The following is a 55,434-nucleotide window of genomic DNA, read 5'->3' as shown; positions in this document are numbered from 1 at the left end:
TCAGCGGGAATGCCCGCCTGCATCAGCCGCTCGGCGACGGAGGCAGCAACCGTGCGGCCCATATAGACGGCGATTGTCGCGCCGGAAACGGCAAGGCTTGCCCAATCGGGCAGCACGTCGCCGGTGAGATCATGGCCTGTCGTGAAGACCAGCGAGGAGGCGACGCCGCGCAGCGTCAGCGGCAGCTCGAAATCGGCAGCGGCGGCGAAAGCCGAGGTGATGCCAGGCACGACCTCATAGGTGATGCCGGCAGCGCGCAGCGCCGCCATCTCTTCCCCTGCCCGGCCATAGACCAGGGGATCGCCGGATTTCAGGCGGACGACGCGCTTGCCCTGACGGCCGAGATCGACCAGCAGGTCGTTGATCTCTTCCTGGGACTTCGAGTGACAGCCCTTGCGCTTGCCGACGGAAAGCCGCTCGGCATCGCGGCGGCCCATATCGACGATCGCCTGCGGCACCAGCGCGTCATAGACGATGACATCGGCTTCCATCATCACGCGCTGGGCGCGCAGCGTCAGCAGATCCTCGGCACCCGGACCGGCGCCGACCAGCCAGACGTGGCCGGCGACCTTGTCCATCGCGTGCAGCAGCCGGTCGGCGGCGTGGCGGGCATGCGGCAGGTTGCCGTTGGCGACCGCATCGGCAACGGCTCCGGAAAAGAACCGGCGCCAGAAGACCCGGCGGGAGACGCCTCTCGGAATCAGTTGTTCGACGGCCTTGCGGTAGCTCGTCGCCAGCCCGGCAAGACGGCCGAGGGAGGGCGAAAGAAGCTGGTCGATCTGCGCGCGGATCATCTGCGCCAGAACCGGCCCTGCCCCTTCGGTGCCGATCGCAACGGCGACGGGCGCGCGATTGACCAGCGCCGGCGTGAAGAAATCGCAGTAATCGGGCTGATCGACGGCATTGGCAGGAATTCTGGCAGCACGGGCAGCATCGACGATGCTGCGGTCGTCGGCTTCATTGCCGGTTGCGGCGAAGACGAGCGCCGACCCCTCGACCTGTTCGGCGGAGAAGGCAGCGCGCACGGTCTCGATGCGGTTGGCGATCAGGAAAGCGTAGTAATCGGCTTCCGGCCGGTCGGCATAGGCAATGATCCGCGCCTTTGTGTTCAGCAGCAGCCGCACCTTGGCGAAAGCTTCGTCGCCATTGCCGAAGACAGCCGTCTTCTGGCCTTCCACGCGAAAGAAGGCGGGAAATACCGAAAGCTGTTCAGTCTTGGGAGGCATCATCAATCCACTTCGAGGTTGCCGGAATATGCCCTTGATCGACAAGGGATTGAAGGAACAGAAATTCGAAAGCCCAAGCAAGCGGGTATTCTTTTGCTCGTGCCGTCCGTGATTTGAGAAAAGTCACCCGTGCGGCCAAAAAGCCGCATATTCCCCAGCCCGCTTGCTGCAATGCAGTATAAAGCCTGTGACAAAAGACGTCCACCGGTGCTTGACGCATTTCACTTGCGCCGCCAAGGCGATAGACTGAGGAAAACTGGAGGGACCTCATGCCTGATAAGACCATTGCCTCCCGCCTGCTTTCGGTCATGGAAGACGATATCCTGCCGCTGACGGAGCGTGGGGTTTCGCTGGGCAATAAGGTGTTCGGTGCGGCGATCTTAAGGAAATCCGATCTTTCGCTCGTCGTCGCCGAGACCAATAACGAGCTGGAGAATCCGCTCTGGCACGGCGAGGTGCATACGCTGAAGCGCTTCTATGAGCTTGGCGAGAAGCCGCCGACCAAGGATCTGATCTTCCTGTCGACCCACGAGCCCTGCACCATGTGCATGTCGGCGATCACCTGGGCCGGCTTCGACAATTTCTACTATTTTTTCAGCCATGAGGATTCCCGCGACGCCTTCGCCATTCCGCACGACCTGAAAATCCTGAAGGAAGTCTTCGGGCTTGAACCCGGCGGCTACCGCAGGCAAAACGCCTTCTGGAACAGCTTTGCCATCGCCGATCTGGTCGAGACCGAAGAGGCTCAGCTGAAAAACGCACTGAAGACACAGACCGCCCGCATCAAGGCGCGCTACGACGCGCTGTCGACCAGCTACCAGTCGTCGAAGAGCGCCAACGACATTCCCTTGAACTGAAGCCCCTGAACTGAGGCCCACCGAACTGAAGCCCGCTGAACCGAGGCAACATGCAACCTTCCAAAGACATTTCGCGGCTGATCGAGATCATGGCGGCGCTGCGCCATCCCGAAACCGGCTGCCCCTGGGACATCGTGCAGAACTTCGAGACGATCAAGCCCTATACGATCGAAGAGGCCTATGAGGTCTCCGACGCGATCGAGCGCGGCGATATGGACGATCTCTGCGACGAACTGGGCGACCTGCTGCTGCAGGTGGTCTTTCATGCCCGCATGGCCGAGGAGGCCGGCGAATTTTCCTTCGGCGACGTGGTCAACGCCATCACCGCCAAGATGATCCGCCGCCATCCGCACGTCTTTGCCCGCTCGGCGGCGGATACGCCGGACGCAGTGAAGAAACAATGGGACGAAATCAAGCAGGCGGAGAAGCGCGAGCGCACTGAACGGCGGTTGAAGCGCGGGGTCACCGAGGACTTCAACAGCGGCCTCCTCGGCTCGGTGCAGCGCAGCTTCCCGGCGTTGACGGAAGCACTGAAGCTGCAGGAACGCGCCGCCAAGGTCGGCTTCGACTGGTCAGCACCCGAGCCGATCCTCGACAAGATCGAGGAGGAGATCGGCGAATTGCGGGTGGCCCTTCGCGAAGGCGATCAGGCAAAAGTCAGCGACGAGCTCGGCGACCTGATCTTCGCGGTCGTCAATATCGGGCGACATGTGAAGGCGGATCCGGAACAGGCAGTGCGCGGAACGAATACGAAATTCCGTCGTCGCTTCAGCCATATAGAACAGGTTCTTGAAGCAGAAGGCGAGACGCTGGAAGACGCGACGCTGGAGCGGATGGAGGAAATCTGGCAGGCGGCGAAGGCGATCGAGCGGGCTGTGACGTCGGGGGCTGAGTGAGCGGAACGTTGCCACATCTCCCTTCTCCCCGGCGGGGAGAAGATGCCGGCAGGCAGATGAGGGTGAGCGACGACAGGAGCGAATGCGCTGAGCGCAAGCGAAGGGCAATGAAACGCCTTACCGCTCCCAATCTTCCTTATCAGACTTGGGGCCATTGCCGATGCGGCGTTCGAGTTCGGTCGCTTCGGTTTCGGAGAGGCGCAGATCGAGGGTGATCGTGCCGTCTTCATTATCCTCGCGGCCGTCGACGATCGCGTGGTCGTAAAGCCAGGGTAGCAGCGCCAGCTTGTCGACGGGAAGGCGGATCGTCGCCACGGTCATGACGCCGGACAGTCTGCGGCTGATCTCTTCCATCAGCGTGTCGACGCCCTCGCCGCTGACGGCTGAAACCGCCACCACGTTGCTGGCGCCGGCCGATTTTTGCACCATGGTGTCGTGCACTTCTGGCTCCAGCCGGTCGATCTTGTTCCAGACCTCGATCAGCCGCTTTTCGGCTTCGGCCTCGTCGATGCCGAGGTCGTTCAGGATGCGCATCACGTCGGAGCTCTGCGCCTGGTTGTCGGCATCGGACATGTCGCGGACATGCAGGATGAGATCGGCTTCAAGCACCTCTTCCAGCGTCGCCCGGAAGGCGGCGACCAGATGGGTCGGCAGGTCGGAGATGAAGCCGACGGTGTCGGACAGGATGACGGTGCGGCCGTGCGGCAGCTTCATGCGCCGAAGCGTCGGGTCGAGCGTGGCAAAGAGCATGTCTTCGGCCAGCACGCCGGCGCCGGTGATACGGTTGAACAGCGTCGATTTGCCGGCATTGGTATAACCGACCAGCGCCACGATCGGGTGCGGCACCTTGCGGCGCTTGGCGCGGTGGAGCTGGCGGGTGCGCACGACCTGCTCCAGCTCGCGTTCGAGCTTGATGATGCGGTCCTGCAGCATCCGCCGGTCGGCTTCGATCTGGGTTTCGCCGGGGCCGCCCATGAAGCCGCCGCCGCCGCGCTGGCGTTCAAGGTGGGTCCAGCTTCGGACCAGACGGCCCTTCTGATAATTCAGATGAGCAAGGTCGACCTGCAGCGTGCCTTCCTTGGTGGAGGCGCGGCGGCCGAAGATTTCGAGGATGAGGCCCGTCCGGTCGATGACCTTGGCGTTCCATTCCTTTTCGAGGTTGCGCTGCTGCACCGGCGTCAACGGATGATCGACAATGACGAGACCGGAATCGCGCTCGTCGAGCAGCGCCTTGATCTCCTCGATCTTGCCGGTGCCGAGCAACGTGGCCGGTCTCGGATCGTTGACCGGGACGATAGAGCCGTTGACGACATTGAGGTCGATCGCCTGGGCAAGGCCCGTCGCCTCTTCGAGCCGGCTTTCCGGCGTACGGGTCGAGGCCGATTCGCTCTGGCCGCCGCGACTGCGCGATTTCAGAACCGGCACGACGACAGTCGCGCGCATGTCGTCCCTGTGCTTGGCGGCCTCAGGGATGATCGAATCGTTCTTGGTATCGCGTGTCGAAATGACGGCTGATCCTATTAGGACGCTGCTTCTTCGCTCTCGAACATCTGCATGGGCTGGCCCGGCATGATCGTCGAGATCGCATGCTTATACACCAGCTGCGAATGGCCGTCACGGCGAAGAAGAACACAGAAATTGTCAAAAGACGTAACAACGCCCGTGAGTTTCACGCCGTTGATCAGAAAGATTGTCAGGGAAATCTTTTGCTTGCGAACAGTATTGAGAAATAAGTCCTGAAGATTCTGAGAACGTTCCGCCATCGCGCCGCTTCTTTCTTTATTGCCGACCTGATCTGGCCGGTAGAATATCAATCAACCTCACCATACAAAGACCGGTGGCATCCTCGTTCCACCTGTCCAGCAAATCTTGGTATCAAATCGCAATCTTTTCCGCAACGTCGAAAAAGGCTTCTCGGACTTTCTGCGAAACGCTGCCCGGATGGCCGTTGGCAATGGCCTGACCATCGACGGAAACGACCGGAAAACAAATGCTTGTGGCTGCAGTGAGGAAGACCTCGCGGGCTGCGAGCATCTCCGAAACGGAGAAGTTCCGCTCCGTGATCTTCAACCCCAGCTTGGCTCCGACATCCATCAGAGTGGTGCGGGTAATGCCGCGCAGGATCCCGTGTTCGGCCGGGCGCGTCACCAGCGTCCCGTCCCGATCGACGATCCAGACATTGGTCGCCGCCCCTTCCTTCACCATGCCGTCGCCGTCGATATAGATCGCCTCCTGGGCGCCGGCCTCCTTGGCCTGCTGGCGGGCCATGGCATTCGGCAGCAGGCCGACGGACTTGATGTCGACGCGGTCCCAGCGATTGTCGACAAGGGTGATCGCCTTGATGCCGTTGGCGTTCTTGGCGGCGATGATCCTGGCATCGGTGCTCTTGGCGGTGATGACAAGCGAGGGCGGCGTTCCCTCGGCCGGAAAGACATGATCGCGGCGGGCCACACCGCGCGTCACCTGCATGTAGAAAAGCCCGTTGCGGACATGGTTGCGGCGCAGTGTCTCGCGAATGACCTGCGTCAACGCCGCCCGGCCCATCGGCCAGGCGATGCGCAATTCACCGAGCGAACGGTCGAGACGGTTCAGATGGCGCGTGAGGTCGACGATATAGCCGTGGCGCACCTCGCAGACTTCATAGACGCCATCGGCGAACTGGTAGCCGCGATCCTCGATATGCACGCTGGCATCGGAATGCTTGACGTAACGGCCATTCACATAGGCAATTCTCGGCATGGGAAACCTGGTCTTCCGGGAAGCAATATGGGACGCGGCGCGGCATCGGCCGCGCCGGATGCAATCAAACGCCGAGCGACTTCAGCTTGCGGTGCAACGCCGAACGCTCCATGCCGACGAATTCCGCGGTGCGCGAGATATTGCCGCCGAAGCGGTTGATCTGGGCGATCAGATAATCCTTCTCGAACATCTCGCGGGCTTCGCGCAGCGGCAGCGTCATGATGTGATAGTCGTTCTTGGCGGACACCTTCGGCAGCATGTCGCCGAGATCGGTCGGCAGCATGTCGGCGGTGATCGGCGCATCCGGGCCGTCGGTGCGGGCAAGGATCATCAGCCGCTCGATATTGTTGCGCAGCTGGCGGATATTGCCGGGCCAGTCATGCGCCTGCAGCACCGCCATGGCGTCGTCGCCGATGCGGCGCGGGCGGATGCCGGCCTGCTCCGATATCTGGCGCATCAGTTGGTCGACGAGGAAGGGAATGTCCTCGCGCCGTTCGGCCAGTGCGGGCACACGCACCGGCACGACAGCGAGGCGGTGATAGAGATCCTCGCGGAACCAGCCCTCGGCGATGCGGCTTTCGAGATTATAGGCGGTCGAGGAGATGATGCGGACATCGACCTTGACACGCTTGGAGCCGCCGACCCGCTCGAACTGCTGATCGACCAGCACGCGCAGGATCTTGTTCTGCGTTTCACGCGGCATTTCGCCGACTTCGTCCAGATAGAGGATGCCGCGATGGGCTTCCTCGAGCGCGCCGATCTTGCGCGCCTGGCCGGGCGTGCCCTCGGTGCCGAACAGCGCCACTTCCATGCGTTCGGGCGTGATGTTGGCGGCGTTGATCGCAACGAAGGGACCGTTGGCGCGGGCCGACTTCTTGTGGATCATCCGCGCCACCAACTCCTTGCCGGAGCCGGAGGCGCCGAGGATCATGATGCGGCTGTTGGTCGGAGCAACCTTCTCGATCGTCTGGCGCAGCTGCGAAACGGCGACCGAGGTGCCGATCAGCTCCAGCGCGTCGCCGGTGCGGCGCTTCAGATCCGAGACCTCGCGCTTCAGCTTGGAATTCTCCAACGCGCGTTCGGCGATGAGGATCAGCCGGTCGGCCTTGAAGGGCTTTTCGATGAAATCGAAGGCGCCGCGCTTGATCGCCGAGACGGCGGTCTCGATGTTGCCATGGCCTGATATCATCACCACGGGCAATTCCGGATGGCGGGTCTTGATCTCGTCGAGCAGCGACAGACCATCGAGCTTGCTGCCCTGCATCCAGATATCGAGGAAGATCAGCCGCGGCACGCGATCGGAAATCGCCGCCAGTGCGCTGTCACTGTCATGCGCTGTGCGCGTCTCGTGTCCCTCGTCGGAGAGAATGCCGGAAACGATCTCGCGAATATCGTGCTCATCGTCGACGACGAGAATATCAGAGGCCATAAACGCTTTCCTTGTCATTGGCTGCGGGAGCAGCAGGCGTCGGATCCAGGCGTGGCAGATGCACGCGGATCATGGCCCCTCTTCCCCGGTCAAAATCGGCGGGCGCATCATGCAGCTCGAGCTGCCCGCCATGTTCCTCGATGATCTTCTTGACGATGGCGAGGCCGAGGCCGGTGCCCTTCTCGCGCATCGTCATATAGGGTTCCAGAATGCTGTGGCGGTTCTCCACCGGCAGGCCGCGGCCATTGTCGATCACGTCGACGGTGAAGCGGTCGCGGCCGGTATCGAGGGCGGCGCGGACGAGAATCTTGCGTTCGTCCCGTTCGTCGCTCGGAACGGCCTCGATCGATTCGACGGCATTCTTGATGAGATTTCCGAAGGCCTGGCCGAGCATGCGGCTGTCGAACAGGCCCTCCAGCGGCTGGTCGCCGAAATCCTGCTCGAAGGTGACGTGATGGTTGCCCATTTCGCGCAGGAAGATCGCGTCGCGCAGGATATTGCGCAGGTCGCTCGGCTCCTTGGTCGGTTTCGGCATGCGAGCAAAGGCGGAGAATTCGTCGACCATGCGGCCGATGTCGCCGACCTGGCGGATGATCGTATCGGTGCACTGGTCGAAGACAGTCCGGTCACCCGGGTCGATCTGCTTGCCGTAGCGGCGCTGGATGCGCTCAGCGGACAGCTGGATCGGCGTCAGCGGGTTCTTGATCTCATGAGCGATGCGCCTGGCCACGTCGCCCCAGGCGGTGGAGCGCTGGGCGATGACGAGATCGGTGATGTCGTCGAGCGTGATCACGTAAGATTCGCTCATGTCGCGCACTTCCTCGCGGGTGACCTGCACGCTCAGCGTCCTCACAGTGCCGCCGCGCACGAGGGCGATCTGCTTGCGGAAATCGCCGCGATAACGCACCGCCGCCTCGGTCAGCACGTGATCTACCTCCGGCGCGATGTCGACCAGTTGCTTTCCGAGCATCTCGTCGGCCGACAGCGACATCAGCGTCTCGGCCGAGCTGTTGACGATGGCGATGCGGCGGTCCTGCTCTACGCCGATGACGGCGGCGGTGACGCCCGACAGCACCGCCTCGATGAAGCGGCGGCGGTCGTCGACCTCGTCCTTGGCCTCGAGGATCTCGTCGCGCTGGGTGCGGATTTCCGAAATCATCTTGTTGAAAGTGCGCGAGAGGTTGGCAACGTCGCCGTCGACGGCATGCACCGGCACGACGATATCCATATTGCCCGATGCAACGCTGTCGGCCGCCGTGATCAGCAGCCGGATCGGCCGGACGATGCGGTCGGCGACGGCGATTGCGGTCCAGATCGCCGCCAAAAGCACGATCAACGCGAAGCCGATATAGAGCACGGCGAACGCGACCTGCAGCGAGAAGCGATTGGCCTCCATCGAGCGGTATTCGGTGGCGTTCTCCTCCATCATGCGCATGGCGCCCATGACCTTGGGATCGACGGCGCGCACCGTATAGAGAAAGGTGCCCTGGATGGCATCGAGCTTGATGATGGCGCCGACGAGATTGGTGACGCCGGGCGGGATCAGCGTCGGCTGGCCGGCAGCCGCCTTTTCCAATGCGTCCTGCGGAATGGCCGGCAGCGGCTTTTCCGTGGCGATATCGGCCTGGACGATCACCGAGCCGTCGCGCTCGACGAGGAAGGCGCCGAGCAGGCCGCGGCCCCTCGCCTGGCGGGTCATCAGGTCGGCAAAGCCCGTCCTGTCGAGGCTGTAGAGCGCGCGGTTGCGCTCCAGGTCGTTGGCCATGGAGACCGTCTGCCCCTGCAGGTAGCTGGCATTCTCCATCATATAGGCCTGGCCGATATTGCGCGACGAACTGACGATCGACTGGGTGCGCAGGGCAAACCAGCGGTCAAGACCGGCATTCAGCGTGATACTGGCGAAGATGGCGACGAGGATCGCCGGCGTGATCGCCACGATCGAAAAGAGCACGACGATGCGGATGTGCAGGCGGGCTGCCGCACGGCCGCGGGTGCGGGCCTTCAGCAGCCTTGCCACCTCGCGGCCGATCAAGGCGAGCAGCGTCAGGACAAAGAAGGAATTGACGATCACCGAGGTGATGACGACATGCGACGTCGGGGCGATCGGCGTCAGGCCGAGCAGCACGAAAAGCGTGGCCGTGGCGCAGAGAAGCGCGCCGCCGGCGAGCACCAGGCCGGGCACGGCAAAAAGGGCGCGGCGGTCGGTCACTGTCGTCACCGTCTCGCCCGCCGCCGCCGGCGATACCCCATCCTGCGTCATTCGGCCTCTCTTCGGACGGCACCCGCCGCCCTCGCCATCCGATCGAAAACCAAGCAACGCCGGCTAAAAAAACCAGCGCTACAACGACTCGATCGGGAGCGAATGTCCAAAACCCTTGCGTGACCTTTAAGCAACGCATTGTGGCGAAAATGCAACGCGTGTCGTCACATTGTCAAGCCGTGCCTCCCTCGACGAGCCTTAATCTGACCCGCCGAGGAAGGTTTGTTTTCTCTAGAAGCGACGTGGTGCTTCGGGCTTGTTTCCGACGATCGTGTCGATCCGGTCCAGCACGTCAGACGTCAACTTCTGTCTGTGTGAGAGGGCCGAGAGATTGTCCTGCAACTGGCTGGCGCGCGAGGCTCCAAGAATGACGGTCGAGACGTTGCGGTTGGCGAGGCACCACAAAAGGGCGAGATGCGTGATCGACATGCCGATCTCGTCGGCGAGCTTTGCAAGCTCGCCGACTTGCGTGAGCTGGGCGCGGCCGGCATCGCTGGACCATTTTTCCTTCAGCCATTCATAGCCCGGGAGGTTCATACGGCTGTCGGCCGGCACACCGTCATTGTACTTGCCGGTCAGGACGCCCGAGGCGAGCGGCGACCAGATCGTGGTTCCAAGGCCGATCAGGTCGTAGAGCGGCAGATAGTCGGATTCGACCTTCTGACGTTCGAAGATGTTGTACTGCGGCTGTTCCATGGTCGGCGGCGTGATGCGCAAATCCCGGGCGACGGCATAGGCTTCCGTCAATTGCTGCGCGGACCATTCCGACGTCCCCCAGTAGAGCACCTTGCCCTGGGCGACGAGATCGTGCATCGCCCGAACCGTTTCCTCGATCGGCGTGTCGATATCCGGGCGGTGGCAGAAATAAAGGTCGAGATAGTCGACCTGAAGCCGCTTGAGCGCTGCGTGGCAGGCGTCGGTCACATGTTTGCGCGACAGGCCGCGCTGCGTCGGCTTCTGGCCTCCCCAGAAGACCTTGCTGGAGACGACGAAGCTGTCGCGGCTCCAGCCAAGCCTGCTGAGCACCTCGCCCATCACGATCTCGGACTTGCCGCTTTCGTATCCCTCGGCATTGTCGAAGAAGTTCACCCCGTTGTCGTAGGCAAGCTTCATGAGATCGACGGCGTCGCCGCCATTGACCTGCTTGCCGAACGTGACCCAGGAACCGAAGGAGAACTCGCTCACCTTCAGGCCCGACTTTCCCAATCGTCGATATTCCATCATGCAACTCCCGCAAATTATGAATATGTGCCGGCCTGTCACCGGGGTCGGCGCCGCCCGATCGATCGACGACCGATTCGCGTAATCTATGGCATGCGCAAGGATATGCGAGGCTCAGCGCGCCAAGTTGACCAAAACACGATGTCGCAGTTCCTGTCAGCCCCGACCACAAAGAAAAAGGGCGCTCCACGACATCAGCCGGAGCGCCCGTGGCATGCGATCGACGACGTTTGCGGCGGAGGTCGACAGCAGCAACGGCAGAATGATGAGATTCGGAACGGATAGGCAACATGCGATTGGAGTCTGCGACGTTGTCGCGCGCCGATTGATCCTGTCATCCACCGGATATCCACAGCCTATCCACAGGCACCGCGACAATGATCGCAGCAACTTCAATGACATTCGCCTGTCGGTAAAACACTCCTCACAAATGCTTATGTGACTGTCGAATGACACCGCATCTTTGTTTGTCTGCTTGGATACAAACCGTGGCCTGGCTCAGATAGGCTCACCTCTCCTCCCGACCGTGGCGGCGGACGCCGGGAGGGGTGGGCGGTGGGCAAACATGAGGGCCCGCCGCCTTCTTTCAATCGCGCCGGCAAAATTGAGGGATTGGCAGTGGCGCGCGGCTCCTTGGAGGCAGATTATCCCAGTTTCGCTGATATTCGAGACAAAGCCGGAGTTCCCGTCAATGGTTGGCGACAGGCAGCTTGATCTCAACCTGAACACCTTCGTTTTTTACGGGTCGCGGAGAGACAATCTGTACATCGGCTCCAATGCGATCGGCGATGGCCGTTACGATAGCGAGCCCGAGGCCCGTTCCGCCGATCTTGCCGGCCCCGCGTTCGAACCGCCGCATCAGACGGTCCATGGCATCGGCCGGCAGGTTCGGGCCGTCATTGGCAACAGTCAACAGGCCGCCGGGCTCCAGTGAAACCTCGACGAAGCCATGCTGCGCACCATGCTTCAGGGCGTTCTCAATCAGGTTGCGGCAGAGAATACCGACCGTATCGGGGTCCAGCATGGAAAGCACCGGTACCTGCGGCAATCTCAGCGCGATGCGCCCCTCTCCTGCCCGGGCAAAATCCTGAAGGACCATCTGCAGGACGGTTCTGAGATCGGAAGGCTCGTCACTTTGTAGACGCCCACCCTCGGCGCGAGCAAGCTGCATCAGTTTTTCCGATATGCGCATCAACCGCTTCAGCGTCGTTTCGATCTCCGTCGCCCGCTGGCTCGTCAGCTTTTCCTTGGTCTCGGAGCGAATGCGTTGCGCCTGCGCGATTGCGCCGGCCACCGGCGTACGAAGCTCGTGCGCGGCATTGGCTGCAAAGGCGCGCTCGGCGTGGAACGCTGCCGTCAGGCGATCCAGAAGCTGGTTGACACCTGCCGAAATCGGGAGAAGCTCGGTCGGCAGGCCACTGTCGGTGACGGGCGACAAATCCTGCGCGCCGCGATTGGCCAGCTCCTGCCTAAGCGCGCGCACCGGCCGTAAGGAGCGGCGCACCGCGAGGTATATCGCGAGCAGGCTGAGAGGGATCACCACGATCAGCGGCAGCACGAGGCCCAACAGCATCTTGCGTGACAATTCCGTGCGATGGTCAAGCGGTTCGGCGACGGCAATCGTCAGGTTCCCGTCGAAGCTCGTATCGTAATAGAGCTGATGCGTTGCGGTTCGAAGAAACCCGCGCTTCGTGAAGGGTGGGAAGCTCGAGGCATCCGCCCCCTTCGAGCCGAGCAGAACCTGCCCGTTTTGGTCACGCACGATGAAGCTTACGTCTTCGCCGTAGCGAGCCTCTCGGCCGATGCGTCCATCACCGTCGTCGTCCTCATCATTGTCATCGTAATCGGTCGCATTGCGGCCTTGATGGCCTTCGCGCAGGTCGTGCCGGGCAATCGGCAAAATGCGCTGCGCTGTTGCCTTCAGGCCATCATCGAACACCTGTTCCATCTGCCCGCCAAGACGGTGCGCGGTTACCGCTGCCGCCGTAAGCCATAGCAGCGTCACTGAAAGTCCAAGGGCGAGCGCCAAGCGCGTCTGGAGCGAAGCGCCGATCCTCATGGCCGTCCCAGACGATAGCCGAGCCCGCGCTCGGTCTCGATCACATGAGTACCGAGCTTCTTACGCAACCGGCTGACATGGACCTCGATGGCGTTGCTGTCGATTTCCCTATCGAAGGAATAGAGCCGCTCTTCGAGCTGCGCCTTCGAAAGAAGCTGGCCGGGACGTTGCAGGAAGGCCTCAAACAGGACCCATTCTCGCGCCGTTAGAACAACGGCCTTGCCATTCAGCGTGATGCTTCTGGCGGCGAGATCGATGGCGAGCGGGCCAAGCGTGATGTTGGGATTGGGATTGCCGGCATAACGGCGCGCCACCGACCCGATCCGCGCCGAAAGCTCCGCAAGATCGAAGGGCTTCACCATGTAATCGTCAGCGCCCGCGTTCAATCCGGCAATACGGTCAGAGACCTGGTCGAGCGCTGTCAGGATCATGACCGGCGTCACGTCGCCGCGCCCACGCAACCCCTTCAGAAAGGGAATGCCAAGCCCATCGGGCAGCATCAGATCGAGCAGCACCAGATCATAAGCAGCCGCAACGATCGCATCGCCCGCCTGGTCGAGACGGTTCACCCAATCGACGGAATGGCCATCGGCTGCGATCTGGTCGCGAATGGCCGCGCCCAGCGCCGTATCGTCCTCGATTAGTAGAACCCGCATCGCAGCCTTCCCTCTCTCTCTCTCTCTCTCTCTCTCTCTCTCTCTCTCTCGTCTCCTAGTCCACCTGCCAACTTACGGGAAGCTGAAGCAATGTCGCGCGGTTTGTCAGGCGCCGGTCAGCTTGGAACGCAATTGATCAGACCGAAATGAGAGGAAACAAGAATGAAAACCGGCACCTTGCCCATCTTGGCGCTCGCCGTCATCGCCGTGACATCCGCTCAGGCAAGAGACGACTGCGACGTTCCGATCAGCAATTGGAAGACGCATGCGGCGGTTCGCGCCATGGCTGGGCAACGGGGTTGGACGCTGAAGCGCATCAAGATCGATGACGGTTGTTACGAGCTCCAGGGCACCGACAAGGACGGCCGTCGCTTCAAAGCGAAAATCGATCCGGTGACGCTTGAAGTCATCCAACTCGATGAACGCCGCGAAGATCGCTGAGCCCAACCCCACAAAGATATCCAACTGGAGGTCACTTATGACGTACCGCAAATTTCTTCTGGCCGCTTGCGCCGGCATTGGCTTTCTCGCCCCCCTCGGCAGTCTGGCCATGCCGTTCCCCGCACCGGAGAGTGCCGCCGCCGGCGCCGTACCAGCCGGCTATCAAGAGAGCGAGGACGATAATCGCAAGGAGGAGCATCGCCTCCGTCACGACGACACCGGCCGTTGCGCCGCCGATGACTGCGAAGACGAGGATGACGATGCCTGCGGTCGAGGCGGCGCCGTGCTGCAGCAGAACGCCACCCCGCCCAGCAACGGCCTTTTCACGCCTGGTTCCAGGCCGCGGGTCCAGACGAACTGAACCGTCAAGTCAGCCAAGGAGAATATCGATGAGAATGAAATCCCTTATCGCCATGCTTGCAGTCACCACGGCCCTTACCGTTCCCGGCCTTGCCATGGCGCGCGAAGTGACCTTCACCACCAACATGCGCAACTACGGCGGCGATGGTGCCTACCTTGCCTATTACGTCACCGATGCGCAGGGCAAATATGTCGGCAGCCTTTGGATGGCGGGCGGCAAGACCAGGTATTACGAGCATCTCACCGGCTGGTACCGCGCCACCGGTGGCAATGCCGCCGAGATCAACGGCATCACGGGTGCCAGCGTTGGTGCCGGCCGTTCACTCAAGGTCACGGTCGATCTTGCCGATACGCTGTTCGATGCCGGCTATCAGCTTCACATCGACTCCGCCGTGGAAGACATGCGCGACAGCCCAAACGAGATCGTGGTGCCGCTGACATCGGCCGGCTCAGGGCAGAAGGTGAAGGGCACGCGCTACATCGCCGCCTTCAGCTATGCGCGTTGAGCGGGAAGGACGCTCGCCATGACGCGCTCGCTTCACCGCTGGTTTGGGCTGATCGGCTCGGTGCTTCTCAGCGTCGTCGCGCTGAGCGGCGCCGCACTGTCGATCTTCCCCGCCGCAGAGGCGCTCACCATGCCTGCCGCGCAGCACATCAGCGTTGCCGAACTCGCCGCGCGAGTCCAGGCGGCAGAACGTACGGTGGAACAGATCAGACGCGCGCCGTCCGGGCGGTTCACCGCGTATTACTACGAAGGCGACCAACCCGCCTCCGCTGTCATCGACCCTGCCACTGGCGCGCCGGCCGGCAGCGCCGACACCTCGGATCTGGAGCGCTGGTTGACCAATCTCCATCGCTCGCTTTTCCTCGATGATCCTGGACGCTTCATAACTGCGGGCGGTGCAGCGGTTATGCTTGCCCTCGCAATTTCCGGGCTCTTCGTGATGGCACGGCGCGCCGGCGGCTGGCGTTTCGTTCTGAAATCCGTTCGCGGCACCGGCGACGGACGCTTACACGCCGTCGTCTCGCGCCTAGCTCTGCCGGGTCTCTTCCTCTCCTCGCTCACTGCGCTCTGGATGACGGCTGCTGTTTTCGGCCTGCTGCCGGAAGGCGCGGTTGCACCGGCCTTCCCGGCCGACATCAGCGGCAAGACCGGGGTGGCGCTCACGTCCGTCACTCTGCTTCAAGAGACGCCGGTCAATGACCTGCTCTCGCTGAATTTCCCTGCCCCGGGCGACGCAACGGACGTTTTCACACTCAAGATTTCAGCAGGAGAAGCTTATATCGACCAGGGCAACGGCTCGCTGCTGGCCTGGTCGGCCGCCGGCTGGGTCGACAGGGTCACGCGCCTCATCACCATGCTGCACACCGGGTACGGCTTGGCCTGGCTCGGGCTCGTCCTCGGGTTCTCTGCGCTTACGGTACCTGTTCTCGGCTGGACAGGCCTGGTTGTCTGGCTCAAAAGGCGTCGCGCCCCAAGAGCAACCTCGGCAGACGCTGGCGAGGCCGATACGATCCTGCTCGTCGGCAGTGAGAGCGGCACGACCTGGGGCTTTGCCAATACGCTGCAGGCCGCTCTTTCTGCGGAGGGTCTTCGCGTCCATGTCGGCCCGATGTCCAATTTCGAACCGGCCCGCTGGCCGAAGGCGCGGCGTGTCATTCTGCTCGCCGCCACCTATGGCGATGGCGCAGCGCCCGCCTCCGCCATGGGCTTCATCGAACGTTTCGAACGTACGCCCGCAAAGCCCGGCCTGCCGCTCGCCGTGCTCGGTTTCGGCGATCGCGGCTTCCCGGCCTTCTGCGGTTTCGCCGTCGAGATCGCGGCGATAGCCAAGGACAAGGGCTGGGCCTCCCCCATCCCCTTCGACACGGTAAACCGCCAATCGCCACAGGATTTCGCCCGCTGGGGACGACTCCTGGCTGAGGCGCTTGGGCTCGATTTCGAGCTGAAGCACCAACCGATCGCTCCAAAGACCTGGAGATTGCCGCTGATATCCCGCCGCGACTATGGCGCAAGCGTACAGGCGACCACGGCTATCCTGCGCTTTGCCCTGCCAAAGATTTCGCTCTGGCAGCGCCTGACGGGCAAGGGCTTCCCGCGGTTCGAGGCCGGAGACCTGATCGGCATCGTGCCACAGGGCTCGGATCTGCCGCGCTTCTACTCCCTTGCTTCCGGTACCAAGGATGGCTTTCTCGAAATCTGCGTCCGCCAGCAAGTGGGAGGACTTTGCTCAAGCCAACTCACCGCATTGAAGCCGCGGGATACCGTCGCGGCCTTCGTGCGCCCAAACCCCTCCTTCCGCCCGGCCCGGGGAGGCAAGCCGGTCATTCTCATCGGCGCCGGCGCCGGTATCGGTCCGCTTGCCGGCTTCGCCCGTCGAAACCGGGCACGCCGCCCCATGCATCTCTATTTCGGAACTCGCCATCCCGCCAGCGACGCGCTTTACGCCGAGGAGCTTTCCTACTGGAAAAAGGACGGCCGGCTGACCTCGGTATCGACAGCCTTTTCGCGAACTGCAAGCCCGGCCTATGTGCAGGATATTGTGTGTAAGGACGGCGAGCGCATCGGCAAGCTCATTGCCGCAGGCGGTCAGGTCCTCATCTGCGGGAGTCGGGACATGGCGGCGGCCGTTGCCGCCGTCCTTGCCGACATTCTCGCGGCACAGGGCTTCAGCCTCGCACTCCTGAAAGCGACTGGCCGCTATGCCGAGGACGTCTACTGACATGACGCGCTATGCGATGAACGGTCCGACCATGGGCACGCGCTGGTCCGCCCTCTTTCACATGCCATCGGGTTTCGATGTCGTCCCCGCCCGCAAGGCGATGGCCGACGCCGTGACTGAAATCGACAAACAAATGTCCACCTGGATGCCTCAAAGCGACCTGAATCGCTTGAACGCCGCACGACCCGGCGGATGGGTTGCCCTGCCCGACCGGCTGCTTACCGTGCTGGGAGCGAGTCTTGCCATCGGCTGCACCTCGGGCGGCGCCTTCGATATCGGCATGGGTGATGCGACCACCGCGTGGGGTTTCGGCCCGGCGGACGCAAACGAGGACATGATCAGGACCGCGCGTCTTGCGAAACGCAGCCCGGCCCATGATGTTCTGGAACTGGACAAGGTCACCGGACGCGCCCGCAAGCACTCCGAGATGTGCTTCGATCTCAATGGCATCGCGAAGGGTTATGGCGCCGATCAACTGGCTGAGGCTGCGCGCCAGCACGGTATCGACGCCGGCCTCTTCGCCATCGACGGCGAACTGCGAGCGCTCGGCACTCAGCCTGATGGTCGCGCCTGGGCCGTCGCCGTCGAAGCGCCAAATCTGGAAGTGCGTGCCGTGCATTCCATGCTCGAGTTGGATGATGCCGCCGTTGCGACGTCCGGCGACTATCGACACTGGATCGATGTCGGCGGCCATCGTCTCTCGCACACCATGGAGCCGCGCCTCGGCATGCCGCTCAGGGACCCACCCGCCTCGGCGACGGTGATCGCCTGCGATTGCATGAGCGCCGACGCCTGGGCGACGGCGATGATGGTTCTCGGCCAAGCACGCGGCCTTGCACTCGCCGAAAGGCTTGGTCTGTCTGTTCTCTTCCTCAAGCATGACCAGCCGAAAGGGATCGGATGCGGCCTGTTTGTGCGCTAACCGGACCTCGTAACAACCGTGCAAGTGGTTTGATCCAGCGCAATGTTTGAACCCCGTGTGCATCGTATCCTCAAAGGGCGCTCCAACTCGTGGAGGACAGTACTCAAAGAGGAGAGTCAGGATGTCCATGTTCAGACTGCCAACGATCACTCTGCTGGCCTTGCTCGGTGCCGTCGGTGCCATGGGCAGCGCCTCCGCCCAGACGAAAAGTCCAGACCCGGCCCAGTCGGAGGCTAAGCCCGAGGCCGACGGATCGGAAATGATGCCCGGCATGATGGGCCGCAACATGATGTCATCAGGCATGAATGAAAGAATGCGCATGATGGGGCCAATGCGCGGTCATATGATGAAGATCATGTTCGTCATCGCCGATAGTGATGGGGACGGCGCAATTTCTTTCGAAGAGGTGACCGCAATCCACAAACGCATCTTCGACGCGGTTGACGCGAACAATGACGGCAAAGTCACACCTGAGGAAATGCAGGCTTTTATGCAGGACATGTGATCGAAGGCCCGGCATTTGCCGGCCGTTGCATCGGAATTACCGCTCACAGGAGGCTTCTCATGACCTACACGCTCGATAGAACCCTGTGGGCGACCAGTTTCGAAGATGCGGTCGGCAGGACCAAATCCGCTCTCATCAAGCACGGTTTCGGTGTTCTGACGGAGATCGATGTCAAGGCAACCATGAAAAAGAAGATCGACGCCGACATCGACGACTACCTCATCCTCGGAGCCTGCAATCCGCGCATGGCGTTCGAGGCGATGAAACTTGAACCGAAGGTGGGGGCTATGCTGCCGTGCAATGTCATCCTGCGCGCAGTCGGTGGTGGCAATGTCATGGTGAGCGCCATCGATCCGGTCGCCTCCATGCAGGCGATCGACAACGACATGCTGACCAGTCTGGCAGGCAGGGTTCGCTTGCTGCTTGCGGATGTCGTGACGGACGTTTGATACCCGATTTTACGGAGAGCCGGCTACAGAGCCCGTTTCGATTGTGGATCAGAGAACTCCCGCTGATAAGCCGAACGGCGACCGGCTGCATACGGCCGTCGCGCACCGGCACCCGCAGTACAGAAATAGGCCAACCCTCGCATCTGACACGCATGGTCAGATGGCCGTGCCAACCAGCGCACCGATTCCGGCCGTCAGCGCCATCGCGAAGGCGCCCCAGAAGGTGACGCGAGTTGTGGCTCTCGAGACGTTTGCGCCGCCCGCTTTCGCACCGATCGCGCCCAGCAGCGCAAGGAAAGCCAAAGACGCGCTTGCAACGCTATAGACCAGCACCGAGGCGGGTGACAGAACGACCATCAGCAGGGGTAGAGCGGCTCCCACCGCGAAGGTGACGGCCGACGTCAAGGCTGCCTCAATGGGCCGGGCCTCCATGTGTTCGACGATACCGAGTTCGTCGCGCGAATGCGCGTCGAGAACATTATTGGCGGTCAGTTGGACCGCGACCTGCCTGGCCAGATCGTGGGTGAGGCCGCGTTTGACGTAGATTTGCGTCAGCTCACCGAGCTCAGCTTCTGGCTGCGTCTCCAACTCCGTCCGCTCCCGCGCAAGATCAGCTTCCTCGGTATCCGCCTGCGAGCTTACCGATACATATTCGCCGGCCGCCATCGACATTGCGCCCGCGACCAGACCAGCGGCGCCCGCCACCAGGATCTGCGAGGTTCCGGCGGATGCGCTGGCGACGCCCATGATCAAACTCGCCGTTGAGACGATCCCGTCGTTTGCACCGAGTACGGCGGCCCGGAGCCAACCGATGCGGGAGACGAGGTGATTTTCCGAATGCAGTCTGCTCATGGGTGTCTCCTGAATGCGAGATTAGACGAAGAGCGCAACACCGAACGCGAGCAACGCGGCACTCGCGGTCGCACCCCGAATTTTATATCGGTCCTCGACCATCAAGGATTTGACGACGATCAAAAGCTGCCTCTCCGAACCTTCTGCTTTTCCTCGCCTTCTTCGAAGCCGAGACCGAATGAGCGGTGCGCGGCGTTGCCAAAGCCAAAAAAGCGGCCACGCCAACGCAATTGCGTTACATCAATGCCGAGTTGAGACGAATGGAGATAGATGATTGTAATCGTGGCGGTCCACGAGAGATGGAGCAGGACATGACGACGGCACAATATTTTCTCCCGCTGGCAACGTATCCCGATTCAAGTTCCGGATTGATCATTTCGAACGCTGTAGCGTTTGCTGGGCACTACGGTGCACATCTTCACGCGTGCGCGCTAACAGTCGCGATTCCGCACATCCCCAACGCATGGTCGTCTTTGCTGCTCGATACTCCGAAGATGATCGAGCATGCCGAGACTTTGAGCCGCGATCGTGCGGCAACGCTGGTTTCAGCGGCAACGAACCTCGCAGCGAGCGCCGAGGTTGAATTATCTTGTCGAACAGTCAAAACCACCTTGCCGCTATTGCACGACACGGCAGCCACGGAAGCACGTTTTTTCGATCTGGCTATTCTCGAATGTATCGCGGACGTTCCGGATACCCGTATCGTCGCCGAAGCGGTCATATTCGGATCCGGCCGGCCAGCCATCATCTTTCCTAACAAGACCCTTGTGGGCCCAATCGACCATCTGGTCATCGCCTGGGACGGAAGCCGAGCCGCCGCGCGGGCGGTCAACGATGCAAAGCCATTCATTCACAAGGCCAAGCGGGTCTCGGTCCTATCTCTGACCGGCGAAAAGCCGTTGCCGGAGCCAAGCGGAGCGCACCTTGCTGAGATCCTGGTTTCGAGCGGCATCAATGCAAGCGCAACGGTCGCTCGCTTTGCCTCTTCATCGATCGGTCAGAGCATTCAGCAAACAGCATTGGAACTCGGCGCCGATATGCTGGTCATGGGAGGGTTTGGACACTCGAGGTTGCGAGATTTCGTCCTGGGCGGAGCAACCGATGGCGTCTTGGAGAACCCGATGTTGCCCGTTCTCATGTCACATTGACGGAAACTGCCCGCATGGGTCTGTGACCTGCTTCTGCCCGTTTCCGAGTCAGGACCGTCAGCGAAGCCAAGAAAAAATAGTATCCTGCAAGTTGGCTCTTCGGACAAGGAAGCCTGGACGCGCGTGGATCGAAGCTACCTTGATTCGGATCAATGCGACGCACGCCCGACACGCCTAGCTTTGGAAATTCCCAGTAAAACAAGGTGTCGGTCGCGAACATAAGGCCGGCTGGAGAGCGATCATGCAGAAGCAGTCCTCCTCGCAAACGAGGCAACATATCGAAAAGCACAAGGCGATCCTTGGTCAACGCCGGCGCGAGCTAGAAACCCGCCTGCAAGCGATCGAGCATGATTTCGAAGAGCCTCGGAATCCTGATGATGATGATGATCGCGCTACAGAGCGAAATAACGATGAAGTCCTGGAAGAACTCGGCGAGGCTGGACAAAAGGAGCTCCTCGCCGTGCAGGCGGCGTTGGACCGGATTGAAGCTGGAACTTTTGGCACCTGTGTGAAGTGCAGCAAGCCGATCGGCGAGAGGAGGCTTGACGCCGTCCCCCACACACCTTTCTGTCAGTCTTGCGCTCAGTCGGTTTGAAGCCTGACTTGCAAGGCCACCATGCTTTGCGATCTGAACCCTTCCAAATAGCCTAACTCAACGGCCGTACGTCAACCGCTCCCGTCTCGACAAAAGCTGGTTCAATGCGGCTGGAGGCACAAAAACTCTCCACCCGCATTGACGTGCCGCGCCATGCAACGTGCACGTGGCTTACTGTGCGTGTTGCTTGCGCATGGCCTCGGCGATTTGTGCCTTGACTGCGTCTATTCCGAAGCTCGCGCCTTTCTGCATCGGCGGGAATTCAATGGCGGTCTTCGCCAGCTCTTCAACTTTTTGCTGAACCAGGACGAAACGCCAGAACTCGAACTTGTACCATTCAAAGTATTCTTGTGAACCAACGTTACCCTTGAAAAAGGCCGTACGCTCAAATGGATCAAGGCGCAGGTTTATCACGGTCGGCACGTCCAATTTCACCGTGTTGCCTATCCAGCCGTCCGGCTGTTCCATGAACGTGTATTTATAGTCATCAATCCGGGCCGCACCGAGCACGCTTTCGGCGAAATACCAGATTTCATGACGGTTCGACGGGCCAGTTCCAGTGATCATGCTGGTTTGATCATAGCCGTCGAGGTGAACCTTGTAGGTCTGGCCATCGAGTTCCTTCCCCGCTTTCAGTTCGACGGCGATATTGGTGCTGCCAGCGGCGGACGCAAGCGTCGGGAACCAGTCGAGGCCGGACATCAGCCCATTGCAAATCGAACCGGGAGGAACGTGCCCCGGCCAGCGGACGATTGCGGGGGCGCGGAAGCCGCCTTCGTATGTCGTGCCTTTTCCGCCGAAAAATGGTGTCTGACCGCCGTCCGGCCAGGTGAAGTTTTCGGTGCCATTGTCGGTCGTGAACACGACGATCGTATTCTCATCGTCGCCCATGTCCCTCAGCTTCTGCATGGTATCGCCAACAATGTCGTCAAGCTGCGCCATCCCTGCTTCATGGATGGTCCAGCCATTCTCGGAATTCCGCATCTTCTCGTATTTTTCCGATAGATGAGTAACAATGTGCATCCGTGTCGGGTTGAGCCAAAGGAAGAACGGCTTGCCATCGGCCTTGGCCCTGTCGATAAACTTGAAGGAAAGATCGCGAATCTCGTCGTCGACCGTCTTCATCCTTTCCGGATAGAGCGTGCCGGCATCTTCAATCTTCTGTTTTCCGACCTTTCCCCATCGCGGCATTTCCGTGGGGTCATCGGTTTCCGTGGCCCAGGAATGGACCATGTTGCGCGGCCCCACTACGTTCAGCAGTTCCTGCGGATAGCCAGGGTGGGCGGGGTCTTCCATCGCATCGAGATGATAAAGGTAGCCGAAAAACTCATCGAAGCCGTGAACCGTTGGCAGAAACTCGTTGAGATCTCCAAGATGGTTCTTGCCGAACTGTCCCGTGGCGTAGCCTAGGGACCTCAGCACGGTGGCAATGGTTGGCGCCGCAGCAGGAAGGCCAATGGGCGAGCCTGCCTGGCCAACCGTGGTCATGCCAGTTCGAACCGGAAGCTCGCCGGTGATGAAGTTCGCCCGCCCTGCCGTGCAACTCGCCTCGGCATAGTAGTCGGTAAAGAGCATCCCCTCTGCCGCAAGCTTGTCGAGATGTGGAGTACGACCGGCCATCATGCCGCGATTGTAAGCGCCGATATTCCAGATGCCGACGTCATCGGCCATGATGACCACTATATTGGGTTTTTTACCCGTTGCTTGAGCCATGGCTTTCCGGCTTATGGTGGTGCTCGCAGCCGTGCCAATCGCCGACATGGCGAGCAAAGATCCGCCGGTTAGCAGGATATCCCGCCTCGTTGGAGTCGCGTTTTCTGTCATGCCCATTTCTCCCTTTCTTGGTCAGGCAAAGCAAAGCTCAACACTGCAAGGGCTGCTGGATACGGTCCGATGAGGTTCTCGAATGCTCAGTTGAGATAGCCGTGCGAAAGTGCACGCCGCGTTGAGAATAACAGGGCCTGTCGGCTTGCCTGGACGCGTATATAAGGCGTAGCAAATATAAAGAGAGCAAGTATCTTACCGTAACCTACGGGCGAAACCGCCGATAGGCAGGAACCAATGCCCGGGCGAAAGCCGCCCAGAAATACCGGTAGCGTGAAAGGCGACATCCGTGCTGACGCGATATCATCTCCGCGACTTCTATGTCGCTCGATAGAATTCGGCGGGGTCGCGTATTTTACTGTAACCTACTTCAAGAACGCGGCTGTGAGGGATAGTTATCTTGATCGAAGATCGGGGACACGCACGGTTATATGAATGGCGATAAGCTGCGAGGGTGACGAACATGATACCTGACCGGCGCGCAGTGGACGACGCGGGATTTCAGGGTCTGGTCTGGGTGGCCGGCCGTACCTACACCATGGGATCGAACGAGCATTATGTGGAGGAGGCCCCCGCCCATCCGGTGACAGTCGACGGCTTCTGGATCGACGCCACCCCTGTCACCAACCGCCAGTTCGCCTCGTTCGTCAAAGCCACCGGACATGTAACCGTCGCCGAAAGGGCTCCCCGTGCCGAGGACTATCCTGGAGCGCTTCCCAAAATGCTGCGAGCCGGATCTCTGGTGTTCACCCCGCCGAAAGCCGTCGTCGGCCCAGACATTACCCAGTGGTGGTCATTCAAGTTCGGCGCGGACTGGCGACACCCTTACGGCGGTCGCACCGATATCCGCGGCAAGCTCGATCATCCTGTCGTTCATATCGCCTATAGCGACGCCAAGGCCTATGCGGCCTGGGCGGAAAAAGATCTGCCGACCGAGGCAGAGTGGGAACTGGCGGCGCGCGGCGGCCTTGACGATGCGGAATATGCCTGGGGTGACGAGTTGAACCCGGAAGGAAAGCTCATGGCCAACACCTGGCAGGGCACCTTCCCTGCGCTGAGCACTAAGCCAGCCGGTGCGGATAGAACGTCCCCCGTCGGATCCTTTCCATCAAACGGCTACGGCATCTACGACATGATCGGCAATGTCTGGGAATGGACCTCTGACTTCTGGTCGACACGCCATCCCGAGCCTGCCAGCCATTCGTGCTGCATCCCCAGCAATCCCCGCGGAGGCGACGCCGACGCCAGCTACGATCCGCGGCTGCCTGACATCAGGATCCCGCGGCGCGTGCTCAAGGGCGGATCCCACCTCTGCGCGCCGAACTATTGCAGGCGCTATCGTCCCGCCGCCAGACATGCCGAGCCTGAGGACACGTCCACAAGTCATGTCGGCTTCAGATGTGTCAAGCGCGCGTGAAGCGGCGTCATGGCCACATGACGCGTCGGCGGAATAAGCCACCGATGGTGACAAGACCTTTCATGACCTGTCCTTTGTGGTCCGCAGGTTATGGGCGTACTCCCGTCGATTGCGGTTAGCGACGGCAGCGCGAAACTGGAGTTGATGCCTGTCGGACATGCTTTGAACGGCGGATTCCGATTTCGTTCCCGTTCGCTACTGTAAACTACGTTGCTTCCGCCCTATTCTGGATCATCATGCACCACTTATAATGCGATGCGGCCTCCGAACTTGCAGAGACCGCCTTGGAGGTAGGATGGATGGATTACGACACACGGTTCGCCAAGCGGATCTTTCCTGCCAGCGCCAAAACCATCGATTCACTGGCCGCCCGTGACGACAACTTCCGCGAACTTTGTGCCGACTTCTCCATTGCAGACGAACTGAGGAGAAAATGGGAAACATCCTCCGCCGCAGAGCGAAATGAGCGCCACGCGGAATGCCTCGAACTCGTGGAGACGCTGCGCAACGAGATCGAAGCCGCTCTGGAAAATGCCAGTGTGACCGTGATCAAGCTTCTCCCTCGCCGTTGAGGACCAACTCCGGCACCAAAGACGGTCATTTCTGATCGGTCAGATAGATGGTTTTCCAGTCATCCTTCATGTCGACAATCGTCCATCCCTGAGCCTGTGCCTCGTCCAGGCCCTTGTCGAACTGGCCGATGCTGGACTTCCTGTCATAGGCAAATTGGGACCCGCAGGCGAAGCGATGGCCGGTCCGGCCCAGACCAGCATCCGTCCGCAACAATATTCGCTCCAAGAGAGGTTTGCGCGTATCTTACCGTAGTATCTGCCAGTCCGACGCAGCGGCAGCGGGACGATTACTCGTTCGGCGGTCGGTCGGAAATCAGGTCGGCAACGCGGTCTCCGATGTGACTGTTGGAGCGAACGCGGATCAACAGTGCATACTGTATGTTACTGGCGCGCTCGCGGTACTCGCCATACCCTTCCGAATAAAACGGTCCACATCACGGTGGATCGTTGCCGGGGGAACCGAGATGAAAAGCAGTATCCTGACTTTGGCTGCACTATTAGGCGGCACTGCGCTTACACTTTTTTCCATCGGCGGGACGGCTGCATCGGCTCAGGTGGTCAATGGAACACCCGGCACTCCCAGTGCGACGACCACAATCGACGGCCGGCAGATCCCGCCGCCGCCAGGGCAGTTTGGCGGCACGACAAATCTCGACGCGCTCCAGTCGACGCCGTATTGGCAGCCACAAGTTGTACCACCTAAGGGTGCACCCAACGTCTTGCTGATCTTGACCGATGATGTCGGATTTGCGGCCCCGAGCACCTTCGGCGGCGTCATTCCGACGCCAACGCTCGACCGGATTGCCAACATAGGCCTGCGCTACACGAACTTCCATACGACATCGCTGTGTTCCCCCACACGCGCCGCTCTTATCACGGGCCGTAATCATCATTCGGTGGGCTTCGGTGTGATCAGCGAGGCGTCGACCGGTTATCCGGGCTACGACAGTGTCATCACCACGGACAACGACACGATCGGTACGATCCTAAAGGCCAATGGTTATGCAACGTCGTGGTTCGGCAAGAATCACAACACACCATCTTTCCAAACCAGCCAGGCGGGTCCCTTCGATCAATGGCCCATCGGAATGGGATTTGAGTATTTCTATGGCTTTGTCAGCGGCGAGACCAACCAATGGCAACCGGACCTCTACCGCAATACCACGCGTGTCTATCCCTATCTGAACAACCCCACTTACAACCTCACGACGGACATGGCGGACGACGCCATCAACTATCTCAACCAACTCAACCAGCTCGATCCCAAGAAGCCATTCTTCCTCTACTACGCACCGGGTGGGACACATGCGCCTCATCACCCGACCCCCGAGTGGATCAAGAAGATCAGCGACTTGCATCTGTTCGACAAGGGATGGAATGCACTGCGCGACCAAATCTTCGCCAACCAGAAGAGGCTGGGTGTTGTCCCTCAGGATGCGCAACTGACACCTTGGCCGGATAAGCTTATCAAGCCGTGGGACGTCCTTTCGGCTGACGAAAAGAAGCTTTTCATCCGCCAGGCCGACGTTTACGGAGCCTACCTCGCCTATACCGACAATGAAATCGGCCGGGTCGTCAAAGCGGTCGAGGACATGGGCAAGCTCGATGACACGCTGATTATCTTTATCAGTGGCGACAACGGCGCGAGTGCGGAAGGCTCCCCGGCTGGAACGCCAAACGAGATGACGTTCTTCAACGGCGTCGACGTGCCCGTCCAGGACCAGCTCAAATTCTACGACGCCTGGGGGTCGGCGTTGACCTATCCGCATTATTCAGTCGGCTGGGCTTGGGCTTTCGATACGCCCTTCAAGTGGACCAAGCAGGTCGCTTCCTATTTTGGGGGCATTCGCAACGGTATGGCCATCGCATGGCCGGGCCACATCAAAGATCCGGGTGGGGTGCGCAACCAGTTCCACCATGTCATCGACATCGTCCCAACGATCTTGGAAGCGACGGGCATCCGCGCCCCTGAGACGGTCAATGGGATTACCCAGACGCCGATCGAAGGCGTGAGCTTAGCCGACACATTCGACAAGGCAAACGCCGGTGCGCCATCGAAACATTCGACCCAATATTTCGAGATGTTCGGCAATCGCGCGATCTATCACGATGGGTGGATCGCCTCCACATTGCCCTATCGGGAACCTTGGAACGGAACGGCTCCGATCCCGAAAGACATTGTCAACGGCGTGACCTGGGAGTTGTTCGACCTGTCCAAGGACTGGACGCAAAACAATGATCTGGCGGCCGCCAATCCCGGCAAGCTGAAGGAGTTGCAGGATTTGTTCTGGATCGAGGCCACGAAGTACCAGGTTCTGCCGTTGGACGCCTCGGCTTTGACGCGCTTCATTCTCCCGCGACCGAGCACTGTCGCCGGACGCAATGACTTCATCTATACGAAACCCATCGTCGGCGTGCCCCTTGGGACTGCACCGAGCGTCCTCAACAAGTCCTTCACGATTACGGCCGATATCGATGTGCCCGCGGGCGGCGGCAACGGCATGCTTGTGACCGCGGGCGGGCGCTTCGGGGGATGGGGCTTCTACCTGCTCAAAGGGAAGCCAATCTTTGTCTATGACCTATTGGACCTCGCCCGGCCAAGGGTGGAGGGCGCAGCGGCATTGACGCCCGGAAAGCACAATCTCGTCTTCTCCTTCAAGTCCGATGGGCCTGGCCTCGGCAAAGGTGGCAAGGGGACAATCACGATCGACGGCGTCGAGTCGGCAAACGGGACCTTCCCAAACACCATTCCCTTTGCTCTAGAAGCGAGTGAAACCTTTGATATCGGCTCCGACACGGGAACCGGTGTCGACGATAACGACTACCAGGCACCGTTCGCCTTCGACGGCAAGCTGAACAGCTTGAAGATAGAACTTCAGCCGCAACCTTGAGGCAAGAGGTCCAGCGCAGAGCGCCCCGTCGCCAAGGTGGCCCATGCCGAAAGTAGACGTTGACCTGGACCTTGGGAATCTGCGCCATGAACACAGCTCACCGACGCACGCTTCTCACCCTGTTCGCGATCGCAGAGGGCGCGACGGGGCTGGGGCTTGTCGTGGCGCCGTCGATGCTCTTCGTTCTTCTGTTCGAGGCAAGGCCGGTCGCTTCGGAGGCACCGCTGATCGCGCGGATCTGCGGTGCGGCGCTGCTCGCTCTTGCCGCAGCAAGCTGGGGTGCGCGTGACGCCGACGACAGGCGCAGGACCCTGGGGCTCCTCGTCGGAGTGACGCTCTACAATTTCCTGACCACGGCGGTCTTGGCCTATTCCGCTCTCGTTCTGGAGATGATCGGCATCCTGTTGTGGCCCGCGATCCTTTATCACGCGGCGACTTCCCTATGGTGCTTGCTCGCTATCTGGCGGGCGCGGTAGGCCGAGTCGTCGTGGCTCCTTGAGGGTCATTTATGGCTTTGGCCGCTTCGGGTCGCGGGCTGCCACGAGGCGCGATGTCCGCTTCTGCAGGTCACGCGCCGGAGTCCCCTTCCCTCGATCCGCGAAAAGTCATCGAACGGGCCCGATGCGGTGCCTTTGATGGACGAGGATCAGTTTCTGCGGTAGGTTACAAAAGAGATAGTTAATAAAATCTCCGGTAGTCACGTCCCTCAAGAGCGGGTGAGGAGCAAGTCGTGCAGGATACATTGCCATCACGGCGTGATATCGCGCCGGATTCGACGCGCCCACCCCCGACCCATGATGATGTTCGGGCTCAGCTTAATCGAATCATTACCAGCCCGCAGTTTCCGCATATCGGTCGGAGTGCTGCATTTCTCACCTATGCCGTGGAGGAGACGCTTGCGGGCCGCGCAGACCGGATCAAGGGTTACTCTATCGCCGTCGAAGTCTTCAAGCGCTCCAACGGCTTCACGCAGGATGATCCGGTTGTGCGGATCGAGGCCGGAAGGCTCAGGCGGGTGCTCGAGCGCTATTATTTTACAGCAGGTCAACACGATCCGATCCGAATAGACATTCCGAAAGGTGGTTACGTGCCGACCTTTGCCTGGACTAGTCCGAGCGAAGACAATTCCGATGCTGAAGACCAAAGTCTGCCGCCGGAGCGCGCCGATACCCTTTTTCCCGGCTTAAGACGGCATATGTGGGCAGTGGCCCTTGGGTTGGTTGTGATCGTGGGCGGCGCTGCAGCCCTGGCTGGCTTGACCTCCATTCGATTTGGCCCGATCTGGCCCTTCGCGACTGCCGACATAACGGGATCTGATGGACCGACATTGGTGATCGCTCCATTTGCTAATCTCGGCGATGGTCCTCAGGCGCAACTCTATACGACGGGCCTGACCGAGGAACTCCTCACTGCCCTTCCCCGCTTCAAGGAGATCAAGGTCTTCGGTCGCGAGACATCCAGATCGTTGCCGCCCGAGGTGGAGACATCGCGGATTCGCGGGGAATTTGGCGCACGCTTCCTGCTGGTAGGCGGTGTTCGCGTCTCCGGAAGCCGAGTCCGTGTGACGGCACGTCTGCTCGACACGCAGACCGATGAGATCCTCTGGTCGCAGACCTACGACGACGACATCGGCGTCCGCGACCTGTTCACCATCCAGTCCGACGTCGCAAACAAAGTTGCGACCGCCGTGGCGCAGCCCTATGGCATCATGGCCCAGGCTGATGTCTCCAACCCGCCGCCTGACGATCTTGGCATCTACGGCTGCACGCTGAGCTTTTATGCTTATCGTGCCGAGTTGAGCATCGAGCGGCACGGAGAGGTTCGAAACTGCCTCGAAAGTGCTGTCGCCCGCTATCCATCCTTTGCGACCGCCTGGGCGATGTTGTCCATCCTCTACCTTGACGAGGATCGTTTCAGGTTCAACCGAAAGCCCATTTCGTCCGCGCCGATAGATCGCAGCTTTCAGGCCGCCCGCCGTGCCGTTCAACTGGATCCCGGCAGCACCCGCGCCCTTCAGGCGCTGATGACGACGTTGTTTTTCAGCCAGCGGGTTCCGGAGGCACTTCAGATCGGCGAACGGGCACTGGCGACCAATCCGAACGACACCGAATTGCTAGGAGAGTTTGGTACCCGGCTGGCGATGAGCGGGGAGTGGCAGCGCGGGGCCGCGCTGCTGGATCATGCCATTGCTCTCAACCCTGCCGGCGGCGGCTACTATCGCGGAACGCGCGCACTCGCAGCCTACATGCTGCACGACGGCAAGACTGCGGTCATCGAGATCAGGCAGGCGGACCTGCAGAAGTTCCCGCTATTCCATGCTGTGGCTGCCGTCATCTACGTCGACGCCGGATTGATTGAGGACGCCCGCAGAGAGGCCGCGCGGTTCAACGAAATGAGACCCGACTTCATTCCGAACATCGTGGCCGAGCTCAAGGCGCGCAATTTCCAGCCACAGGATCGGGCACGGATGATTGCCGACCTGCGAACGGCCGGGCTTCCTGCAATGGACGAGGTGCAGGCGACCATGTCGCTGCCGATCGATGGTTCCAAGGTCCTTCAGCCGCGGTAGCGCTGCTGTCACGACAACTGGCACAGAACATACCCGATGTTACACGCGCACGCCGTCTTCTCCGTGTAGGCTATGGTCGCTGATAATCGTTCTTTCATACCCGAGACCCAGGGAGCGACCTCAGTCGTCCGAGCAAACCATTTAGAAGGGATTTGTCGATGACCAAAGCACCCCAGCGAGCGTTGAACCCTGCCGTGGCGGCGGTGTCTTCCGCGGCACTCGGCTTGATGATCACCTTGGGATCTGGATCGGCTGCAAGCGCTGCCGACGCAGACGCCAAGAAGCTCGTGAAAACAATGTCCGACTACCTGGCCGCAGAAAAGGCGATCTCCTTTTCGTATGACACCAACCTGGAGGTCGTCACCGTCGACCATCAGAAGCTTCTGCTGGCAAGTTCCGGCAAGATCGAAATGGGCCGGCCAGATAAACTCCGGGTTACCCGGTTTGGCGGATTCGCCAACGTTGAGGTCACATTCGACGGCAAGACGCTCTCGCTCCTCGGCAAGAACGCCAACCTCTATGCCCAGGTAGAAGTTCCAGGTACCGTAGATCACCTGATCGACGAATTGCGTGACAAGCTCCACAGACCCATACCGGGTGCCGATCTTCTGCTCCCGGATGCCTATGACGAGCTGATGCGCGACGTGGTCGACGTCAAGGACCTCGGCAGCGGTGTCATCGGCGGCGTCGAATGCGACCACCTTGCATTCCGCACCAAGGAAGTCGACTGGCAGATATGGATCGCTCAAGGCGAGCATCCGTATCCCTGTCGATATGTCATTACCGCAAGCCAGGTGGATCAAGGCCCACAATACAGCGTCCAGATCAGTGACTGGAAGACCGGCACCGATGTCGTTGCCAACGATTTCGGTTTCAAAAACACCACGAACGCCAAGAAAGTCGACCTGACGAAGCTTGCCGATATCGACGAGCTTCCTGATCACTTTGCCATGGGAGGCACCAAATGACCATTGTGAGAAAACTGAAACTCCTGCTGCTCGCTACGGCGATCGGCGTGTCCGGCCTCGAACTTGGAAACGGGCTTTCGATTCCGGGACTGGATGGCGTCTTCACGCCAGCAGAGGCCAGGGTCGGCCGGCCGCTGACACCCGTGAGTGTCGCTGGAGTTGCGCGCCGCTCGGTCCGGCGTTGCGCCGTCGGCGTCTATAATTGCTAGAAAACAGGCCCGGCGAACGCATTCGACAAGCGCCCAGCATGAGGGAAATCGGCCAACGCCGAGCTGCAGACCCCAATTCCGACATCGGCAGGACAAGCGCGGCAATGCCGCAGACGGACAGATGCTACTGTAACATACCTATCCGCAGGCGGGCGTTGCGCCAGAGTTTAGCGGAGATTGATGATATGTTCGATTCGTCGGCGACCACGATGGAGACCGACAAAGCAGGGGGAGTTTCATGACGGCATTACTTCTACGCGCTGCGGTCCTTTGCGCGGGTCTCGTGGCCACCTCGCCCGGCTGGGCGGCCGATCCGACGCCGCTAACACCCGATGCAAAAGTAGTCGAGAGCCCGACCGGTTGGACCTTCACCGTCGCGCCGTATTTCTGGATGGCAGGGATTTCCGGAGACATTGCGCAATTCGGATTGCCGGAGGTTCATATCGACTCCGATTTCGGCGACATCCTGCAGAACCTCGATTTCGCCTTCATGGCCGCGGGTGAAGCGCGGTACGACCGGTTCAGCATCTTCGGCGACATCATCTACACCAAGCTTGGCGCAGACGCGAATACGCCGCTTGGCATTCTCGCCGACAGCGTCGACGTCACCTCAAAGACTTTCGCCGGACTTCTCGGGGTCGGCTACTCTGTGCTGGAGGACCAGTCGGGACACCTCGATGTCGTCGGCGGCATCCGGGTGTGGTCGGTCGACACCAACATCTCCTTCAATGGCGGGATCCTCGGTGGCGTCGAGCAAGAGGACAGCGCGACCTGGGTCGACGGTCTGGTGGGCGTCCGAGGCAACTATTTCTTCACGCCGGAGATCTATCTGACAGGATGGGGGCTCGTCGGCGCCGGCGGCGCGGATCTCGACTGGGATGTGGCGCTCGCGCTCGGCTACAGGTTCACCGACACGATCTCGGCTGTGGCGGGATACCGCGCACTCGGCGTTGATTACGACAATGACGGCTTTGTCTTCGACGTCGTCCAGCAGGGTCCCATCCTCGGCGTCGTCATCCACTTCTGAGAACGACGTCTGGGACAGCAGATAGAGTTTGGTACGGTGGAGACGTCAATGAAGCTCATGACTTGTCGGCTGATGCCGCTTGCCGCGGCGCTGGTTCTGTCCTCAGGTGCAGCAAACGCCCAGTCGAGCGAAGAACTCGCGAAGAAGCTGTCGAATCCGATCGCTTCGCTGATCAGCGTCCCGTTCCAGTTCAACTATGACCACGGCTACGGTCCCGAAGATGGTGACAAGGCAACGCTGAACATCCAACCTGTCATTCCATTTTCTCTGAACGAGGACTGGAACCTCATATCGAGGACCATCCTCCCGGTCACATGGCAGAACGACATCGCCGGGCCATCCGGAACGCAGTTCGGTCTCGGCGACACGTTGCAGAGTTTCTTTCTCTCCCCAGCTAAACCAACGGAGACCGGTATCGTCTGGGGTGCCGGACCGGTGTTCCTCCTTCCCACCGCGACCGACGAGCTCCTTGGTGGCGGCAAGTGGGGCGCTGGGCCGACAGCAGTCGTTCTCAAACAGGACGGCCCCTGGACTTACGGCTTTCTCGGGAACCACATCTGGTCGTTCGCTGGTCAAAGCGACCGGGAGGATGTGAGTTCGACGTTCCTCCAGCCGTTCATCTCCTACACGACCAAGGACGCCTGGACATTCTCGCTGAATACGGAGTCCACCTATAACTGGGAAACGAACGATTGGTCGGTGCCGATCAACTTCGCAGTTGCCAAGCTGATCACCATCGACAAGCGGCCGATCAGCCTGACGGCAGGCATCCGCTATTGGGCAGACGCTCCGGAGAACGGCCCGGAAGGACTTGGCTTCCGGCTCGCACTGACGTTCCTTTTTCCAAAGTGAATTCACAGGTCGACGATGCACTCCGCCGAACGGAAATGCATGGAACGCTGACGGTTGAGGATCACAGAGCGATCTTCCCCGTGCTCACCGCAGCCCGTGCAAGCCCGGGCTCGCTCAGGCGGTGCGGGAACTCCGGTAGACCGAGACGCCAAGTTCCCTGATCTTCTTGCGCAAGGTGTTGCGGTTGAGACCGAGAAGATCGGCCGCCTTGATCTGGTTGCCGCGCGTTGCCGTCAGTGCGGCGAGGATCAGCGGATATTCCATTTCGGTCAGCACGCGATCATAGAGGCCGGGCGGCGGCAAATTGTCCCCGAAGCCTGCGAAATAGCTGCGCATGTTCTCCTCGACGGCCTGGGCGATCGTCATCGAACCGCTGCGCATCGGCCCCTTGTCGATCGGGCTGTCGGGCACGTCGGAACGCAGTTCCGCGTCGATGATCTCGCGGGTGATCACGTCCTGCGGGTAAAGCGCCATCAGGCGGCGGATGAGGTTTTCCAGTTCGCGGACGTTGCCCGGCCAGGCATAGGCCTTCATCAGTTCAAGGGCTTCCTGATCGAAACGCTTGGAGCCAAGACCTTCCTTTTCCGCCTGCTGGATGAAATGGCGCACCAGGTCGGGAATGTCCTCGGCGCGGTCGCGCAGCGGCGGCAGGCGCAGCGGCACGACATTGAGGCGGTAATAGAGATCCTCGCGGAAGAGGCCCTGGTTGATTGCCTGCTTCAGGTCCTTGTTGGTGGCGGCAACGATGCGCACATCGGTGCGGATCGGCGTGCGGCCGCCGACGGTGGTGTATTCGCCCTGCTGCAGGACGCGTAAGAGCCGCGTCTGGGCGTCCATCGGCATGTCGCCGATCTCGTCGAGGAAGAGAGTGCCGCCTTCGGCCTGCTCGAAGCGGCCGGTCGAGCGGGTCTGCGCGCCGGTGAAGGCGCCCTTCTCATGACCGAAGAGTTCGGATTCGATCAGGTCGCGCGGGATCGCCGCCATGTTGATTGCGACGAACGGGCCGTTGCGGCGCTTGCCGTAGTCGTGCAGCGCTCGGGCGACGAGTTCCTTGCCGGTGCCGGATTCGCCGGTGATCATCAGCGTCAGGTCGGTCTGCATCAGGCGGGCGAGCACGCGGTAGATTTCCTGCATCGCCGCCGAGCGGCCGACGAGCGGCATGCCGTCCTGCATATCGTCTTCGAGCTTGGCGGGCTTGCGCTTCGGCTCGGCCAGCGCACGGCCGATGATGCCGATCAGTTCGGTGAGGTCGAAGGGCTTCGGCAGATAATCGTAAGCGCCCTTTTCCGAGGCCTTGATGGCAGTCATGAAGGTATTCTGGGCGCTCATGACGAGGACCGGCAGGTCGGGCCGCGCCTTCTTGATGCGCGGCAGCAGATCGAAGGCGTTCTCGTCGGGCATCACCACATCGGTGACGACCAGATCGCCCTCGCCTGCCGAAATCCAGCGCCAGAGGGTAGCGGCGTTGGAGGTGATGCGGACGTCATAACCGGCGCGGCTCAAAGCCTGGTTGAGCACGGTCCGGATGGCCGCATCATCATCTGCAACGAGGATCGTGGCTGTCATCGAGAAGGTCCTGTCGAGCTTGCTATAGAGGCGTCTTCAAGCGAGGCGTCCTTCGACGCCGGCATGAGAACGCGGAATGTCGTGCGGCTGTTCTGGCTGTCGCATTCGATGATGCCGCCGTGATCGCCGATGATCTTGGCGACCAGCGCCAGGCCGAGGCCGCTGCCGTTCGGCTTGGTGGTGATGAAGGGATCGAAGAGATGCGGCAACAGATCGAGGGGAACGCCGGGGCCGTTGTCGTGAACGCAGAATTCCAGCGGCAGCGAAATCTTTTCGCGCGTGCCGGCGACCGAAAGACGGATGCCGGGGCGATAGGCCGTCGTCAGCATGATTTCGCCGTCCGGCCGATCGCCGACCGCTTCGGCGGCGTTCTTCACCAGATTGAGGAAGACCTGGACGAGCTGATCGCGATTGGCATAGACGGCCGGCAGCGACGGGTCGTAACTCTCGGTGACCCGGATGTTGCGGGCAAAACCCGCCTTGGCGACCGCCTTCACATGATCGAGCACGGAATGGATATTGACCGGCATGCGGTCGACAGGGCGTTCGTCGGAAAAGACTTCCATGCGATCGACCAGCGAGACAATGCGATCGGTCTCGTCGCAGATCAGCCGGGTCAGCGCCCGATCGTCGTCGACCGCAGACTGTTCAAGCAGCTGAGCGGCGCCGCGGATGCCGGAGAGCGGGTTCTTGATCTCATGCGCCAGCATCGAGGCAAGGCCGGTCACCGAGCGGGCGGCGGCGCGATGGGTCAGCTGCCGGTCGATCTTGTCGGCCATGGAGCGTTCCTGAAAGACGATGACGACGGCGCCGGGCTCGCTGAGCACAGGGGCGACATAGAGATCGACCAGCTTGTCCTGGCCGAGGCGGGGTGAACTCAGGTCGACGCGATATTCGTTGACCGGCGCCTTGCGCTCGCGCACCTGGTCGATCAGGGCAAGCAGCGGGCTGCCGAAAGGAATGAAGGTCGAGATGCGGTAACGCGCCAGATGCGAGGCGCTGGCGCCGAAGAAGGCCTCGGCCTCCCAATTGGCGAAAACGACGAAGCCGGATTCGTCGACCATGACGACGGGGTTCTGGATGGCGTTCAGCACGGCCATGGCGACGGTCCCGCCGGCGTGATCGGACGGAGATGTCATATCCTTCGTCATGCCGCCTCCCGGCTGTCGACAACACTGGCCGCCAATGCATCGTAAAGACGCGCGGCCACTTCGCGCGGATCGCGCGAGGTCATGATCGCAGCCTTTTCAGCGCCTGACAGATCAGGCGCGAAACGCTGGAGATACCAGCCAAGGTGCTTGCGGGCGTGGCGGATCGCCACCGCTTCGCCGTAAAAATCCAGCATCATCCGGTAATGCTCGACGGCGATATCGGCGATCTCCGGGGATTGCGGTGCCGGCGCCCCTGCTATGACGCCGGCATGCCACGGCCTGCCCTGGCAGCCCCTGCCGATCATGACGGCATCGGCGCCGGAGCGGCGCAATATTTCCTGCGCATCGCCCGCGGTTTCGACATCGCCATTGGCAATCAGCGGGATTGAGATCACCTCGCGGACGGCGCGGATCGCATCCCAATCGGCGCGGCCTTCATAGAATTGCATGCGGGTGCGCCCATGAATGGTCACAAGCTGGATGCCGGCGGCCTCGGCGCGGCGGGCGATATCAGGCGCGTTGATCGAATTCTCATCCCAGCCAAGGCGCATCTTCAGCGTCACCGGAATGTCGACGGCCTTGACCGTCGCCTCGATGAGCCCGAGCGCGTGATCGGGATCACGCATCAGCGCGGAGCCGGAATAACCGCCGATCACTTTCTTTGCCGGGCAACCCATGTTGATGTCGATGATATCGGCGCCGTGATCGGCGGCGATCTTGGCAGCCTCCGCCATCCAGTGCGCCTCGCGCCCGGCAAGCTGCACCATATGCGGCCGGAAGCCCGCAGCGCTGAGCCGCGACCAGGATTCGGCCGTGTCGTTGACCAGTTCGCGGCTCGCCACCATCTCGGTGACGACGAGGCCGGCGCCGAAGCGCCAGGCAAGCTCGCGGAAGGGCATATCCGTGACGCCGGACATCGGCGCCAGTACAACGCGGTTCCGCACGGACACGGGTCCGATTTGGAAAGGCGTTGCGAGTTCCTTGGAAATCAAATGATTATCTTTCGGGCACACAATAGAACTGCATTATTTTTAGCCACTATTCCCTGGCTTGCCAAGGGGGCTGGGACCGGAATTGATATTTTTCGGGCAGATGCTGGAAAAGGCCAAAGCAAGACGTTAGAGCACTCGGGTCAATTCCGCATAATTTAGGGGATTTATGCTGCAAATGCCTTCTAAGCAACCGATATCGGCTGGAATTGTCATCGTTGCCGCCGGCCGCGGCGAGCGCGCGGGATCATCCAAGGAAGGCCCCAAGCAATATCGCATGATCGGCGGCAAGCCGGTTATCGTGCATACGCTTGAAAACTTCATGACATGGGAAGCGGCAACTGAGATCGTCGTCGTCATCCATCCCGATGACGAGGCGCTGTTTGCGAGAGCCTTCCGCCACATCATCTCGGCAACGCCGATCGAAACGGTGCATGGGGGAGCGACCAGGCAGCAATCCGTGCTTGCGGGCCTCAGATACCTCAAGGACAAGCAAATCAGCCATGTGCTGATCCATGATGCCGTGCGGCCGTTCTTCGACCATGATCTCCTGGACCGCATTGCGGAGAGCCTTGACGCCGGCGCACAGGCGGTCCTGCCGGCGATCCCGGTCACAGATACGCTGAAACGCGCCGACGGCGCCGGCACAGTGCTGACAACGGTTTCACGGGAGCATCTTTACGCTGCGCAGACGCCGCAATCCTTCGCCTTCGAAACGATCCTCGAGGCGCATGAGAAGGCGGCCGCAAGCGGACGGAGCGATTTCACCGACGACGCCTCGATTGCCGAATGGCTGGGCATTCCGGTGACGATCGTCGAGGGCACGGCCGACAACGTCAAGCTGACGGTCAAGGACGATATCGCCATGGCCGACGACAAGCTCTCGGCTTCGCTGCTTCCAGACGTGCGCACGGGCAACGGCTACGACGTGCACCAGCTCGTCGCCGGCGATGGCGTGACGCTCTGCGGCGTGTTCATTCCGCATGACCAGAAGCTGAAAGGTCACTCCGATGCCGACGTTGCGCTGCATGCGCTGACGGACGCGCTGCTAGCCACCTGCGGCGCCGGCGATATCGGCGATCATTTCCCACCATCCGACCCGCAATGGAAGGGAGCGGCATCGCAGATCTTCATCGAGCATGCCGCCCGGATCGTGCGCGAGCGCGGCGGCACGATCATGAATGCCGACGTCTCGCTGATCGCCGAGGCGCCGAAGGTCGGGCCGCATCGCGACGCCATGCGGGCAAAACTGTCGGATTATCTCGGCATCGATATCGAGCGTTGCTCGGTCAAGGCGACGACCAACGAGACGATTGGCTTCGTCGGCCGGCGCGAAGGCATCGCGGCGATTGCCACGGCGACCGTCGTCTATCGCGGGAGGAAATGATGAGCCTTTTTCCCGACGATATCATTTCGATGGCGGAGGCGATCATCCGTGACTTCACGGTTGCCGGCCTCATGGTGTCGACCGCCGAATCCTGCACCGGCGGGCTGATCGCCGGGGCGCTGACGGAGATTTCGGGTTCGTCCGCCGTCGTCGACCGCAGCTTCGTCACCTATACGAATAGCGCAAAGATCGAGATGCTCGGCGTGCAGGCGGAAACGCTGCTGCGCTTCGGGGCGGTCTCCGAGGAAACGGCGCGACAGATGGTGCAGGGCGCCCTCTTCCGCTCACGCGCCGAGATCGCCGTTGCCGTCACAGGCATTGCCGGCCCCGGCGGCGGATCGGCGGAAAAACCGGTCGGCCTCGTGCATCTCGCCGCCAAATCGCGCGCCGGCACGCTCATCCATCGGAAAATGCTCTATGGCGATATCGGCCGCAGCGAGGTCCGGCTGGCGACGATCAGGACGGCGCTGGAGATGGTGCGCTCGCTCCTTGCCGCCTGACGCGGGTTCGCCCATCAAACCGGCGTGTAGATCCTGTTTGCGCGCGTCTCGAAGGCTTCGGTGAACATGCGGAAGGCGCGATCGAACATCGAGCCCATCAGCGCGCCCAGGATGCGGCTCTTGAACTCGTAATCGATGAAGAAATCGACGGTGCAGCCGCCAGATGGCGTCTCGGCAAAGTGCCAGCGATTGTCGAGATATTTGAACGGGCCATCGATATATTTGACCTCGATGACGTGTTCGGCCCGGTTCAGCAGCACCTGTGTCGTGAAAGTCTCGCGGATCGCCTTGTAGCCGACCGTCATGTCGGCGACGAGCAGGATCTTGCCGTCGCGCTCCTTGCGGCTCCTGATGGCGAGCGCTTCGCAGAGCGGCAGGAATTCCGGATAGCGCTCGACATCGGCGACGAGGTCGAACATCTGCTCGGGCGTGTGCGGGACGGGACGGTGCGTTTCGAATTGCGGCATAAGCGGCAATTAATCGGGCCGGCCGAGAAGATCAAGAAGCTCGCGCATCTGGCGGCGGGATTTTTAGAGCCTTTCCTGGTCAGATTGCAGCATTCTGCCGGAGCAGGTTTTCGTCAGGGCGGAGGCGATTGGCGAAGGGCATACCCCTTGGTACGTCCGAGCCGATCGCCTCTGCCCTGGCGCAAAGATGCCCGGCCCTTCGGGTTGGCTGAAACGGGCCGGCTGATCGACCGGCCGGCTTGGCCGTAGAGCCGGGCTACGACGCGCGCCGGCCGGTCGACCATCCGACTCCGTTTGAGCCAACAGAATGCTGCAATCTTACCAGGAAAGGCTCTAGCTGAAGAACCGGCACATCGGGACCATGTGCGGCGATGCCCGCGACGAGGCGCGGAGCGAATTTCTCCTCGAAGGTCCAGATGAAGTGGAGGAATTCCAAATCGATCTTCTCGATACAGCCCGGCGCCATTTCGGGGCGAGTGCGGCCGATCCATTTCGCCCACCGGCTGATTGCGCCCCAGATGCAGACAAGCTGCGGCATGCGGATCCAAACAACGAAATCGGTGCGCGGCAGCCGGATGTCCAAGGAAGACGGATTCGTGCCATCCATGATCCAACGTTCTTCGAGGATCCGGCTGGCGATGATCTTTCTCTGCTCGACCCTGTCGCGCGTGACCCAGCCTGGAAGCCAATAGACGTCGCGGTCGAGCGAAATGTAGGAAAGCCCGAAGCGCCTGGCGATCTTCAGCGACAGCGTCGATTTACCGCCGCCCGAACAGCCGATGACGAGGATTCGGCGGGCAGTACGGATATGCTCTGCAGCCTGTTTAGGATCGGTGATCTGCTGACCCGGCGGCAGTTCTACTTTTTGATCCATCATGCAACTCCCTCGACCCAGACGCGTGCTTCGCCGGCGCGACTCAAGCGCTAAGAGCGGCGAACCGGTTAGCTGCTTTGCGCGATCTTATGATGACGGTGGAATTTGCAAGCCCGTGATCGCGAAGCGCCGCTTCGATCAGAGGTGCGGCATCGCGCTCGAAATTCCAGATATAGGCAAGCGCGTCCAGCGAGAGGCGTTCCGGGCAGCCGGCAGGCAGTTCGGGACGGTTGCGCCCAAGATAACGGAATGTTCGCGAGACCGCGCCGTACAGGCATGCATATCTGGGCAGCCGAAGCCAAATGACCGCGTCTGCGCGCGGCAGGCGAAGATGGAAGGAGTTGAGGCCGGTTCCATCCATGATCCAGCGTTGTTCCGCCACCGCCTTGGCGATCAGTCGGTCGATCTCGTCGCGCGGTCTCTTTCTCCAGCCCGGTAGCCAGTAGAAATCGCGGTCCATGGAAATGTAGTCAAGGTCGAGCGCTTGCGAGAGCCGCTTTGCCAGCGTGCTCTTGCCGCTGCCGGGGCAGCCGATCACCAGAATACGGCTGGCTTCGATCAGCGGCGATTTCAATCCGGAGGTGATGTTCATCGTCGACTGCCCAAAGAAAAACCGCGGCGAAAATCGCCGCGGTCCAATCAAAAAGCAAGTGCTGGTCTTATTCGGCTGCGATCAACAGCTTCTTCTCGCGTGCCGCCCGCAGCCGGGCGAAGTCGTCGCCGGCATGGTGGGAGGAGCGGGTCAGCGGGCTGGAGGCGACCATCAGGAAGCCCTTGCTGTAGGCGACGGTCTCGTAGGACTTGAACTCGTCTGGGGTGACGAAGCTTTCGACCTTATGGTGCTTGCGGGTCGGCTGCAGATACTGGCCGATCGTCAGGAAGTCGACATCGGCGGTGCGAAGATCGTCCATCAGCTGCAGGACTTCGTTTCGCTCTTCGCCAAGGCCGACCATGATGCCCGATTTGGTGAACATGGTGGGATCGAGTTCCTTCACCCGCTGCAGCAGGCGGACGGAATGGAAGTAGCGAGCGCCGGGGCGAACCGTCAGATAGTTGCCGGGCACCGTTTCCATATTGTGGTTGAAAACGTCGGGCTTGGCGGCGACGACGCGCTCCAGCGCCCCCGGCTTCTTCAGGAAGTCGGGGGTCAGGATCTCGATCGTCGTCATCGGCGAGGCAGCACGGATTGCCCAGATCACCTTTTCGAAGTGTTCGGCACCGCCGTCCTCCAGGTCGTCACGGTCAACCGAGGTGATGACGACGTGGCTGAGGCCCATCTCCTTGACCGCCTTGGCGACATTCTCCGGTTCGGCCATGTCGAGCGCATTCGGCTTGCCGGTGGCGACATTGCAGAAAGCGCAGGCGCGGGTACAGATCTCGCCCATGATCATGAAGGTCGCGTGCTTCTTGTCCCAGCACTCGCCGATATTCGGGCAGCCGGCCTCCTCGCAGACGGTAACGAGCTTATGCTCCTTCACGATCGCGCGCGTCTCGGCATAACCCTTGGAGGTCGGCGCCTTGACGCGAATCCAATCCGGCTTGCGCATGACTTCCGTGTCCGGCCGATGCGCCTTCTCCGGATGCCGCACGCGCTTGGCGTCGGGATTGATCGTATCGAGGATCGTCACCATTGCAGTTTCAGCTTTCTACCGCCCCTATGCGGCAAATCAATCGGATCTAGCGCCGCACCAGCCGCACAAGGAATATCAACAAGCAGGCGCCGAGGAAACCCGTCACGAAATAGCCGAGCCGCCCGCCGACCACCTCGAGATGAAACTGCGCGAGGATGGCGCTTGCGACGACCGAGCCGACGATGCCGAGCACGATGTTCAGGAAAATCCCATATCGCGCCTCCATCAGCTTGCCGGCGAGCCAGCCTGCAAGTCCGCCGATGATGATTGCCGAAATCCAGCCGACGCTTTCCATGCCTGCCCCTACCCTCAAGTTGGCCCTCAGTTACGCCTCAAGCGACCGCTCTCGCGATCAGAACCACGATAATGGCGCCGACGGTGGCGTGGATGATCTGCACGACCAGCGCGTTTTCAATGCCCAGCGAAATGCCGAGCGCGCTGAACAGATAGCCGCCGACGAAGGCGCCGATGATGCCGCTCAGCAGGCATCTTATCAACCCGCCGCCACCGACGACCAGGCTTGCAAGGAAGCCTGCAACCAGGCCGATCAGCAAAAACACCAGCAATGCCTGCGTCTCCATAGACATGATGTTTTCCTTTCTTGTTTTCCACCCCAGCGGAGTGGCTTTCCACTCCGCTGGGGGGATGGCTTTGCCACCCCGGCGGGACGGCTTTGCCGCCCTGAGATAAAGGGCGGATTGGGAAATTATCAAGCGTTCAGGACGCGGCCGTAAGCATCAAGCACCGCTTCCTTCATCGATTCGGATACCGTCGGATGCGGGAAGATCGTGTGCATCAGTTCTTCCTCGGTCGTTTCGAGGTTCATCGCGACGACGAAGCCCTGAATGAGCTCGGTGACTTCGGCGCCGACCATGTGGGCGCCGAGCAGCTCGCCGGTCCTCTTGTCGAAGATCACCTTCACCATGCCCTGGTCTTCGCCGAGCGCGATCGCCTTGCCGTTCGCTGCGAAGGAGAAGCGGCCGACGCGGATGTCGCGGCCGAGTTCCTTGGCCTTCGCTTCGGTGATGCCGACGGAGGCGACCTGCGGATTGCAATAGGTGCAGCCCGGGACCTTGCCCTTGTCGGTCGGATGGACATTGGGAAGGCCGGCGATCTTTTCGACGCAGACGACGCCCTCATGCTCTGCCTTGTGCGCCAGCATCGGCGGGCCGGCGACATCACCGATCGCATAGATGCCGGCGATATTGGTCTTGCCGTAACCGTCGATGACGACGCAGCCGCGGTCCGTCTTGACGCCGAGCGCCTCGAGACCGAGGTTTTCGATATTGCCCTGAACACCGACGGCCGAAATCAGCCGGTCGGCGGTGATCTGCTGCACCTTGCCATCGGCCGTCTCGACATGGGCGGTAACGCTGCCGGCACCCTTCTCGACCTTCGAAACCTTGGCGCTGGTGAAGATCTTGAGGCCACGCTTTTCAAGCTGCTTGCGGGCGATCGCCGTGATCTCGGCATCCTCGACCGGCATGATGGTCGGCATGACTTCGACGACCGTGACATCAACGCCCATCGAGCGATAGAAGCTGGCGAATTCGATGCCGATCGCGCCCGAGCCCATAACGATCAGCGACTTCGGCAGAACATCCGGCTTCAGCGCTTCGAAATAGGTCCAGATCAACTTGCCATCCGGCTCGATGCCGGGCAGCGCGCGCGGACGGGCGCCGGTGGCGATGATGATGTGTTTGGCGGTATAGGTGCCCTCGCCGCTCTTGACGTTCTTCGGCAGCGGATGCTGCGGCTCGACGACGGCCTTCGACGACTTGCCGACGACGACCTCGCCGGGCTTGATGATCTTCGCCTCGCCCCAGATGATGTCGATCTTGTTCTTCTTCATCAGGAAGCCGACGCCGGCATTCAGACGGGCGGAGACGGCGCGCGAGCGGCCGACAACGGCCTTGGCATCCGGCTTGACCGTGCCTTCGAGAACGAGGCCGAAATCCTTGAAGTGATTGGCGTGGTCGAGCACCTCGGCCGAGCGCAACAACGCCTTGGTCGGGATGCAGCCCCAGTTCAGGCAGATGCCGCCCATATGCTCGCGCTCGACGATCGCGGTCTTGAGGCCGAGCTGGCTGGCGCGGATGGCAGCGACATAGCCGCCGGGACCCGAGCCGATGATGATGACGTCGTAGGATTCAGCCATGTGTTTCCTGCCTTTGTTACGCTGCGCTGCGGGTCATGAGCACCCACGCATGTCTCTTGCTGTTTTCGAAGAGCGGCACGGCATCGGCGCGCGCAGCCTCCAGGAATCCGTTTCTTCCATAAAGCGACAAAGCCGCTTCGTTGTCGCTTGCGGTGATCAGGCTGACGGGCCGCCGATCGGCCCTGTCGATCTGATCGTCCAGCAGCCTGCGTCCGATGCCGATGCCGCGCAGGTGGCGATAGACGCCGAGACTGCCGATGAACCAGCTTCCGACCACCGTCTTCTGCAAGGCAAGCATCGGTGCGGTCGCCGGTATCGTCGCCTCGATATCGCCTATCCCCTCAGCCAGCGCATGGCCGATCGCCACACCCGCGACCTCGCCATAGGCCTCGGCAATGACGGCATCCCGCCAGCCGCCGACAGCCTCCTCCTCGCCCATCTTCAGCCGGCCCTGCTCCAGCGGCGTGTCGCTCACGCCGTTTTCCACACCGGCAAACCAGAGCCAGGAAGCAAACCCGCGCGATGCGATATCCGCCAGAATCGCCAGCTCCGAGGCATCCCGCCGTGAGGCCTGCCGGAGGGCGATGAAGGAGGTCATGCTCAGATCCCCAGCATCATCCGCACGATCGATTCCAGCCCGCGGCCGAGCGCACGCGTATTCTCCGCATCGAGGTGAATGCCGTCGATCGGTGTGGTCTTGGCGACGGAATTGCCGTCGAAGAAGCCACAACCGAGTTCGTCGGCAAGATCACGATAAAGCGTTGCAAGTTTTGCAGATTCCTCGATGCCACCGGGAAACGACGCGGCGAACGGCACATTGCCCGTCGCGCGGATCGCCGGCGGCGCCACGATCAAAATCTCTGGCCCATCGAATTCGAAGGGCCAGGCGTGATTGCGGATCAGCCGCACGAGCCGGCTGATGCCCTGGCATGCGGCAAAGGCCGAGCCTGCCACGACCGGCTTCATGTCATTGGTGCCGAGCAGAAGGATGACGAGGTCGAGCGGCGCATGCGTCTGCAGGATCGTCGGCAGGATGCGCGCACCGTTGCGGTCGCAATCGGCGAGATGGTCGTCGAAAGCGGTGGTGCGACCGTTCAAGCCTTCGGCGATGATACGCGCGTCACCGCCGAGCGCTGCCTGAAGCACGCTCGGCCAGCGATTCTTGTAGTCATGACGACCGATCGTCTCGGCGTCATAACCCCAGGTCAGCGAGTCACCATAGCAAAGAACGGTCTTGGTCATTTCCGCCTCCGCGCCGCTATCAGACAAGCATGCCCATCGGGTTCTCGATGTAGCCCTTGAAGGCCTGAAGCAGCTCGGCGCCGAGTGCGCCGTCTACGCAGCGATGGTCGGTCGAGAGCGTGACTGACATCACGGTGGCAATCGCCATTTCGCCCTTCTTGACGACGACCCGCTGTTCACCGGCGCCAACCGCGAGGATCGTCGCATGCGGCGGGTTGACGACGGCTGCGAAGTTCTTCACGCCCATCATGCCCATGTTCGAGACCGAGCTGGTGCCGCCCTGATATTCCTCGGGCTTCAGCTTGCGGTCCTTGGCCCGCTTGCCGAGATCGCGCATCTCGTTGGAGATCGTCGACAGGGTCTTTTCCTCGGCCTTGCGGATGATCGGGGTGATCAGGCCGCCGGGGATCGAGACAGCAACGCCGACATCGGCGTGCTTGTGCTTGACCATGTTGCTGTCGGTCCAGGAGACGTTGGCATCCGGAACGTCGCGCAGCGACAGCGCCATGGCCTTGATGACCATGTCGTTGACCGAGAGCTTGTAGGCCGGAGCGTTGTCCTTGCGCGGAGCCGCATCGTTCAGCTGCGCACGCAGCGCCAGAAGCGCATCGAGTTCGCAATCGACGCTGACGTAGAAATGCGGGATCGTCTGCTTGGATTCGACCAGGCGCCGGGCGATCGTCTTGCGCATGCCGTCATGCGGCACGAGCTCGTAGGAGCCAGGTTCGAATAGCTTGAGCACGGCTTCTTCGGACGCGCCCTTCGGTGCAGCGGCGGCCGGAGCCGGAGCTGCGGAAGCTTGCGGAGCGGAAGCAGCAGCGGCCGGGGCTGCAGCCTTGGCGCCGCCACCGGCAACGGCGGCTTCGATGTCGCTCTTGACGACGCGGCCGTGCGGGCCGGAGCCTGCGACTGCCGAAAGATCGATCCCGGCTTCCTTGGCCAGCCTGCGGGCAAGCGGCGAAGAGAAGGTGCGGCTGCCGTCCGATGACACCGAGGCGGGTGCGGCGGCAGGTGCCGGTGCCGCAGCCGGAGTCGACGGGGCCGGAGCCGGGGCAGCTTCGGCCTTCGGCGCCGCTGCACCGTCTGCCTTCGGCGCCGGGGCGGCGGAACCCGCAGCGCTTGCGGCAGCGGAGACATCCTCACCATCGGCGGCAAGAACCGCGATCAGCGCATTGACCTTAACGCCTTCGGTGCCGGCGGCAACGACCAGCTTGGCGACCGTGCCTTCATCGACGGCTTCGACTTCCATCGTCGCCTTGTCGGTCTCGATCTCGGCGATCACATCGCCAGACTTGACCTTGTCGCCTTCCTTGACCAGCCATTTGGAAAGATTGCCTTCCTCCATGGTCGGAGAGAGGGCGGGCATCGTGATATTGATCGGCATCGAAACACCCTCCCCTTATTTGTAGCAAACAGCCTTCACCGCATCGACCACTTCGCCGACGTTCGGAAGGGCGAGCTTTTCGAGATTGGCGGCGTAAGGCATCGGAACGTCCTTGCCTGCGATCGTCAGGATCGGCGCATCGAGATAGTCGAAGGCCTGCTGCATGACGCGGGTGGCGATTTCGGTGCCGACTGATGATTGCGGATAACCTTCCTCGACGGTCACCAGACGGCCGGTCTTCTTCACCGATTCGATCACGGCCGGCAGGTCCATCGGGCGGATAGTGCGAAGGTCGATCAGTTCGACATCGATGCCGAGCTTTTCGAGTTCGGCGACAGCCTTGATCGCATAGGTCATGCCGATGCCGAAGGAGACCACGGTGACGTCCTTGCCCGGACGATGGATGCGCGCCTTGCCGATCGGCAGGACGAAATTGTCGAGCTTCGGCACATCGAAGTGCTGGCCGTAGAGAATCTCGTTTTCGAGGAAGATAACCGGGTTCGGATCGCGGATCGCAGCCTTCAGCAGGCCCTTGGCGTCGGATGCCGTGTAGGGCATGACGACCTTCAGGCCGGGAATGGCGCTGTACCAGGCTGCATAATCCTGGCTGTGCTGAGCGCCGACGCGGGCCGCTGCACCATTCGGGCCGCGGAAGACGATCGGAGCACCCATCTGGCCGCCGGACATATAGAGCGTCTTGGCGGCGGAGTTGATGATCTGGTCGATCGCCTGCATGGCGAAGTTGAAGGTCATGAATTCGACGATCGGGCGAAGGCCGGCCATTGCGGCACCGACGCCGACGCCGGCAAAGCCGTGCTCGGTGATCGGCGTATCGACGACGCGGCGGGGGCCGAATTCCTGCAGCAGCCCCTGCGTGACCTTGTAGGCACCCTGATATTCGGCAACTTCCTCGCCCATGACGAAGACGTTTTCGTCGGCGCGCATTTCCTCGGCCATGGCGTCGCGGAGCGCTTCGCGCACGGTCGTCGACACCATTTCGGTGCCGGCCGGGATTTCGGGGTCGTTCGGAATGACGGCCTTCGGCTCGGCCGGAAGCGGTGCGGAGGCAGAACCGGTGTTGCTCGGCTTCTCTTCCTGGGCAACTTCAGGAGCTGGCGCGGCCGCCGGCTTGGCGGCGGAAATGTCCGAAGCCGATTCGCCGTCCTGCAGCAGCACGGCGATCTTGGTGTTGACCTTGACACCTTCCGTGCCGGCATCGACGAGCAGCTTGCCGATGATCCCTTCATCGACGGCTTCGACTTCCATCGTCGCCTTGTCGGTTTCGATTTCGGCGATCACGTCGCCAGAAGTGACCTTGTCACCTTCCTGCTTCAGCCATTTGGACAGCGTGCCCTCTTCCATGGTCGGAGAGAGGGCGGGCATGAGGATATCGATAGGCATGGGTTCCCTCCCCGATTACAGCAGAATGTCGGTGTAGAGCTCGGATGCATCCGGCTCCGGATCGGCCTGGGCGAAGTCGGCGCTGTCGGCGACGATGTCGCGAACATCCTTGTCGATCGCCTTCAGGTCGTCTTCGGAAGCCCAGCCCTTTTCGACGAGGCGTGCCTTCACCTGTTCGATCGGGTCATGTTCGGAGCGCATCTTCTGCACTTCGTCCTTGGAGCGATACTTCGCCGGGTCGGACATGGAGTGACCGCGATAACGATAGGTCAGCATTTCGAGAATGATCGGGCCCTTGCCGGAACGGCAATGTTCGAGCGCCTCGTCGGCCGCCGCCTTGACGGCGCGGACGTCCATGCCATCGACCTGAATGCCGGGGATGCCGAAGCCGGATCCGCGAAGCGAATAGTTCGACTGCGCGGTGGCGCGGGCAGTCGAGGTGCCCATGGCGTAACGGTTGTTCTCGACGATATAGACGATCGGCAGCTTCCAGAGAGCAGCCATGTTGAAGCTCTCGTAGACCTGCCCCTGGTTGGCAGCGCCGTCGCCGAAATAGGCGATGGAGACATTGTCATTGCCGCGGTAGCGGTTTGCAAAGGCAAGACCTGTTCCGAGCGAGACCTGGGCGCCGACGATACCGTGACCGCCGTAAAAATGCTTCTCTTTCGAGAACATGTGCATCGAGCCGCCCTTGCCGTGGGAATAGCCGCTGCGACGCCCGGTCAGTTCCGCCATGACGCCGCGGGCCTCCATGCCGGTTGCCAGCATATGGCCGTGGTCGCGATAGGCGGTGATGACCTGGTCGCCATCCTTCTGCGCCATCTGCATGCCGACGACGACAGCTTCCTGACCGATGTAGAGGTGACAAAATCCGCCGATGAAGCCCATGCCGTAAAGCTGGCCGGCCTTCTCCTCGAAGCGGCGGATCAACAGCATCTCGCGATAAGCCTTGAGCTCTTCATCGCGATCGAAGTCGGCTACCGGGCCTCCATTCGATGCTTTGGCTGCCGGTTTTGCTGCAGTTTTGCGGCTGGAAACGGTCGCGGTCTTTCGCGGCGCCATTCAACCCTCCCTATGGGTTTGTCGTTTCTTGGTGGCGCGTACCATAGGGAAGAAATATGACCACAGCAATGCCATAATTGCATGGCTCGTATTCGGCGCTAAATTATTGGAAAATCAGCAAAAATTCCAATTAACCTGCTTTCGGTTAATTGGAATAATGATTGAATACGACGATCTCGTCGGCGCGCGACATGTTGAGCTGATAACGCGCTTTTTCGTCCAACATATCCTTGTCGAGCGAGCCGTCACTCAAGAGCGCGACCTGATTTTCCAGATGTTCGCGCTTCGCCTTCAAGACCGCAAGCTCTTTTTCACGGGCAACACGCTGACGCTCGAACGTCTCCGTCGCGCGCAGGCCGTAATCGCCATGGATGCAATGATAACCGAAATAGGAGAGGAAGGCGACCGTCATGGCCGGAATGACGAAGCGACCGATCTTTCTCTTCTTATGATGCTTTGTCCACATACACGCATGCTCTTGAACGCATTACCAATTCGTTCAATCTAGCGCGCAGAGATTAACCGTTCGTTGACTCTAAAAAACGGGCAACAAAAAACCCGCGCCGGGAAGGCGCGGGCCAAGCTATTGGAAATCAGGTCCGATCAGCTGCGAATGATCGAGCGGCCGGCATACTGGGCCTGGGGGCCGAGGCCTTCTTCGATGCGGATCAGCTGGTTGTATTTGGCAAGACGGTCGGAACGCGACAGCGAGCCGGTCTTGATCTGACCGCAGTTGGTGGCGACCGCGAGATCGGCGATGGTCGAATCTTCGGTCTCGCCGGAGCGGTGGGACATGACGGCGGTATAGGCAGCCTTGTGTGCCGTGTTGACGGCATCGAGTGTTTCCGTCAGCGTGCCGATCTGGTTGACCTTGACGAGGATCGAGTTGGCGACGCCCATGCGGATGCCGTCGCGAAGACGGGCGGAGTTGGTGACGAAGAGATCGTCGCCGACGAGCTGGGTCTTCTTGCCGGCCAGGTCGGTCAGCGTCTTCCAGCCATCCCAGTCGTCTTCGGCCATTCCGTCCTCGATCGAGATGATCGGATAGTTGGCGGCGAGCTCGGCCAGATATTCTGCCATGGCGCCCGATTCCAGCGTGCGGCCTTCACCTTCGAGAACGTATTTGCCGTCCTTGAAGAATTCCGTCGAGGCGCAGTCGAGGCCGAGGCACATGTCGTCGCCCGGCTTGTAGCCGGCTTTCTCGATCGACTTCATGATGAAGTCGAGGGCCTCAGGCGCGCTCTTCAGGCCCGGTGCAAAACCGCCTTCGTCGCCGACATTGGTGTTGTGGCCCTGTGCGGCAAGCTCCTTGCGCAGCGTGTGGAAGACTTCCGAACCCATGCGCACGGCTTCGGCGATCGAATCGGCGCCGACCGGCAGGATCATGAACTCCTGGAAATCGATCGGGTTGTCGGCATGGGCGCCGCCGTTGATAATGTTCATCATCGGCACCGGCAGCAGGCTGGCGGAAGCGCCGCCGACATAACGATAGAGCGGCAGGCCGGACGCCTGAGCGGCAGCCTTGGCAACGGCGAGCGATACGCCGAGGATGGCGTTGGCGCCGAGACGAGACTTGTTCGGCGTGCCGTCAAGCTCGATCATGATGTTGTCGATCTGGATCTGGTTTTCGGCGTCGATGCCGCCGATCGCGTCGAAGATCTCGGTGTTGGCGGCTTCGACCGCCTTTTCGACGCCCTTGCCCAGATAACGCTTGCCGCCGTCACGCAGTTCGACCGCCTCATGCGCGCCCGTCGAGGCGCCGGAGGGAACGGCCGCGCGGCCCATGCTGCCATCTTCGAGATAGACATCGACTTCGACGGTGGGGTTGCCACGGCTATCGAGAATCTCGCGGGCGATGATATCGGTGATTGCAGTCATGGGTTCTTCCTGCTCGGTGGGTGATAAATGGTTAGAAACCTGTCTTAGTCGAAGGCGTGCAAATTACAATGCTGCAATAGCCTTCGGACCAGCGTTCGGATGTGGCCTATAGCACGATCATGTCAGACTGTTGAACGTCAAGCCTTGGCGACCGCATCGAAGGCGAGCAGCTTTTCGAGAAGCCGCGGCATATCCTTGAGATAGACCATGTTCGGGCCGTCCGAAGGGGCATTGTCGGGGTCCTGGTGGGTTTCGACGAAGACGCCGGCAATACCGGTAGCGACCGCTGCGCGCGCCAGCGTTTCCACGAATTCCCGCTGACCACCGGAGGATTCGCCCTGCCCGCCCGGCTGCGCCACGGAATGGGTTGCATCGAAGATAACGGGCGCGCCCATCGCCGCCATGATCGGCAGAGAACGCATGTCGGAGACCAGCGTATTGTAGCCGAATGAGGCGCCGCGCTCGCACAGCAGCACGTTCGGATTGCCGCTGGCATTGAGCTTCTTCAGAACGTTCTTCATATCCCAAGGGGCGAGGAACTGGCCCTTCTTGACATTGACGACGCGGCCGGTCTTGGCGGCGGCGATGAGAAGGTCGGTCTGGCGGCAGAGGAAGGCCGGGATCTGCAAGACATCGACGACCCTTGCCACCTCCCCGCATTGCTCGGCGGTATGAACGTCGGTCAGGACGGGAAAGCCGAATTCCTTCTTGAGGTCGGCAAAGACCTCCATGCCCTTTTCGATCCCGATACCGCGTTCGGCCGACAGCGAGGTGCGGTTCGCCTTGTCGAAGGAGCTCTTGTAGACGAGGCCGATGCCGAGCTTTCCGCAAAGCTCTTTCAGCGTGCCGGCAACCATGAAGGCGTGGTCGCGGCTCTCCATCTGGCAGGGACCGGCAATCAGCGACAGGCGGCCGGTATTGGAAAAAGTGACCTGGCCTTGGCCTTCGCCGATCCTGACTTCGGAATTCGTATCAGTGCTCATCGTGTTTCCTCGAAGGCGAAGAGCGTGCCCTGCCCGGGCGCGGGCTTCACCAGAATGCGATTGTTCTTGCGCGTGTATGTCACCCCGTTAGCAGCCAAATACGCTTCTGTCACGGCAAGATCGGCGACAGCGAAGAGGATTGCCCGGCCGCGCAGGCCGCGATCTGCGGATGAGCCGGCGATATCGAAATAGGCCTCCAGCCCTTCCGGCGTCATCAGGCTGATTTTTGCATTCGACGCCGCGATAGAGACGCCGAAACCGGTTTTCTCGACTGCCGATTGCGCCACGGCAAGGCTGACGAAGGCGGCGAAGGCTGCCGGTTCCGGGGTGCAAAGCGCGATCTCGACTATGCCGGTGACACCATTGGCGTGCGTCTCCAGCGCGGCGCGGTCGGCCGGCAGCGGATTGACGCGCTCGACGGTGAAAAGCAGGAGATCAGGCGCGCACAGGTCCCCGGCAAAGGCCAGCTTGAAGCCGGCAATCGCCTCGGAACCGTCCGGCATCGTCATCGGTCGGGTGAATTGCAGCATCTCGCCGGCGCTCGATCCGTTGCCAACGAAATTCTGATGATCGATGCCGGCATCCTTGCTGCCGAAAGCCAGCCCCGAAAGCCCCTCCTCGCCACAGCGGAAACGGAAGGCCTGGTTGCGGGCGGTGAAGACATTGCCTTGGCGCGCCGATGCTTCGCTCTCCTCGACGCTCGCAATCCCGAGCGGCTCCAAATAGGTCTTGTCGGCAAAGAAGACGCAGGCATTCTCCGTTCCGAAGGGATGGCGCGCATCGGCGGCAACGGTGAAGCCGAGCTTGCCAAGCCTCTCGCGCGCCAGATCGATATGGACGACCGGCAGCACGACATGATCCAGCGGGTGCGGTTTGGCGGAGTGCTCGTCCATGATATCCCTCCTGGAAACGGCAAGAGATGTGCGACAGCGCTACCCTCAATGCAAGACTTCTGTGCCAATCCGGCGAATGAAAATAAAAATCTCAACGAGTTGGCGCCAAGTTTTACGGAAATTTAGCTACTTGCGGAACACATATGGAACATATAGTGTCTGTTCTGGATTTGTTTCAATCACGAGGTCACAACGTCGATGCTCACGCGCAAACAACAGGAGCTTCTCCTTTTCATTCACGAGCGCATGAAGGAATCCGGCGTTCCGCCATCTTTCGACGAAATGAAGGATGCTCTGGACCTCGCCTCCAAGTCCGGAATTCATCGCTTGATTACAGCGCTCGAGGAGCGAGGCTTCATTCGCCGCCTACCGAACCGCGCCCGCGCGCTCGAGGTCATCAAGCTTCCGGAGGCCTACAGCCCCAGCATCCAGCCGCGGCGCGGCTTTTCGCCGAGCGTCATCGAGGGCAGCCTCGGCAAACCGCAGCCGGTCGCCACTCCTGCTCCCGCAAAACCCGTCGCCGACAACGGCAACTCGGTCTCCGTGCCGGTCATGGGCCGAATCGCTGCCGGTGTGCCGATCTCGGCGATCCAGAACAATACCCACGACATCGTCGTTCCGGCGGACATGCTCGGCTCCGGTGAACATTATGCGCTGGAGGTCAAGGGCGATTCGATGATCGACGCCGGCATCTTCGACGGCGACACCGTGATCATCCGCAACGGCAGCACCGCAAGTCCTGGCGACATCGTCGTTGCTCTCGTCGACGACGAAGAAGCGACACTCAAGCGCTTCCGCCGCAAGGGCGCCTCGATCGCGCTGGAAGCGGCCAACCCGGCTTACGAGACCCGGATTTTCGGTCCGGACCGTGTCAAGGTTCAGGGCAAACTCGTCGGTCTCATTCGCCGCTATCACTGACATTGGCCAGGCCCGATTCGGTAAAACTATTGCTGCGCCAGTCATAGGCGCGATGGCGCATCCATGGCCGCGACAATGCATCGAATGCGGTTGCGACCTCCAGGCCGGTGCCCGTGAAGCGCAACTCGATGGAACCGGTCCTGCGCAGCGTCTCACCAGTGAAGAGCGTCGCACCCGAGCGGCAATTGTTGAAGCGAAGGCGGACCGACGTCACGACGATATCGGCCGCGTCACATGCCGGGCCGAGATAGGCGGCATTGTCGATGACGGTTACCACCTGACCATTGCCAAGCCTTGATGTGCACCAGGCCTTCTTGACGCAGGAAAAGCGGTTTGCGTCACCGCCCGCTGTGGCCGCTCGCATCGCGGTCCTTGCTTCGTTCTGCTGATCGCGGGAAAGCCTGACGCGGCGGTCTTCTCCCTCAGGCGGGATAGCAGGACCATCCAGCATCTTCGGCGGATCGTGCCTCGGCAGGACCAGGGCTCTCTGCCACTGGTCGAAGATGAAATCCGGCGGTCTTTCACGGTTGGAAGCCATTGCCGCCGCCTCGACGACCGCGACGAGACTACCATCCTCCGAAATCACCAAATCTGGCGGACGGGGAACCGGCAGAAGCAACAGGATGAGCGTTGCGACCGCGATGATCGATGTGCCGACATGGCGCAGCCGGGTGCGGAGCAGCGTCAGCAGCAGAAAGCCTGCGACGGCGACCGCGAAATACCAGGCGGGCAAGCGGCCGACGTCGATATTGCCATCCCAGCCGGACACCGTCTTTGCGACCGCGATCACCAGATCGAGGCCGAATCCGACGACCTTCCAGGCCCAAACATCCAGACCGAAAGGCATGAGCAGCATCGCCAGCAAGCCGGCCGGCATGACGATGAAGGAGATGATCGGCATCGTCGCGAGGTTCGCCGGCAGGCCGTAGGCGGTCAGGCGATGAAAATGCTCGATCGAAAACAGCGCGGTGGAAAAACCGCCGATCAGCGAGGTCAGGAAGACGCCGCCGAAGAAGCCCGCAACCGTAACCAAGGGCCTGACGATCGGCAGCTTCAGGAAGGCGTTTTCGCGGACGCGCCGGTCCTTCCACAGCTGATAGCCCGAGACCAGCGCCAATGTCGCGGCAAAAGACATCTGGAAGCTCGGACCCAAGACCTCGGACGGCGAAATGACGATGATGACGAGCGCCGAGAGAGCGACATTGCGCAGGCTGATCGACGGCCGGTCGAAGAAGACGGCAATCAACATGATGGCCATCATGATGAAAGCGCGTTCTGCAGAG

56 protein-coding genes (2 of these 56 only partly in view) are annotated in these 55,434 nt (G+C 61.2%); 23 read left to right on the top strand and 33 right to left on the bottom strand.

What is annotated here, in order from left to right; genetic code table 11:
• On the bottom strand, positions 1-1,226 hold the 5' portion of the coding sequence (cysG, locus tag OLZ32_RS14040) for a siroheme synthase CysG (RefSeq protein WP_264395609.1). Its footprint begins 211 nt before the window's first position; the window shows 1,226 of its 1,437 coding nt (coding positions 1-1,226); the start codon lies at positions 1,224-1,226; its stop codon lies beyond the left edge, outside the window.
• Positions 1,210-1,446, bottom strand: a complete 237-nt coding sequence (locus OLZ32_RS14035) for a hypothetical protein (protein WP_264421386.1) — start codon at positions 1,444-1,446, stop codon at positions 1,210-1,212. The genes cysG and OLZ32_RS14035 overlap by 17 nt, the downstream gene beginning before the upstream one ends.
• Before the next feature lie 49 nt (positions 1,447-1,495).
• Here OLZ32_RS14035 and OLZ32_RS14030 point away from each other — a divergent pair, with 49 nt between their 5' ends.
• Together OLZ32_RS14030 and mazG are read left to right on the top strand one after the other, a co-directional pair.
• Complete coding sequence (locus OLZ32_RS14030) at positions 1,496-2,083, top strand: deaminase (RefSeq protein ID WP_003539413.1); 588 nt, start codon at positions 1,496-1,498, stop codon at positions 2,081-2,083.
• A 50-nt stretch (positions 2,084-2,133) separates the two neighbouring features.
• The gene (mazG, locus tag OLZ32_RS14025; protein WP_264421384.1) at positions 2,134-2,979 is read left to right on the top strand and encodes a nucleoside triphosphate pyrophosphohydrolase; all 846 of its coding nucleotides are present in this window, start codon (positions 2,134-2,136) and stop codon (positions 2,977-2,979) included.
• A gap of 117 nt (positions 2,980-3,096) precedes the next feature.
• Here the strand turns inward: mazG and hflX are convergent, their stop codons facing one another.
• The 8 genes from hflX to OLZ32_RS13985 form a co-directional block, all read right to left on the bottom strand.
• The gene (hflX, locus tag OLZ32_RS14020; RefSeq protein WP_017988255.1) at positions 3,097-4,422 is read right to left on the bottom strand and encodes a GTPase HflX; all 1,326 of its coding nucleotides are present in this window, start codon (positions 4,420-4,422) and stop codon (positions 3,097-3,099) included.
• A 77-nt stretch (positions 4,423-4,499) separates the two neighbouring features.
• Positions 4,500-4,742 carry an RNA chaperone Hfq gene (gene hfq, locus OLZ32_RS14015; protein WP_003539403.1) on the bottom strand — a complete coding sequence of 81 codons (243 nt, stop codon included), beginning with the start codon at positions 4,740-4,742 and terminating at the stop codon, positions 4,500-4,502.
• Between the two features lie 112 nt (positions 4,743-4,854).
• Positions 4,855-5,718: a D-amino-acid transaminase gene (locus tag OLZ32_RS14010; protein WP_017988254.1), complete on the bottom strand. Its 864-nt coding sequence runs from the start codon at positions 5,716-5,718 to the stop codon at positions 4,855-4,857.
• 64 nt (positions 5,719-5,782) lie between these two features.
• Complete coding sequence (gene ntrX / locus OLZ32_RS14005; RefSeq protein WP_011651865.1) at positions 5,783-7,147, bottom strand: nitrogen assimilation response regulator NtrX; 1,365 nt, start codon at positions 7,145-7,147, stop codon at positions 5,783-5,785.
• On the bottom strand, positions 7,137-9,407 hold the full coding sequence (locus tag OLZ32_RS14000) for a sensor histidine kinase NtrY-like (RefSeq protein WP_003539381.1): 2,271 nt from the start codon (positions 9,405-9,407) through the stop codon (positions 7,137-7,139). The genes ntrX and OLZ32_RS14000 overlap by 11 nt, the downstream gene beginning before the upstream one ends.
• Before the next feature lie 231 nt (positions 9,408-9,638).
• Positions 9,639-10,628: a potassium channel beta subunit family protein gene (locus OLZ32_RS13995; RefSeq protein ID WP_264421381.1), complete on the bottom strand. Its 990-nt coding sequence runs from the start codon at positions 10,626-10,628 to the stop codon at positions 9,639-9,641.
• Between the two features lie 688 nt (positions 10,629-11,316).
• Positions 11,317-12,687 (bottom strand): sensor histidine kinase, encoded by a 1,371-nt coding sequence (locus tag OLZ32_RS13990; protein WP_264421378.1) that lies wholly within the window; start codon positions 12,685-12,687, stop codon positions 11,317-11,319.
• Positions 12,684-13,343 carry a response regulator transcription factor gene (locus tag OLZ32_RS13985; RefSeq protein ID WP_003539373.1) on the bottom strand — a complete coding sequence of 220 codons (660 nt, stop codon included), beginning with the start codon at positions 13,341-13,343 and terminating at the stop codon, positions 12,684-12,686. Before OLZ32_RS13985 ends, OLZ32_RS13990 begins: the two co-directional genes overlap by 4 nt.
• Positions 13,344-13,505: 162 nt before the next feature.
• Between OLZ32_RS13985 and OLZ32_RS13980 the strand changes: the two genes are divergently transcribed.
• From OLZ32_RS13980 to OLZ32_RS13950, 7 genes are all read left to right on the top strand, one after another.
• Positions 13,506-13,784, top strand: a complete 279-nt coding sequence (locus OLZ32_RS13980) for a PepSY domain-containing protein (RefSeq protein WP_264421374.1) — start codon at positions 13,506-13,508, stop codon at positions 13,782-13,784.
• A 37-nt stretch (positions 13,785-13,821) separates the two neighbouring features.
• On the top strand, positions 13,822-14,145 hold the full coding sequence (locus OLZ32_RS13975) for a hypothetical protein (RefSeq protein WP_264421371.1): 324 nt from the start codon (positions 13,822-13,824) through the stop codon (positions 14,143-14,145).
• A gap of 34 nt (positions 14,146-14,179) precedes the next feature.
• Positions 14,180-14,650, top strand: a complete 471-nt coding sequence (locus OLZ32_RS13970; RefSeq protein ID WP_264421417.1) for a DUF2271 domain-containing protein — start codon at positions 14,180-14,182, stop codon at positions 14,648-14,650.
• Positions 14,651-14,668: 18 nt separating this feature from the next.
• Positions 14,669-16,867: a PepSY domain-containing protein gene (locus OLZ32_RS13965; RefSeq protein ID WP_264421370.1), complete on the top strand. Its 2,199-nt coding sequence runs from the start codon at positions 14,669-14,671 to the stop codon at positions 16,865-16,867.
• A complete protein-coding gene (locus tag OLZ32_RS13960; RefSeq protein WP_406648203.1) occupies positions 16,848-17,789 on the top strand; it encodes an FAD:protein FMN transferase in 942 nt (313 codons plus the stop codon). Before OLZ32_RS13965 ends, OLZ32_RS13960 begins: the two co-directional genes overlap by 20 nt.
• Positions 17,790-17,910: 121 nt before the next feature.
• The gene (locus OLZ32_RS13955) at positions 17,911-18,294 is read left to right on the top strand and encodes an EF-hand domain-containing protein (protein ID WP_406648201.1); all 384 of its coding nucleotides are present in this window, start codon (positions 17,911-17,913) and stop codon (positions 18,292-18,294) included.
• Positions 18,291-18,743 (top strand): DUF302 domain-containing protein, encoded by a 453-nt coding sequence (locus OLZ32_RS13950; RefSeq protein ID WP_017988247.1) that lies wholly within the window; start codon positions 18,291-18,293, stop codon positions 18,741-18,743. Before OLZ32_RS13955 ends, OLZ32_RS13950 begins: the two co-directional genes overlap by 4 nt.
• Positions 18,744-18,899: 156 nt before the next feature.
• On the opposite strand, the gene OLZ32_RS13945 is transcribed toward OLZ32_RS13950, so the two are convergent.
• Positions 18,900-19,595, bottom strand: a complete 696-nt coding sequence (locus OLZ32_RS13945) for a VIT1/CCC1 transporter family protein (RefSeq protein ID WP_264395619.1) — start codon at positions 19,593-19,595, stop codon at positions 18,900-18,902.
• 260 nt (positions 19,596-19,855) lie between these two features.
• On the opposite strand from OLZ32_RS13945, the gene OLZ32_RS13940 reads away from it, so the two are divergent.
• Positions 19,856-20,743, top strand: coding sequence for a universal stress protein (locus OLZ32_RS13940; protein ID WP_017988245.1), 888 nt, complete (start codon positions 19,856-19,858; stop codon positions 20,741-20,743).
• Positions 20,744-20,984: 241 nt separating this feature from the next.
• On the top strand, positions 20,985-21,338 hold the full coding sequence (locus OLZ32_RS13935; RefSeq protein WP_264421363.1) for a TraR/DksA family transcriptional regulator: 354 nt from the start codon (positions 20,985-20,987) through the stop codon (positions 21,336-21,338).
• Between the two features lie 171 nt (positions 21,339-21,509).
• Here the strand turns inward: OLZ32_RS13935 and OLZ32_RS13930 are convergent, their stop codons facing one another.
• A complete protein-coding gene (locus OLZ32_RS13930; RefSeq protein ID WP_264395621.1) occupies positions 21,510-23,168 on the bottom strand; it encodes an arylsulfatase in 1,659 nt (552 codons plus the stop codon).
• Between the two features lie 457 nt (positions 23,169-23,625).
• Between OLZ32_RS13930 and OLZ32_RS13925 the strand changes: the two genes are divergently transcribed.
• On the top strand, positions 23,626-24,579 hold the full coding sequence (locus tag OLZ32_RS13925; protein ID WP_264421361.1) for a formylglycine-generating enzyme family protein: 954 nt from the start codon (positions 23,626-23,628) through the stop codon (positions 24,577-24,579).
• Positions 24,580-24,878: 299 nt separating this feature from the next.
• Positions 24,879-25,151: a hypothetical protein gene (locus OLZ32_RS13920; protein WP_003539358.1), complete on the top strand. Its 273-nt coding sequence runs from the start codon at positions 24,879-24,881 to the stop codon at positions 25,149-25,151.
• 25 nt (positions 25,152-25,176) lie between these two features.
• On the opposite strand, the gene OLZ32_RS13915 is transcribed toward OLZ32_RS13920, so the two are convergent.
• Positions 25,177-25,362 (bottom strand): hypothetical protein, encoded by a 186-nt coding sequence (locus tag OLZ32_RS13915; RefSeq protein ID WP_157626661.1) that lies wholly within the window; start codon positions 25,360-25,362, stop codon positions 25,177-25,179.
• A gap of 253 nt (positions 25,363-25,615) precedes the next feature.
• Here OLZ32_RS13915 and OLZ32_RS13910 point away from each other — a divergent pair, with 253 nt between their 5' ends.
• From OLZ32_RS13910 to OLZ32_RS13880, 7 genes are all read left to right on the top strand, one after another.
• Positions 25,616-28,042 carry an arylsulfatase gene (locus OLZ32_RS13910; protein ID WP_264421357.1) on the top strand — a complete coding sequence of 809 codons (2,427 nt, stop codon included), beginning with the start codon at positions 25,616-25,618 and terminating at the stop codon, positions 28,040-28,042.
• An 86-nt stretch (positions 28,043-28,128) separates the two neighbouring features.
• Positions 28,129-28,518: a hypothetical protein gene (locus OLZ32_RS13905; protein ID WP_264421356.1), complete on the top strand. Its 390-nt coding sequence runs from the start codon at positions 28,129-28,131 to the stop codon at positions 28,516-28,518.
• Between the two features lie 254 nt (positions 28,519-28,772).
• Positions 28,773-30,611: an adenylate cyclase gene (locus tag OLZ32_RS13900; protein ID WP_264421354.1), complete on the top strand. Its 1,839-nt coding sequence runs from the start codon at positions 28,773-28,775 to the stop codon at positions 30,609-30,611.
• A 158-nt stretch (positions 30,612-30,769) separates the two neighbouring features.
• Positions 30,770-31,579 carry a DUF2092 domain-containing protein gene (locus OLZ32_RS13895; protein ID WP_003539354.1) on the top strand — a complete coding sequence of 270 codons (810 nt, stop codon included), beginning with the start codon at positions 30,770-30,772 and terminating at the stop codon, positions 31,577-31,579.
• The gene (locus OLZ32_RS13890) at positions 31,576-31,788 is read left to right on the top strand and encodes a hypothetical protein (protein WP_003539351.1); all 213 of its coding nucleotides are present in this window, start codon (positions 31,576-31,578) and stop codon (positions 31,786-31,788) included. The genes OLZ32_RS13895 and OLZ32_RS13890 overlap by 4 nt, the downstream gene beginning before the upstream one ends.
• A gap of 238 nt (positions 31,789-32,026) precedes the next feature.
• Positions 32,027-32,815, top strand: coding sequence for a hypothetical protein (locus tag OLZ32_RS13885; RefSeq protein WP_003539349.1), 789 nt, complete (start codon positions 32,027-32,029; stop codon positions 32,813-32,815).
• A gap of 57 nt (positions 32,816-32,872) precedes the next feature.
• Entirely contained in the window at positions 32,873-33,667 is a 795-nt protein-coding gene (locus tag OLZ32_RS13880) for a hypothetical protein (RefSeq protein WP_085996084.1), read from the top strand.
• A 114-nt stretch (positions 33,668-33,781) separates the two neighbouring features.
• Here the strand turns inward: OLZ32_RS13880 and ntrC are convergent, their stop codons facing one another.
• Genes ntrC through dusB form a run of 3 tightly spaced genes read right to left on the bottom strand, consistent with a single transcriptional unit; the run spans position 33,782 to position 37,397 of the window.
• Positions 33,782-35,233 carry a nitrogen regulation protein NR(I) gene (gene ntrC / locus OLZ32_RS13875; RefSeq protein WP_003539347.1) on the bottom strand — a complete coding sequence of 484 codons (1,452 nt, stop codon included), beginning with the start codon at positions 35,231-35,233 and terminating at the stop codon, positions 33,782-33,784.
• Positions 35,230-36,384: a two-component system sensor histidine kinase NtrB gene (locus OLZ32_RS13870; protein WP_003539346.1), complete on the bottom strand. Its 1,155-nt coding sequence runs from the start codon at positions 36,382-36,384 to the stop codon at positions 35,230-35,232. Before OLZ32_RS13870 ends, ntrC begins: the two co-directional genes overlap by 4 nt.
• The gene (dusB, locus tag OLZ32_RS13865; protein WP_017988237.1) at positions 36,381-37,397 is read right to left on the bottom strand and encodes a tRNA dihydrouridine synthase DusB; all 1,017 of its coding nucleotides are present in this window, start codon (positions 37,395-37,397) and stop codon (positions 36,381-36,383) included. The genes OLZ32_RS13870 and dusB overlap by 4 nt, the downstream gene beginning before the upstream one ends.
• A 145-nt stretch (positions 37,398-37,542) precedes the next feature.
• On the opposite strand from dusB, the gene OLZ32_RS13860 reads away from it, so the two are divergent.
• Both OLZ32_RS13860 and OLZ32_RS13855 read left to right on the top strand, forming a co-directional pair.
• A complete protein-coding gene (locus OLZ32_RS13860) occupies positions 37,543-38,760 on the top strand; it encodes a bifunctional 2-C-methyl-D-erythritol 4-phosphate cytidylyltransferase/2-C-methyl-D-erythritol 2,4-cyclodiphosphate synthase (RefSeq protein WP_003539344.1) in 1,218 nt (405 codons plus the stop codon).
• Positions 38,757-39,260: a CinA family protein gene (locus OLZ32_RS13855; RefSeq protein ID WP_264421350.1), complete on the top strand. Its 504-nt coding sequence runs from the start codon at positions 38,757-38,759 to the stop codon at positions 39,258-39,260. Before OLZ32_RS13860 ends, OLZ32_RS13855 begins: the two co-directional genes overlap by 4 nt.
• 14 nt (positions 39,261-39,274) lie before the next feature.
• On the opposite strand, the gene OLZ32_RS13850 is transcribed toward OLZ32_RS13855, so the two are convergent.
• From OLZ32_RS13850 to OLZ32_RS13775, 16 genes are all read right to left on the bottom strand, one after another.
• The gene (locus OLZ32_RS13850; protein ID WP_003539340.1) at positions 39,275-39,727 is read right to left on the bottom strand and encodes a type II toxin-antitoxin system RatA family toxin; all 453 of its coding nucleotides are present in this window, start codon (positions 39,725-39,727) and stop codon (positions 39,275-39,277) included.
• A 256-nt stretch (positions 39,728-39,983) separates the two neighbouring features.
• Positions 39,984-40,604, bottom strand: a complete 621-nt coding sequence (locus OLZ32_RS13845) for a P-loop NTPase family protein (protein ID WP_264421348.1) — start codon at positions 40,602-40,604, stop codon at positions 39,984-39,986.
• Positions 40,605-40,644: 40 nt separating this feature from the next.
• The gene (locus OLZ32_RS13840; protein WP_264421346.1) at positions 40,645-41,193 is read right to left on the bottom strand and encodes an AAA family ATPase; all 549 of its coding nucleotides are present in this window, start codon (positions 41,191-41,193) and stop codon (positions 40,645-40,647) included.
• 67 nt (positions 41,194-41,260) lie between these two features.
• Positions 41,261-42,232: a lipoyl synthase gene (gene lipA, locus OLZ32_RS13835; protein ID WP_012757334.1), complete on the bottom strand. Its 972-nt coding sequence runs from the start codon at positions 42,230-42,232 to the stop codon at positions 41,261-41,263.
• Positions 42,233-42,278: 46 nt separating this feature from the next.
• Positions 42,279-42,527 (bottom strand): GlsB/YeaQ/YmgE family stress response membrane protein, encoded by a 249-nt coding sequence (locus OLZ32_RS13830; RefSeq protein WP_151517949.1) that lies wholly within the window; start codon positions 42,525-42,527, stop codon positions 42,279-42,281.
• Between the two features lie 37 nt (positions 42,528-42,564).
• The gene (locus tag OLZ32_RS13825) at positions 42,565-42,819 is read right to left on the bottom strand and encodes a GlsB/YeaQ/YmgE family stress response membrane protein (protein WP_003539329.1); all 255 of its coding nucleotides are present in this window, start codon (positions 42,817-42,819) and stop codon (positions 42,565-42,567) included.
• A gap of 122 nt (positions 42,820-42,941) precedes the next feature.
• On the bottom strand, positions 42,942-44,390 hold the full coding sequence (gene lpdA / locus OLZ32_RS13820) for a dihydrolipoyl dehydrogenase (RefSeq protein ID WP_264421343.1): 1,449 nt from the start codon (positions 44,388-44,390) through the stop codon (positions 42,942-42,944).
• A 16-nt stretch (positions 44,391-44,406) separates the two neighbouring features.
• On the bottom strand, positions 44,407-44,988 hold the full coding sequence (locus OLZ32_RS13815; RefSeq protein ID WP_264421341.1) for a GNAT family N-acetyltransferase: 582 nt from the start codon (positions 44,986-44,988) through the stop codon (positions 44,407-44,409).
• A 2-nt stretch (positions 44,989-44,990) separates the two neighbouring features.
• On the bottom strand, positions 44,991-45,632 hold the full coding sequence (locus OLZ32_RS13810) for an SGNH/GDSL hydrolase family protein (RefSeq protein WP_003539320.1): 642 nt from the start codon (positions 45,630-45,632) through the stop codon (positions 44,991-44,993).
• Positions 45,633-45,651: 19 nt separating this feature from the next.
• Complete coding sequence (locus OLZ32_RS13805; protein ID WP_264421339.1) at positions 45,652-47,016, bottom strand: pyruvate dehydrogenase complex dihydrolipoamide acetyltransferase; 1,365 nt, start codon at positions 47,014-47,016, stop codon at positions 45,652-45,654.
• A 15-nt stretch (positions 47,017-47,031) separates the two neighbouring features.
• Entirely contained in the window at positions 47,032-48,417 is a 1,386-nt protein-coding gene (locus tag OLZ32_RS13800; protein WP_264421337.1) for a pyruvate dehydrogenase complex E1 component subunit beta, read from the bottom strand.
• 15 nt (positions 48,418-48,432) lie between these two features.
• Positions 48,433-49,479: a pyruvate dehydrogenase (acetyl-transferring) E1 component subunit alpha gene (gene pdhA / locus OLZ32_RS13795; protein WP_131663947.1), complete on the bottom strand. Its 1,047-nt coding sequence runs from the start codon at positions 49,477-49,479 to the stop codon at positions 48,433-48,435.
• Positions 49,480-49,624: 145 nt separating this feature from the next.
• Positions 49,625-49,945, bottom strand: coding sequence for an FtsB family cell division protein (locus OLZ32_RS13790; protein ID WP_017988232.1), 321 nt, complete (start codon positions 49,943-49,945; stop codon positions 49,625-49,627).
• A 137-nt stretch (positions 49,946-50,082) separates the two neighbouring features.
• Positions 50,083-51,357, bottom strand: a complete 1,275-nt coding sequence (gene eno / locus OLZ32_RS13785; RefSeq protein WP_003539312.1) for a phosphopyruvate hydratase — start codon at positions 51,355-51,357, stop codon at positions 50,083-50,085.
• A 137-nt stretch (positions 51,358-51,494) separates the two neighbouring features.
• On the bottom strand, positions 51,495-52,340 hold the full coding sequence (gene kdsA, locus OLZ32_RS13780) for a 3-deoxy-8-phosphooctulonate synthase (RefSeq protein WP_003539310.1): 846 nt from the start codon (positions 52,338-52,340) through the stop codon (positions 51,495-51,497).
• Positions 52,337-53,233 carry a VOC family protein gene (locus tag OLZ32_RS13775; protein ID WP_264421333.1) on the bottom strand — a complete coding sequence of 299 codons (897 nt, stop codon included), beginning with the start codon at positions 53,231-53,233 and terminating at the stop codon, positions 52,337-52,339. The genes kdsA and OLZ32_RS13775 overlap by 4 nt, the downstream gene beginning before the upstream one ends.
• 198 nt (positions 53,234-53,431) lie before the next feature.
• On the opposite strand from OLZ32_RS13775, the gene lexA reads away from it, so the two are divergent.
• Positions 53,432-54,151 (top strand): transcriptional repressor LexA, encoded by a 720-nt coding sequence (lexA, locus tag OLZ32_RS13770; RefSeq protein ID WP_003539306.1) that lies wholly within the window; start codon positions 53,432-53,434, stop codon positions 54,149-54,151.
• Here the strand turns inward: lexA and OLZ32_RS13765 are convergent.
• A protein-coding gene (locus OLZ32_RS13765) for a ComEC/Rec2 family competence protein (RefSeq protein ID WP_003539305.1) crosses the window boundary here: on the bottom strand, positions 54,132-55,434 show its 3' portion. The gene runs 1,130 nt beyond the window's last position; the window shows 1,303 of its 2,433 coding nt (coding positions 1,131-2,433); its start codon lies beyond the right edge, outside the window; its stop codon occupies positions 54,132-54,134. The genes lexA and OLZ32_RS13765 overlap by 20 nt on opposite strands.

It is taken from the genome of Rhizobium acaciae (assembly GCF_025941625.1).
Lineage (GTDB): Bacteria > Pseudomonadota > Alphaproteobacteria > Rhizobiales > Rhizobiaceae > Rhizobium > Rhizobium acaciae.
Note: the sequence above shows the minus strand (reverse complement) of the source record. Positions and strands in the feature narration are given on the sequence as shown.

What these genes read in the sequence shown, in the direction of transcription:
- OLZ32_RS14035 (WP_264421386.1), bottom strand. Translation starts at nt 1,446, where the DNA reads ATGCGTCAAGCACCGGTGGACGTCTTTTGTCACAGGCTTTATACTGCA.
- OLZ32_RS14030 (WP_003539413.1), top strand. Translation starts at nt 1,496, where the DNA reads ATGCCTGATAAGACCATTGCCTCCCGCCTGCTTTCGGTCATGGAAGAC.
- mazG (WP_264421384.1), top strand. Translation starts at nt 2,134, where the DNA reads ATGCAACCTTCCAAAGACATTTCGCGGCTGATCGAGATCATGGCGGCG.
- hflX (WP_017988255.1), bottom strand. Translation starts at nt 4,422, where the DNA reads ATGCGCGCGACTGTCGTCGTGCCGGTTCTGAAATCGCGCAGTCGCGGC.
- hfq (WP_003539403.1), bottom strand. Translation starts at nt 4,742, where the DNA reads ATGGCGGAACGTTCTCAGAATCTTCAGGACTTATTTCTCAATACTGTT.
- OLZ32_RS14010 (WP_017988254.1), bottom strand. Translation starts at nt 5,718, where the DNA reads ATGCCGAGAATTGCCTATGTGAATGGCCGTTACGTCAAGCATTCCGAT.
- ntrX (WP_011651865.1), bottom strand. Translation starts at nt 7,147, where the DNA reads ATGGCCTCTGATATTCTCGTCGTCGACGATGAGCACGATATTCGCGAG.
- OLZ32_RS14000 (WP_003539381.1), bottom strand. Translation starts at nt 9,407, where the DNA reads ATGACGCAGGATGGGGTATCGCCGGCGGCGGCGGGCGAGACGGTGACG.
- OLZ32_RS13995 (WP_264421381.1), bottom strand. Translation starts at nt 10,628, where the DNA reads ATGGAATATCGACGATTGGGAAAGTCGGGCCTGAAGGTGAGCGAGTTC.
- OLZ32_RS13990 (WP_264421378.1), bottom strand. Translation starts at nt 12,687, where the DNA reads ATGAGGATCGGCGCTTCGCTCCAGACGCGCTTGGCGCTCGCCCTTGGA.
- OLZ32_RS13985 (WP_003539373.1), bottom strand. Translation starts at nt 13,343, where the DNA reads ATGCGGGTTCTACTAATCGAGGACGATACGGCGCTGGGCGCGGCCATT.
- OLZ32_RS13980 (WP_264421374.1), top strand. Translation starts at nt 13,506, where the DNA reads ATGAAAACCGGCACCTTGCCCATCTTGGCGCTCGCCGTCATCGCCGTG.
- OLZ32_RS13975 (WP_264421371.1), top strand. Translation starts at nt 13,822, where the DNA reads ATGACGTACCGCAAATTTCTTCTGGCCGCTTGCGCCGGCATTGGCTTT.
- OLZ32_RS13970 (WP_264421417.1), top strand. Translation starts at nt 14,180, where the DNA reads ATGAAATCCCTTATCGCCATGCTTGCAGTCACCACGGCCCTTACCGTT.
- OLZ32_RS13965 (WP_264421370.1), top strand. Translation starts at nt 14,669, where the DNA reads ATGACGCGCTCGCTTCACCGCTGGTTTGGGCTGATCGGCTCGGTGCTT.
- OLZ32_RS13960 (WP_406648203.1), top strand. Translation starts at nt 16,848, where the DNA reads ATGCCGAGGACGTCTACTGACATGACGCGCTATGCGATGAACGGTCCG.
- OLZ32_RS13955 (WP_406648201.1), top strand. Translation starts at nt 17,911, where the DNA reads ATGTCCATGTTCAGACTGCCAACGATCACTCTGCTGGCCTTGCTCGGT.
- OLZ32_RS13945 (WP_264395619.1), bottom strand. Translation starts at nt 19,595, where the DNA reads ATGAGCAGACTGCATTCGGAAAATCACCTCGTCTCCCGCATCGGTTGG.
- OLZ32_RS13940 (WP_017988245.1), top strand. Translation starts at nt 19,856, where the DNA reads ATGGAGATAGATGATTGTAATCGTGGCGGTCCACGAGAGATGGAGCAG.
- OLZ32_RS13935 (WP_264421363.1), top strand. Translation starts at nt 20,985, where the DNA reads ATGCAGAAGCAGTCCTCCTCGCAAACGAGGCAACATATCGAAAAGCAC.
- OLZ32_RS13930 (WP_264395621.1), bottom strand. Translation starts at nt 23,168, where the DNA reads ATGGGCATGACAGAAAACGCGACTCCAACGAGGCGGGATATCCTGCTA.
- OLZ32_RS13925 (WP_264421361.1), top strand. Translation starts at nt 23,626, where the DNA reads ATGATACCTGACCGGCGCGCAGTGGACGACGCGGGATTTCAGGGTCTG.
- OLZ32_RS13920 (WP_003539358.1), top strand. Translation starts at nt 24,879, where the DNA reads ATGGATTACGACACACGGTTCGCCAAGCGGATCTTTCCTGCCAGCGCC.
- OLZ32_RS13910 (WP_264421357.1), top strand. Translation starts at nt 25,616, where the DNA reads ATGAAAAGCAGTATCCTGACTTTGGCTGCACTATTAGGCGGCACTGCG.
- OLZ32_RS13905 (WP_264421356.1), top strand. Translation starts at nt 28,129, where the DNA reads ATGAACACAGCTCACCGACGCACGCTTCTCACCCTGTTCGCGATCGCA.
- OLZ32_RS13895 (WP_003539354.1), top strand. Translation starts at nt 30,770, where the DNA reads ATGACCAAAGCACCCCAGCGAGCGTTGAACCCTGCCGTGGCGGCGGTG.
- OLZ32_RS13890 (WP_003539351.1), top strand. Translation starts at nt 31,576, where the DNA reads ATGACCATTGTGAGAAAACTGAAACTCCTGCTGCTCGCTACGGCGATC.
- OLZ32_RS13885 (WP_003539349.1), top strand. Translation starts at nt 32,027, where the DNA reads ATGACGGCATTACTTCTACGCGCTGCGGTCCTTTGCGCGGGTCTCGTG.
- OLZ32_RS13880 (WP_085996084.1), top strand. Translation starts at nt 32,873, where the DNA reads ATGACTTGTCGGCTGATGCCGCTTGCCGCGGCGCTGGTTCTGTCCTCA.
- ntrC (WP_003539347.1), bottom strand. Translation starts at nt 35,233, where the DNA reads ATGACAGCCACGATCCTCGTTGCAGATGATGATGCGGCCATCCGGACC.
- OLZ32_RS13870 (WP_003539346.1), bottom strand. Translation starts at nt 36,384, where the DNA reads ATGACGAAGGATATGACATCTCCGTCCGATCACGCCGGCGGGACCGTC.
- OLZ32_RS13860 (WP_003539344.1), top strand. Translation starts at nt 37,543, where the DNA reads ATGCTGCAAATGCCTTCTAAGCAACCGATATCGGCTGGAATTGTCATC.
- OLZ32_RS13855 (WP_264421350.1), top strand. Translation starts at nt 38,757, where the DNA reads ATGATGAGCCTTTTTCCCGACGATATCATTTCGATGGCGGAGGCGATC.
- OLZ32_RS13850 (WP_003539340.1), bottom strand. Translation starts at nt 39,727, where the DNA reads ATGCCGCAATTCGAAACGCACCGTCCCGTCCCGCACACGCCCGAGCAG.
- OLZ32_RS13845 (WP_264421348.1), bottom strand. Translation starts at nt 40,604, where the DNA reads ATGATGGATCAAAAAGTAGAACTGCCGCCGGGTCAGCAGATCACCGAT.
- OLZ32_RS13840 (WP_264421346.1), bottom strand. Translation starts at nt 41,193, where the DNA reads ATGAACATCACCTCCGGATTGAAATCGCCGCTGATCGAAGCCAGCCGT.
- lipA (WP_012757334.1), bottom strand. Translation starts at nt 42,232, where the DNA reads ATGGTGACGATCCTCGATACGATCAATCCCGACGCCAAGCGCGTGCGG.
- OLZ32_RS13830 (WP_151517949.1), bottom strand. Translation starts at nt 42,527, where the DNA reads ATGGAAAGCGTCGGCTGGATTTCGGCAATCATCATCGGCGGACTTGCA.
- OLZ32_RS13825 (WP_003539329.1), bottom strand. Translation starts at nt 42,819, where the DNA reads ATGTCTATGGAGACGCAGGCATTGCTGGTGTTTTTGCTGATCGGCCTG.
- lpdA (WP_264421343.1), bottom strand. Translation starts at nt 44,390, where the DNA reads ATGGCTGAATCCTACGACGTCATCATCATCGGCTCGGGTCCCGGCGGC.
- OLZ32_RS13815 (WP_264421341.1), bottom strand. Translation starts at nt 44,988, where the DNA reads ATGACCTCCTTCATCGCCCTCCGGCAGGCCTCACGGCGGGATGCCTCG.
- OLZ32_RS13810 (WP_003539320.1), bottom strand. Translation starts at nt 45,632, where the DNA reads ATGACCAAGACCGTTCTTTGCTATGGTGACTCGCTGACCTGGGGTTAT.
- OLZ32_RS13805 (WP_264421339.1), bottom strand. Translation starts at nt 47,016, where the DNA reads ATGCCGATCAATATCACGATGCCCGCCCTCTCTCCGACCATGGAGGAA.
- OLZ32_RS13800 (WP_264421337.1), bottom strand. Translation starts at nt 48,417, where the DNA reads ATGCCTATCGATATCCTCATGCCCGCCCTCTCTCCGACCATGGAAGAG.
- pdhA (WP_131663947.1), bottom strand. Translation starts at nt 49,479, where the DNA reads ATGGCGCCGCGAAAGACCGCGACCGTTTCCAGCCGCAAAACTGCAGCA.
- OLZ32_RS13790 (WP_017988232.1), bottom strand. Translation starts at nt 49,945, where the DNA reads ATGTGGACAAAGCATCATAAGAAGAGAAAGATCGGTCGCTTCGTCATT.
- eno (WP_003539312.1), bottom strand. Translation starts at nt 51,357, where the DNA reads ATGACTGCAATCACCGATATCATCGCCCGCGAGATTCTCGATAGCCGT.
- kdsA (WP_003539310.1), bottom strand. Translation starts at nt 52,340, where the DNA reads ATGAGCACTGATACGAATTCCGAAGTCAGGATCGGCGAAGGCCAAGGC.
- OLZ32_RS13775 (WP_264421333.1), bottom strand. Translation starts at nt 53,233, where the DNA reads ATGGACGAGCACTCCGCCAAACCGCACCCGCTGGATCATGTCGTGCTG.
- lexA (WP_003539306.1), top strand. Translation starts at nt 53,432, where the DNA reads ATGCTCACGCGCAAACAACAGGAGCTTCTCCTTTTCATTCACGAGCGC.